This is a genomic window from Pseudoflavonifractor gallinarum (assembly GCF_014982855.1).
In the GTDB taxonomy this organism is placed as follows: Bacteria; Bacillota; Clostridia; order Oscillospirales; family Oscillospiraceae; genus Pseudoflavonifractor_A; species Pseudoflavonifractor_A gallinarum.
Map to the genome: position 1 here is coordinate 1 of NZ_JADCKF010000004.1, position 54,798 is coordinate 54,798.

Consider the following 54,798-nt stretch of genomic DNA (forward strand, 5'->3'; position numbering starts at 1 on the left):
GTGGGGCAACAAGAAATACATGAATATGAAGCACCTGGAAGCAGCCTTTGAGGATGCCTCCATTGCTGGCTAACTTCATTCATGCCAGGGGCTGTAAACCAATTTGCGCAAAACTCTTGACACTACCTTTGTAAACGCCGAAGTGCGAGCATATTGCACGACTAAGCTGGTACAATGGCAGTGCTTATACCAGAACCCAAGACACCCGAGGATGGACATGGGCCCACTCCGTGAATCAACAGTACATTGAGTGCAACATTAACCCCGTTTCCTATCACATTGGCAATCAGAACACTACGCGTATCGCCTACCCCAATCAGAACGCCATGCAGGACAATTGCAGGGCCGGAAAAGCCAAGATTACCAATAACTGAAGCGCCACGGCCAGCGCTCCAGCATGCCGTAAAAGCGGAACAGTGCAGATCCATGTAAGAAAAAGAAATACAGACTCACAGAATCAGGGAAGCCCTTGCACAAGCGGTCAGCGGACAGTCCGGGTTCTGTCCTCGCAGACGAGCCGCATAGGCGCTCAATGCAACAGAATAAGATTGGGTCAGATAGAGGATCACCATACGGGGCCGCGAAAAAATACCGACCGCCGCCACTGCTGTGGTCCCCAAAGCGGAGACCATCAACAGATCAGCAGCGGTCAGCAGCATGAGCAGCAACCCTTCAGCCGCTGCCGGCCAGGCCAGTTTCCAGAAAACTTTATGTATGCCCATAGGCGATCAACGCTTCTCCCGCATGAACACCCAATGCGGTGGTGTGGTAGAGAACAATGCCGTCAAATTCTGCCCGTACCTCCTGAAGCAGTTCCCCTGTCAACGATTCCAGACGGCCCAGAATATCTCCCGCGCGGACAACTTGGTTTTCCACCACCACAGGATACCAGAAGCCGTCAGAGCTAGATCTCACATAGCTGGCCTCCACAATTTCCTGCTGCACCCGGTTTTTCTCGCCTCCAGGCAGGATACCCAAGTGTCCCATCAATGCATAGACATCCGCCTTGCATGCGTCCACCTCCGGCTGAGACCATCGCCCCTGGCCTCCCCGTTCAATGAGCAATGCAGGAACGCCTCTCTGTACCGCCCAGCTATACAAACCGTTTCTGGCAGTGGAACGCACTCGATAGTCTACAGAAAGCACCTTTGCCGCCTCCAGTGCTGCCGCATTGACGTCTTTTTCACCGGCTGTCGGGAAAAAGACCAACGGATGGAGGGACTCATTGCAGTCTCCACTGTGCAGATCTGCCAGAAAGTCGGCTGAGGAATAGAGAGCATCCTCCAGAGCAAAGGCCAGCCGTCGGCCAAGACTGCCGTTTCTGTCGCCTGGGAACGCCGCATTGAGATTTACCCCATCCTCAGGGATCACTCGCTTTGCTCCCGCATAAAACCCATAGGGATTTGCCAGAGGCAGCAAAATGACATTCCCCGTCATGGCACCCGGATCCAGCTCCTGGGCCAAAATTCGAAGCGCCTGTACACCCACATACTCACAGCCATGTACCCCAGCGGTCACCACCAATGTCCGGCCGGGATTTTTGCCGCACAAGCAGACGCACTCCAGCGGCTTAGCATCCGGAACCGAAAGCTGCACCCAATTCCGCTGACCGGGTAAAATGGTCTCACCACAAAAAATCATACGGCTACCTCCTCGTCGGCATCAAAGACCACGATGGACTCCAGCAAACGGCGGGCATACTCGTCCTTGGTCTGACTGATCCGGCTGACCGGCATATATTCTGTCACATGCCCCTGATACAAGAACAGCACATCATCGCATAGATAGGTGATAGAGGTCAGGTCATGGGTAATGAAGATATAAGTAAGCCCCAGTTTCTCCTTCAGTTCCCGCAGCAGATCCATTACCTGAACCTGTGTATGGGCATCCAGGGAGGAAATGGCTTCATCAAAGAGAATGATCTCCGGCTTACAGGCCACAGCCCGGGCAATACACACCCGCTGGAGCTGTCCACCGGATAGCTCATGAGGGAAACGCTTTGCAAACTCGGAGGGTAACCCCACCAGTTCCAGCAAAGAGGCCGTTTCCTTGTCACGATCCAGTCTGCTTCCCTCCCGGCGTTCCCGTACCGTAAGTCCTTCGCCGATGATGTCTTTTACCCTGAAACGGGGATTGGCCGAGGTGGTGTAGTCCTGAAAGACCACACTGAGCTTGTTCTGCAGGTTCCTGCGACCAGAGCGGGAGGCATAAACCGATACGCCGTCCAACTGGACCTCTCCGCTGTCGGGCTTGAGTAATCCGCACAGCACTCGTCCCATGGTGGATTTTCCACTGCCCGATTCACCCAAAATCCCCAGGCAAGTTCCCTTCTCTACCCGCATGGAAATATCGAACAAGACCTGTTGGCGAGTGTGCCCAAAGATCTTATCCTGGCGCTCGCTGCGGAAACTGACACAGATTTTATTTAACTCAAGCATAGCCTCTCTCCTTTCCCTGCAGCACCTGGCAGTATCGGCGCATCACATCGGCTCGTTTTTCTACCAGCAGCTTTGTGTACGGATCTGAGGCGTGGTGAAGGATATGCTCAAAATCTCCCCGATCTACCACCTGGCCCTGATTCAGCACCACAATGCGGTCTGCTACTCGGGAAATGGCATTGAGATCGTGAGAAATAAAAATCATGGCTGTTTGCGCTTCTTGTTTGATGCGGATCAGCTCATCCAAAATTTCAAACTGTGTAATCGCATCAATCGCCGTGGTGGGTTCATCTGCCACCAGCAGAGCAGGTTCCATGGAGGTGGCAATGCCGATCATGATGCGCTGAAGCATACCGCCGGAAAGCTGGTGGGGATATTTTTCCAAGACCTCCTCTGGATTCCGGATCCGCATTTTTTCCAGCAGGTCCAGTGAGCGGCTGCGAATCTCATCCGCACTCCAGCTGTTGTGAGCCAGAAAGGTTTCAGAAATCTGCTGTCCAATTCGGTAGAGCGGGTCAAAACAGGTCATCGGGTTTTGCAGCACGATCCCCACCTTGCCGCCCCGCAGACGGCGCAGTTCCTCTGCGCTTTTCCCCAACAGTTCCTCACCTTGAAGGCGGGCACTGCCGGAAACCAGGAAGCTTTTATTCAGCAAACCCATAGCAGCTTTAATGGACATGGATTTTCCGCTGCCTGATTCGCCCAAAACGCCTAAGCACTCGCCCGCATGAACAGAGAAGGAAACACCCTTGACCAGTTCAATGTTTCGGCGGTGTTGACGAAGGGTCACATGTAAATCGGTAAGTTCCAAAACTGGGATCATTTTTCCACCTCTTTTGGGTCCAACACATCCCGCAGCGCATCACCCATCAGATTAAAGCAGCACACTAACACCACAATGGCCACACCGGGTGCGATCATCTGTACCGGATTGCTGGTCAGCACTTCCTTGGCCTCGTTCAGCATGGCACCCCACTCCGGCGTAGGCGCCTGTACACCCAAGCCCAGAAAAGACAGCGTGGAAATATTGATGATTGCCCAGCCCACGTCCAGGGATGCCAGCACTGCCAGATCCGAGGTAATGGAGGGAAGCAGATGCCGGAAGAGGATAAATCGCTCCGGCATGCCCACACAGCGGGAAAACTGTACAAAGTTCCGGTCCCGGTACTGCATGACGCCGGTACGGATCATACGGGCATACCAAGCCCACTTGATGAACACATTGGCGATGATCACGTTCTGTACGCTGATACCCAGCAGTCCGACCACAGCAAATACCATGATCTGGCTGGGGAAAGAAAGCATCACATCCACCACACGCATGATAACTTCTTCTACTACGCCCCGGAAATATCCAGCCATGATGCCGAGTAATGCACCCAAGCCAATGGTGCCCAGCATGGTCAGAAGCGCCAGTCCTAGTGTAGGACGGATGCCGTAAATGAGCCGCGACAAAACACACCGTCCCAAGTGATCCGTTCCAAGGGGATATTCCAAACTGTATTCCGCAAATTTGTTTAGGATATCCGTCTCATAGGGATCATGAGGGGCCAGAACCGGAGCCAGAATCCCAATTGCGGCAATGATCAGCACAAAAAGCACAGTCATCACTGCTGTGCGATTATGAAAAAAGCGTTCTCTCACTGCTCAGCTCTCCTTTCTCAGTCTGGGATCCGATACGGTCTGGAGCACATCAAAGACCAGATTGAACACCACGAACAACACGCCGATCAGCAGCACATAGGTCTGAATGACGGGCAGATCCCGATTAAAGATAGAACTGATGCACAAAGTTCCAAGCCCCGGCCAGGAGAACACATTTTCCACTACGATGGTGCCCGCAATCATTTGTGGAATGCTCATACCCATAGCCACAATGCAAGTGTGCATGGAGTTTTTCAGGATATGTTTGACCATAATAGACTTCTGAGGCAGACCGCGCACATTGGCATAGAGCACATAGTCCTGATTCATATTTTCCAGCATATTATTTCGGATCAGCCGGATATAGGTAGAAATATAACTCAGCGCCACCGTAAAAGCCGGCAGGATGAGATGCTGCCAAGTGCCACTTCCATTGGTGGGCAGAAGGTCAAGCTTTACGCTGATACCCCACATTAACAGCAGTCCCACCCAGTAGGCGGGCATAGCAGTGGAAATAAAGATAATGGCCCGCATAATCTTATCAAACCATCCGTCCTTGTAAACCGCACACAAAAAGCCAATGGGTACGCTCAGTATAAGCACAATCACAAAGGATACCGCAGCCAACTGCAATGTTGCAGGCAGGCAGCGCACCAGTTCCCCCGCTACAGTACGGGCAGGATTGACATAGCTGATGCCAAAGTCACCATGCAGACACCCCAGCACCCAGTCAAAATACCGGACAATGAACGGCTTGTTCAGACCCAGCATTTCCTCCATTTCGGCGATTGCTTCTTCCGTGATTACCGGCATCTGTTGGACTCGCAGTGCTACCTCGGCTGGATTTGATGGAATGAGATTGATAAATACGAAGCAGACAAAGGAAATTGCCAGCAACAGCGGAATCGTCAGCAACAGCCGACGGATGACATAGCGTTTCATAAATTTCCCTTCCTTTTATGGCGATCCAGTCCCAGCAGAAGGGCCGCTCCCGAAGAAGCGGCCCTTCTGTGACACAGGTGATTACTCAAAATACATGTCCGCAAAGGGGACATCATACTGATCGCTGCCAAAATGGACGCCCTGTAGTTCAGAGGTATAAAGGGCCTTGTTGCACTCATAGGTCAGGGGGATGTAGACGGCATCCTCGTGGAGGCGAGTCAGCACAAAGGTATACAGTTCCTGACGCTCGGTTTCATCTGTGGAGGTAAGAATATCGGTGATGGCCTGGTCAATTTCTGCCTTATCCTCCAGACCCAGCTGCGCAGCATAGTCGCCGTAAACCGGGGCGCGCATTGCAGCCAGAGAAGACTGAGGATCATAGGGCATACCCCAGCAGATATTGAATACCATGTCAAAGTTGCCCGCCTTCATATTGTCTCGATAAGATTGCTCTTCCTCGCCGTGAATATTCAGAGAAATACCCAGCTTCTGATACTCACTCTGAAGATACTCAGAGATGGTCTTTTCCGTCACGCTGTCACTGTTGTACAGCAGATCCAGCTCCAGCTTTTTACCATCCTTCTCACGGATTCCGTCGCTGCCCATCACCCAACCAGCTTCATCCAGCACCTGTCCTGCAACAGCGGTATCGTAGGCATAGGGCTCCAAATCCACATCGCAGTAGGGAACGCTGGTCGCATACAAGGTGTCGGCGGGCTGCTCCAAGCCATAGAAGATGCCTTCCGAGATGGCCTCCCGGTTGGTGGCGTGCTGGAGAGCCTGACGGACAGCCTTATCACCCAGAATTTCGTGTGTAGTATTCAGAACAATGTGGCGGGTAGAGGTGGGCTCAGACAAACTCACCGTAAACTGATCGCTGTCCACATACTGGCTGATTGCATCGGCATCCAGCATGTTCTTGCCAAAAATCAGGTCAATTTCTCCCTTTTTCAAAGCCATGATACGGGTCTGGTTGTCTGGAATGACCTTGACGGTGATCTTCTCAATGGCCGGAGCCTCGCCCCAGTAGTTCTCGTTGCGCTCAAATACAGCGTATTCGTCAGTAACAAAGTCGGTCAGCACATAGGGACCTGTTCCGATGTAGCCCTCCACTCCATCCTTGGTGCTGCCGTTAATCATACAGTTGGGCGAGATCATCGCAAAGGGACGAATGCAGCCCAGCTCGGTAAGCATGGGATAGTAGGGCTCGCTAAGCTCAATCACAAACGTATCGCTGTCCGGCGCGGAGACTCCCACCAGCAGGTTCATCATTTCCAGCCAAGTATGCCGCTCCTTGTTTTCGATGATGGCGTTGAAATTCGCCAGAATAGCATTGGCATCACACAGCGTTCCATCCGAAAAATAAACATTATCACGGATATTGAACGTGTAGACGCAACCGTCTTCGCTGATGGTCCAGCTCTCTGCCAAACAGCCCTTATAGCCATCATCCGTGATACTCACCAGGGTATCGTAGAGAATACTCTGGGCATACATCTCACCGGCATACAGATGGGGATTGAGATCCCGAATGTCCCGATAGTTGACGAAGACCAGCTCATTTTTTGCCTCTTCCCCCGTACCGGATGTGGTCTGGCCGGGATCCGAGGTCTGGCCACAACTAGCCAGACAGGTGAGTGCAAGCGCGCCGCTCAATACGGCAGAAAGTAGTTTTCTTTTCATTTTTCCCTCCGATAAGCAGTGTCGAATTATCAACCGACTGTTATTCAGTATACAGTAGTTAGCAGCAGCTTACCAGAGCACAAATTTTCATGGAGAACTATAACGATTTGTTATAGTTCTCCACTGCTTACAGCATCTTTCGAAAACGCTCTACTACCCACCGAGCATGGGCAGACAGTGCCCGCTCCGGATTAAATACATACCCCATTTGTAAAAATGGCTCACACCCGTTAATAGGAAGAGACTTGATTGCGTACTGGGTATACGGTTCATGCATAAAATCTAATCCCAGACTACACACATCAGAATGAAGCAACAGGTCAATGATCAGATGGTCACTGTTGGTATATACCACATGATGGAGCTTTTCGTTATCGATGACACCCATACTGACCCGTTCGAGGTGGTGTTCCATAGAAAAGAAGTCTCGCACACCCCGCATGAATTTCAGACTTGAAAGATCCTCAAAATCGATACTCTCCGTATGATAAAGCGGGTGACTCGGCCCAACATAGACGCAGATCTTTTTAACATCCAGAGGTACAAACTCTAAGTTCTTATGGGAAAGAATATGCTGAAAGGTTTGAACCTGTTTCAGCGCAACATATACAATCCCGATCTCAGAAATTCCTTGGTGAACATGATCGGTAATTTCCTCCACACTTCCCTCGTGATACTCGATGTGAAACTGCGTCCCCCACTCTTTATAAAAATCGACCAGCAATCTTGAAATCATATTGCTGGGATATGTGGACAACCGCAGACTGTTATGTGTGTCAGGAAGGGAGAGTGTCGAGATCGTCGCAGCCGCTTTTAATATGAGATTCGCATACTCAAGAACCGTCTCACCATATGCTGTAGGGCGAACCCCCTTCCCGCTTCGAGATAATAAAGGGCGCCCCAATTCATTTTCCAATGTACGGATCGTTTTGCTGATATGTGGTTGAGATGTGTAGAGGCAAGCAGCCGCTTGAGATAAGCTTCCTTTTTCACAGGCCACTGAAAAAAATTCAAGTTGTTTGATGTCCATTGTATTTCTCCCATCTCATTAGTTAGTCTTCGCTAACTAATTATACACTCGTTTATACTATATTTCAACAGTCTGAAACAAAAGCTATCATCATGTAACATACAATTAAGTGCGAATTGTTGATACCGCACCTTTTCCAGTACTTGATGGACATTAGATATAACAAGAGAACATAAAGCCCCCCAACCAGAAACTGTGTGGCCGGGGGGCATCATAATATATCCACAAATCAGTACTTAAACATGCAGATTGTTGCCAGTCTTCCAATCTGCTGCCTTCAAAAGTTTTTGACAGTATAGTCCATAAAATTCATCGTGTGTCAAGGATGCAAGCCACTCAGTAGAAGGACAGCAGGCGCTGGGACTCTCCTGCTGGCTTTTTCCCTGGGCGTGCTCGGGATAAACGATCAGATCTCCGTTGGCAGCATAAAAGGAACAAAGCTCCTGACACAAAATCTCTTTCACCATACAGCAGGCAATCCACTGGGGAACAGAAGTGCGGGCACAGAAGTAGGACGGGATCAGAACAGGTCCTTCCCGGGGGAGCCGAAGAAAGGTCTCCTGTCCGTCTGCCCGCAGGGCATACAGAGAGGGCACAAGGGCAGTGGACGCCTGCCCCTGACGCACGGCCTGAAAGGCGCCAATGGGCATATCGGTCACCAGACTGCGCTCCAGCAGCGCTTCTGCTGCCTGAGACCCCCATCGCTCCCAGACTGTTTTCACTACGGTTTTGACCGCCGAATTGTTGATGCCGCCCAATGCCAGACCGTTCCAGTCAGCCAGGGCAGTATGGCAGCAGACCTCCGGTTCCCTCGTATAGTAGACCAGAGGAATGGACAGGAACGGCAGCAGAAACGGCCCTCGCTCCACAGCATCCAGCATAGGACCGGAACGCAGGGACATCCAGCTTCGCACTGGATAGAGATCACCGTTCAGTTTGCAGAAAATGTCTGGATCTTCGAATACCTCCAGATCGGCAGAAACGATGAGGTCGGGAAGAACGGCATCCGGCCGGGCCAAATATTCAGACATGTGCTCCGGATATCCCAAGCCGAAATAGCGCACTTCCAATTGGATCCCATCGGGGAGCAGCTTCTGCGTCAGCGCATCCAGGAACGCCTTCTCCTGTCGGTGAAGTACGCAGATATGATTCCAGTAGAGCAAAATATGTGTCATGCCAGGAGTTCTCCCTTTCGTAACAGCGTCTGATAACGACGCTGGGTTTGGTATTCGGCTTCTAATTGCTGATAGAGGGCCGCTTCAGCCGGAGAACGTCCCACTACTGCGGTAATTGCGCCGCCGCCAAGGACGATCCGCTGCTCCGACATCAACGCTGTATGGGGGTCATGGGTGACCACCAGAACCAGCTTGTCCTGACGGCGAAGCAAATGCAGAGCCCGCTGCTTGTCGATCCCGGCGTTTTCAATCTCGTCAATAAGTACGATGGGGCTGTCACAAATGAGGGCGATATCCCCGATCATTAGGGCCCGTGATTGCCCGCCGCTGAGCTGGTTGAGGCTTTGACCCAATGTTACGGGTTCCGGCGTGATCTCGTTCACCAATTTCAGAATTTCTTCCGGGGTGATCTCCCGGCTGCGGCAGCGAGCGTGCAGGCGTAAAAAGTCTTCCACCGTGGTGTCCAGAACAAAGCGCATGTTCTGTCCAAGATGGGCTACCAGCTGACCCGACAGCCTCTGCCGATGGCAGCGGGATACGGGAGCTCCATCCAGTAAAATGGTGCGTCCGGTAACCGAGTCTCCCTGGGCCAGCTGCTCCACATCTTTGATCAGCCGAGACTTCCCTGACCCTGTGTTCCCCACAATGGTGTACAGCTGACCACGTTTGAGATGAATGGGCAAAAAGGATTCTACTGTTCCGCGCTTGTCATGCCCCGGCAAAATGGTCAGGCACTCCATACCGGCGCCTCCTTTCCAAAGTCGATCTTACCCACAACGCCCTGCTGGAACGCTCCGCCTACCCGGCGTTCTCCCACACAATAGGAGCATACCCCGCTTGGCATGGTATGGCGAAGCACATCCTCTCCGGAGCTACAGTTGGCGGGCTGCTCCAGCAGCCACTGCGCCAGGCGGTCGATGCCATATCCGGCCAAGCCATCTACCGGGAACAGCGCTGCCTTTGGGTTTAGCTCCCCAATTTGCCAGGAAATGATCTCCAGCTCAGCCTGGGAAACCATATCCGTTTTGGTCAGCACCACAAAGTCCGCCTGGGTGAGCATGGGGCCAAGCTGTCCCGGCGCCTTGCAGCTGGCAGTACAGTCCAGGACGCATCCCGCCACCATGTGGATGGTGGCAGGGGAACAGCGATGACACAGGCCCGCTGTCTCAATCACTAATGTATCGCAGCGCTGTCCGTCCGCCCAATCCCACAGCTCAGGCAAATTGGACACAAGGAAGTGATCCGGGCAAATATCCCCGCTCAGGCCAGTGACACAGGGTAAGCCCAGTTCCTCAAAGACTGCGGCATCTCCGCTTTGCAGGCAGTCGATCTTGCAAACGCAGGGGGGTGCCCCGCTCTGCTTGAGCAGCGGAAGAAGAGATCGCAAAACAGAGGTCTTCCCTACTGCAGAAGCTCCAGAGAATAAGAAAATGTGATTTGGCATGCGTGTGCTCCTCTCCAGTCATGCAGTTAGCATCAGCTTACCACCTGACTGTGCCACTTGTCAGTATCAAGTGAGACTGAGAACGCAGCTTTTTTTCTTGACGAAAGCGATATTAGGCATGTACAATAATATATGGTTAGCAAAAGCTAACTTATTGAAATGAGGTGAGGTGTTGGAACAAACTGAGCTGTCTCAGAAGCTGGCGCTTTCTGCTTTGCTGACAGACGTTACACTGCCTGGGGAAAAGGTATCCACCCAGGTTTTCCGGTGTGGGCAGATCGTCAGCGACATTCCCCGGGGGATCCCATCCATCGGTCTGATCACACGGGGCAGGATCGAGGTCTATTCCGTAGCATTGGACGGAAAGGATATCCTGCTCAATGAACTGTCGGCTGGAGAATGCTTTGGCATCTGCAACCTCTTGGCTCAATCCGAGCTGGAAACTGTACTCAGATGCAGCGTGGAGACAGAGATCCTCTATATCCCGAAAGCGGTGCTGCTGGAGTCCATGGCTGCTGATGGCACCCTTGCCCTCCGGTTTGCCGCAGTTTGCAGTGAAAAAATCCAGTTTCTCTTGAAGCGGATCGAGCTGCTCACCATGCAGTCCTGCCGGGGGCGTGTCATCGCCTTTCTCCTTGCCCATAGCAATAAAGGCGGCGAGGTAATTTTTCGTGGCTCACGGGAGGATCTTGCCCGCCATTTGGGCGTCAGTCGTGCCGCCCTGTTCCGGGAGCTGGCAGCGCTGCAGACCATAGGAGCTATCGAGTCCCACGGGAATCTGTTCCATGTAATGGATCCGGGCCAGCTGGAAGATCTGCTCTATCATCCATCCAACACCAAATAGACCACCCAGAAAGGAATACGATCATGAAAAAGCTCTTGTCTCTCATTTGTTCTCTGTCTCTGTCTGCGGCGCTTCTTGCTGGTTGCTCCTCCACACCCCAGGAGCCCACCGCCTCTCAGACACCCTCTGATTCGGAAACTCCCACCACCAGTCAATCGGTCACGACGGAAGCCGTGGATGTGAAGGTAATGGCCCTCAAGGGTCCTACCGCCATGGGAATGGTGCAGTTCATGAGTGAGACGGATAACGGCTCCATAACCGACAACAACTACGACTTTACCATCACAGCCATGACAGATGAGGTCTCTGCGGCCCTTTCCCAGGGTACCACAGACATTGCCGCAGTTCCGGCCAATCTGGCTTCCGTCCTCTATAACAACACAGAGGGCGGCGTACAGGTCCTGGCGATCAATACGCTGGGTGTGCTGTACATTGTCGAGAGTGGGGATACCGTTCAGTCCATGGAGGATCTGCGCGGTAAAACCATCTATGCAAGCGGGAAGGGCGCCACACCGGAATACGCTCTGAACTATGTACTGGCCCAGAACGGTATCGATCCCGCCAGTGATGTGACCATTGAATGGAAAAGCGAACATGCGGAATGCCTGGCTGCGCTGACTGCCCAGGAGAATGCCATCGCCATGCTGCCCCAACCCTTTGTCACCATAGCCCAGGGCAAAAGCGACCGTATCCGCGTGGCCCTGGATCTGACGGAGGAATGGGACAAGCTGCAGGCGGACAGCGAGACGCCCTCTACACTGGTCACCGGAGTGGTGGTGGCCCGGACAGAGTTTGTCCAGGAGCATCCCGAGGCCGTCTCCACCTTCCTGGATCACTACGCCTCTTCCGTGGAGTTTGTCAATGCCAATGTTGAGGATGCCGCCCAGCTGGTCGGCACCTATGACATCGTTACCGCGGAGGTTGCCCAGAAAGCCATCCCCGCCTGCAATATCGTCTTTGTAGAGGGTGCCGAGATGAAGGACAAGCTGTCCGGTTATCTGACCGTTCTCTTCGACCAGAACGCCAAATCTGTGGGCGGCGCTCTGCCCGCTGACGACTTCTACTACAGCCGCTGAGGAAGATGAGACGCGCCGGAATACTACGGCCCTGGGCGGTGTTTGTATGGCTTCTGGTCTGGCAGATAGGGGCCATGGCGCTGGATCAGCAAATCTTACTGGTCTCGCCCATACAGGTTCTGGCCCGGTTGGGGGAGCTGGCCCTTCAGGGGTCGTTCTGGAAGGCCGTGGGATTTTCCATGCTGCGGATTACCGGCGGCTTTCTTTTAGGGGCAATAGTGGGTACCGTTCTTGCAGCGTTCTCTGCCAGGCTGCGCCTGGTGGAGGAGCTGCTGGCCCCTCTTCTGCTGGCCATCAAGTCCATCCCTGTGGCCTCGTTTATCATTCTGTCCCTGATTCTGTTTTCTTCCCGCAATCTGTCCATCCTGATCTCATTTTTGATGGTTCTGCCGGTGCTGTATTCCGGGGTTCTGGGCGGGATCCGTGCCATGGACCGTCAGATGCTGGAGATGGCGCAGCTGTTCCGGATTCCCACGCTCCGGCGGATCCGTTATGTGTATCTGCCACAGGTGATGCCCTATTTTCAGGCGGCCTGCGCATCCGCTTTGGGTTTGTGCTGGAAGTCGGGGATCGCTGCCGAGGTCATCGGTATGCCAACAGGCTCTATCGGCGAGCGGCTTCAGCAGGCCAAGGTCTATCTGGACACGCCGGATCTGTTTGCCTGGACACTGGTCATCGTACTGGTAAGCCTGTTATTTGAGCGGTTCTTTTTGGTAGTGCTGAGACAGGCTGCGCACCACTTGGAGAGGATGTGAGCTATGCAGGATATTGTGATGCACAGGTTGTGTAAGTCTTTTGGGGAAAAATCGGTGCTGCGGGATGTATCTGGTACATTGGCGGCGAACCGTATCACCGGGCTGATGGCTCCTTCTGGTGCTGGAAAAACCACGTTGCTGCGGATCCTTATGGGGCTGGAGCAGGCGGACAGCGGCTGGATCGACGGTCTGGATGGTCTCCGCCTCAGCGCAGTATTCCAGGAAGATCGTCTATGTGACCAACTGGACGGCGTATCCAACCTCCGCTTGGTAACTCCGTCCCTGAGCCGGGCAGAAGCCAGAAAAGCTTTGGAGACGGTGGGGCTGGCCGACTGCATCGGTCAGCCTACCCGGGAGCTTTCCGGAGGACAGCGGCGCAGAGTGGCGATTCTCCGCGGTCTGCTGGCCGACTATGACCTTCTGATCCTGGATGAGCCTTTCAAGGGCTTAGACCGGGAGACCAAACAGTTGGTGATGGAGGATACCCGCCGCCGATGCACGGGAAAAACCGTGCTCCTTGTCACGCATGATCCCACAGAACTGGATGCGCTGGGCGTAACCGAATTGCTGACAGGACTGGAATTGAACAGCCCCAGATTGAGCGGACAGTACAGAAAAGAGCCCTGATAGGAAATATTGAGATTTGAGTGGAGAGGCGTCGCTTGCGTGACGCCTCTCCTTTTTGTATAAAGAAAACCACTCGCTAGGCAAGTGGTTTTCTTTATACAAAAAAGACTTGAAACCGAAGTTTCAAGTCTTTTCATGGTGGAGATAAGCGGGATCGAACCGCTGACCTCTTGAATGCCATTCAAGCGCTCTCCCGAACCATCTGGTAGGCACACCCCCTGATAGTTTGGGGCAGCGCTCATCTCCACACCCGCGCAACAATTCAATTTGCTTACTTATATTAACATGGAGGATTTATGTTGTCAACTGGCCATATCTCTTAGGATATGTACCCCATGCCACTGGTGTGACATGGGCGAGGGCTTATTGTGCTATGGACAGCTCACTTGTATCACATTCGGAAACTCCATCGATACCGTTAAGGAACTGCTCCACATTGATGTTGAATTCAATCTTGATATCGTAGTCCTTGCAGACCGAGACTTTTTTGATGATGTAGCCACAAATCATCTTTTTGACTTCCATAGGACTATCATCAAAAATCTTGGACCAGGACACGATCTGATTGAACTCAGCCTTCATCTCCTCGATTTTAGAGTTTCCATCGTTCAACTCCGCTGTAAGTTCCGTGATGCGTTCACTGCTGGATAGCACCTTTTGACGGGCGTCCTCCAGCATCTCAGATAGAACATCTTGCGGCAGTGCGCTTTTACCCTGAATCGCTTTCAGTACCTCAGCTTTAAGGGATTCGTATTCCTTATTGGCCTTGGTGTTTTCAGCTCTGGCTCGCTGCAGTTCCGAGCGGATCATAGCCATCTGCTTTTGAACCGCACTTCCCACGATCATATCACCGGAAGCGCCTTGCATCTTGTTGAAGACCTGATGAAGTACCTCCGTAACAATCCCGTCCACGATATGCATCGTATATCCGGTCTGTCCGGTACACTCCTGACGACGCCGTGTCTTATTGTAGCACACATAGCGAATGCGCTTTTTGTAAACCGCTGTTCCATCCGCTCGACGGACCGTTTTCCCGTTCGTGGTAAGTACCAAGCGGCCTCCGCAGTGTCCACAAAAGATATTTCCGGAGAGCAGGGACTGTCCTGTCGTATTCAGCGGCACTGTTCGATGCTCTTTTCGCTCATTGGTTCGCTCCAGCATCAACTTCTGTGCCAGATCAAAGTGGTCCGGGGCAATGATTTGAAGCTCATCAAAGGGACCAGCATAGGTTTCGCCGCTTCGAAGGATTCCTTTATAAAGTGGGTTATGTAGGATACCTCCCACACTGGCATCATGCCAGTTTTGTCCCTTTCGATTCTTGATGCCATGATCGTTGAGGAAGTTAGCGAGGCGCCATCTGCCATATCCGGACGAAACACAGAGATCAAACATCATTCGGACGACTCTGGCCTCATCCTCATCGATGACCAGCATATATACCTCATGCTTGCGCTTGTTGAGGATGCCGCTCTTTTCCAGCCGGTATCCGTATGGTGCGTTTCCGCCTCGGAACCGTCCTTCTTCAACCATCTGCCCAAGGGCTGTTTTGGTACGCATTGAGGTTTTCTGGCTCTCACCATCAGCCTGCCAGAAGCGAATGTAATTGGTCAGGCGATCCGTGTGGGATTCAAACCTCTGCTCGCCTTCTTTCACGCTCCAAACGCGGACTCCCTTTTTGGCGAACCACTCTACAACAAAGGGAGTTTCATCCGATTTACGACCCAGACGGTCGAACATGAATACGAGCAGGATATCGAATTTTCCCTGCTCTGCATACTTCTTGATAAGCTGTAGCTTGTCCCGATCATCGGCGCTGACCTTGTAGCCGGATACGCCGGTTTCTTTTTCTTCACCTACGATAATCCAACCCATCTTATCTGCGAAGTCATGGCAGGCTTTTCTTTGCATGGGGATGTCCGCCTGATTCTGATCATCATGATCGACCTGCTTACTGGTGGAAACTCTGTACAAACAATAAACTCTTTCAGCCATTTTGATATCCGTCCTCTCATTTTGTTTTGTGTGAGAGGGCGAACACTCAATTCATCCTATTCGATTTTCAAGGTTCCTGGCTTTTTTCGCCGTACCCATTATCTCACACAACGGCCAGAATTGCCAGGGAATTCATCGGTTTTCGGAGAGAAATGTGCCTTGCAACCTGATCTATTTTTGAAGCATTGCATAGGAACTCAGAAGTGATTGCTTTACAAAGGCAGCCGCTTCCAGGTTTGGCCGTTCCGCAAAACAAAGTGTAACCTTATAACCTTGTACATTGATTTTCATTTCTGCTTTTGGGGTATCGCTTTTGAGCGGTTTATTCATGCTAAAGCCTCCTTGTATAGAAGGCCACCCATCAGGACCGATGAGCGGCCCTGTGAGATTCTACTTTCATAAAAAGAGCCGGCTATCTGATCGATAGCCGGCTCTTTGTGGATCACCATTCCATCTGGTTCATATCCGGAAGTTTTTCGCTGTCCAAATCGACCACATGGGTCAGCGGTATTTTTATATCATCTACCAGAATCAGTACCTGGTTGAATTCATCTATTCTTCTCAGGCGTCCAGTAGTTGTTATATATTGACCACCATCCTTTTTCTCATCTGGTCGGAACCATGTTACGGTAATCTCCGGACATTCTTTGATATGCTCCAATAAGATGCGCTGCTTTTGATCAAGCACTGCCTTATCATCATCGCTTAATTCAATTTGTCGGTCCGTCAGCCTCGCCGTTTCGGCAAGAGCTGCGCTGTGACCGGCAAGAGCCGCAAAGGGAGAAAACTGGGCCGCTCGGTCTGAGATAGGCATTCTCGGATGTCTGGAAGAGGTAGGATGCGGCAGCGAAATAATATCATCATAGGGACCGCTCATGCCTGATGTCCTCCAATCGTCTGATTTCTCTCTCTGGCTGTGGCCCCATCTTCCAGGTTCAAACCTTTGAGGATAGCGTTCTTACCAAACTTCTTTTTGATCCCCAGTATGGTTTCCTGAATCTTTCTCTCCCGAGCGTGTTCAGCTGCGTTTTCTGCCTTTTGCTTTTCCTTTGCCGCATAGTCAGTGAAGAGATCCAACTGCTCCACCTCGTCCTGCTTGGGTACTTTTTCTTCATGAAGTAGACGATTTGCGCTGATACTGAGACGACGAACCAGCAACGCCTTGTCCACGATTCGATCATAGAGAGCGGTGATTGTTTCCAGTAGATCGTTTGCCGAAGATGTATAGGAGAAATTTTCTGTCCCTACAGCGTGCTTGGGAATCTTTCGTCCGTAACGGTCCGTGGTGGTTTCTCCGGCATACGCTGCGCCCCCTCGGGTGGGTGCCAGATTTTCAATGTCATAGCCTACAGTCAACACCAGCTGGTTGGTGACCAGTCCTTTATCTACCAGATCCAGTGCCAGCGAATCCGCCATCTCGCGGACTACCAGTCGCGCCTTATCAAAGGGATAGGGACACTGAAGCACCTGACCGGAAACGATACTCTTGTTTTCTGGCTTGTATGCTTTCACATCTGCAATGGTGCAGGGTTCCCAGCCCCAAGCATGGTCAATGAGCAGTTCTGCGTTGACCCCAAAGAGGCGGTAGAGCAGTTCCTCATTGTGATAGTCCGTGGGCTTCCCAATGGAACACCGGGCAATGTCGCCCATAGTGTACAGGCCATTCGCCTCCAGTTTGGTGGCGTACCCTCTGCCGACCCGCCAAAAATCCGTGAGCGGGCGGTGACTCCAAAGCAGTTTCCGGTAGGTCATCTCGTTTAGTTTGGCAATCCGTACACCATCCTTATCTGGCTGGACATGCTTTGCTACGATATCCATGGCGATCTTGGCCAAATATAGGTTTGGCCCCATTCCGGCCGCAGCAGTGATTCCGGTGGTTTTCAGTATATCCAAAATAATCGTCTGAGCCAGCTCTCTGTCAGTCATCTTATAGGTGTCCAGGTAGTTGGTGACATCCATGAAGACCTCATCAATGGAATATGGAAAAATATCCTCGGGAGCCAGATATTTCAGATAAACGCCATAGATTTTAGTGCTCCAGTCAATATAATGCGCCATCCGGGGTGGAGCAACAATGTAGTCCAGTGCCAGAGAAGAGTCTCGCTGTACTTCCGGGTCGTTCCAGGACGAACCAGTAAGCTGCCGTCCGGGAGCCGCCTGCCTGCGTCTGGCATTGACCTCTGCCACCTTCTGCACTACCTCGAAGAGCCGTGCCCGTCCCGAGATACCATAGGATTTTAGGGATGGGGTGACCGCCAGGCAGATAGTTTTTTCTGTGCGACGGAGATCCGCCACAACAAGGTTTGTTGTCATCGGGTCCAATCCGCGCTCCACACATTCTACACTTGCATAAAAACTTTTGAGATCGCAACAGATGTAGGTTCGTTCCTTCATACCTGACTCACTTCCTTTCCCTATATAATGTGTACTGCTAATTTAACGCCATTATAGCACACTTGTTCTATGCCCGCTATTGTAAATTGTCACCATCATTATAGCGCCAAAAGCCCCAGCATTAAACCTACACTGAGGACGGCTATTAATAATGTGGTGTGTTTTCCTCACACCAAGCCAACACTGATTCCGAGTGCCTGGTTAACCTGTTGCATTTCGTAGTCGTTAAGTACTCCAATCCGATCCATGAGTCTGGACTTATCGATTGTGCGAATCTGCTCCATTAAGATTACAGAGTTGCAACGCAGTTTGTCTACCTGTCGATTGATACTAACATGGGTTGGAAGGTTTGTCTTTCTCCTACTGGTTATGGGAGCTGCAATCACAGTAGGGCTGTACCGGTTCCCGACATTGTTCTGGAGAATCACAACAGGACGGATACCACCCTGTTCAGACCCAACCACTGGCCGCAAATCTGCATAGTAAATGTCCCCGCGATAATATGTTTTCAAGAAACCCACCTCCTTAGTTTTTAGAGCTTAATACCACAAAAATAGGGACCGCTCCCACATCTCCCGCCTCTGGTTGGAATGCTTGCATACATGGCATATTCCGGTCAATAAACGGTACTTGGGCAGAAGCGGTCCCCATGGCTTCTGATATTAAGACTTCACATTTGTGTTGTCTTTATGCTGCGCTCGTATTCGACACTACTTCCCCAAGCGCAGAACCAGCGAATACAATGCTGGCTCATAGGGCGATTAGTCTGAACCACGGATGGCTTCACCGTGTCATGGGAATCTCACCCCCGGCAGGATCTCTGTCGGCCGCCCTCCTTGCTTGCGTCTGGGACTGGACGGAAGTATCATTATCCCTGATGGAATCATTGCGATACAGCTTGCCACAGGCTGTTTTATGGACGAATGGACCCGCTTAGCACCTTATTTGGCCGTCGTTGATAGGTAATTATGCAGTTGAGCCTTCGAACTCTTATTCAATTCAATGTTTTCTTCGAGTCAATCTGCAACAGCACCTACAGGTGGTCTTGGCGCATTCTCCAATGTCGCTTGCCCCGGTCACGAGGCCCCATCAGGAAAGTATTCAGACAATCGGATATTCGGCTTTCAAGGTTCACGAGGGAGAGATAAATTTACCCCCTCACTACTAAGCCGAGTTCGTGAGGGGGTTGAGAACCAAAAATTTTTTATTTTGCTTTCATCATGGTTCTGAGTTTGTCCAAGACCTTCTGCCGGCGCTTATTGACACCCTTTTGGGAAATGCCAATCTGCTGTGCATATTCCCGTTCTGTCATGCACTCAAAGTACAACGCCTGTATCAATTCCATATCCTGCGGAGGAAGCATACCAAGGTATTGGTGCAGTTTTTCACGCAAGATACTGTAAATGGCAGAATCCTCAACTCGTTCAGAGGTCATGTCGGGGATCATATCCTCACCAAGCAGTTCATCTGTGTCGAGGTCACTATATAAGACCTTGCCATTCCTTATGTCTTTCTCATCCAAAGTACGAGTGTGTCGTTCAATACTGTAATATGCTCGATACACTTCTTTGCTAACATCTACCAGGATTCCATCTACCCGAATCCTGTATTTTCTTTCTTCTGCCATGTGGCAAACCTCCGTAGCTTCAAGATTTTGATTGGTGAATCAAAACCTCGGAGCTACGGGTACTTGGCAGTGAACGCCTCCCAGCGCATGCCGGCCCTCCTAATGCCGGGCAGAAAAAAAGCCGGGGGGCGTTATAACGCCCTCCGGCTCATTCCTGCCGCCATATTTGCGGCAGGAATGAAAAAGGACCCGGTCACCGCGGAAAGCGGTGTCGAGTCCTTATGTTAAGTATTCAAATTTTAGAGCATACCTGCCACTGTAGCCAGTATAGCAGGTTCAAAATCGGAAGGGAGTAGGGATTCCGTCGGGGATGTATCGGGCTTTAGTCGGGATAAAGTCGGGGCACCCCATCCATCAATTCAGGGATAACATAGCCAAACAGACAGATAGAAAACAGATAAATCGCCTCCTTTTTTCGGTCATAAAACACGCTGCGCTCCATATTCAACTCATCCAGAAGCTCTTTTTCGGTACTATTGAAACGGTAAATGAATTGCTTGCTGAGGATCTCATAGTACAACTCTCCTCGATCTGGATACCGCTTCAGGCGTAGTAATGCACGATTGATTACATCTACCAGCATTTGGCTTTGGATAACGCAGCAGACTTTCTCCTCAAAATCCTGCAAATCTATATCTGGAGCAAAGTTCTCCAGATAGCATAGTCCGGTACTCAGGTCCTGATCGCCCAATTCCCAGGCATACTCCTGGAGCTCTTGAGCTCGCTCACTCAACACCCAGACAACATCCCGATAAATTTTGAGAATCAACTTGCTCTTATGAAAAGCCACCGTGCTGTCCAGACCAAGTGATGAAAGTCTGCTGTGGCATTTGCGGATCGTTGCACTCTCTTTCCTCATGGTTTCCTCCTTCCTTGTTCGCTGGCCAGCGAACATTTTGAGCATAAAAACTTACCAGGGGCAGGTATAGGGTCCTGGTGAGGACCCTATATCCAAGGCACCCTTATTTACATTAAATTGTGCGACTGCAAGCGAATTTGCATAGCTTGTTTGGAAACCTCAAATATCTGAGCCATCTCTGCAACTATTTGCTCCATAGTTCTTCCGGAGCGGAGACGATAAAAACACTTTTTGATTTGCGGAAGCGGCATCAGAAGGGCTGTTGCCAACGCATCCGCTTGTCTCTCTATCACTCCATCGCTCTCGTCAGTAGAGCACTGTCCATTGTATGCTGCAATATTTCCAGTCCCAGAATACAGATTCTTATGTAGCACCCAGTGGGCCAGCTCATGGGCACATGTGAAGCGAAGTCGCCCGATACTGCGAGTTTCACAAAGGCGTTCATCAATCAGAATCGTTCCTTTTCTGACAGCAATGATTTTATACGACCGTTCATCCATATCATATAGGATGACGGGGCCGTCATCAAAGATGGTTTCTCCCAATACAGCACCATTTTTGCGGAGAATGTGATACTCCAGAATCAGGTCGAACTTTACTTCGATGATAGCTTCGATGGGGATCGGTCTCGGTTCACCACTCAGAAGCGAGCTGTCATATTCCATCAGGATTTTGCGTGCAATAGCTTCAACTGTCTCCAAGCGAATTCGCGGAACTGACACCGTAGGCCCCCCTTATCGCGGTCGATTTTTCATTTGCTCAATGAATGCCTGCCATTCCTCGTCGGTGGCATTCACATCTTTAGAAACACGAAGTGCTGCACGAACGATATCCTTTTGCATGATATACTCTGGTAGATCGGCAGAAATCCTATTCCGAGACTTTGCAGCTAAGTCAAGCAGCCTTTCATGATCGGTTTTGCTGAGATCCAGATAGCGAGATATCCGTTCTACAAAATCACCTTCTGGTGCGGGACGACGGCTCTGCTCAACATCACTGAGATACCCACATGCAATACCAAGATGCTTTGCGGTTTCTCGCAGCGTTAGCCTAAGTTCTTTACGCTTTGCAGAGATAAACGCTCCAAAAGTCATGGTGACTTGCCTCCTGTTATTGAGGGTGTTCGCTGTGCAGCGAACTCTTAATTTCATTATAGTCAGAACAGGTGTTCTATTCAATGGCAAAAAAAAGAGTTCCCCGCAAGGTGTTAAAATTCTTTAACACCTTGCGGGGGTTCTCATATAAATGTACGAGCGATATCCTGCATTTTATCTACACAGGATTGGGGTGACAAAATTCGTATTTTTCCCATAAACTTAAATACCCACCCATAAAAGGTTCCGCTGGGGTTGACTTCAATTATCACTGTAAAGTGGGTATCATCATATGGAGATATCTCGATGTCTTCACCATAATGGTCAATGATGACCCGCATCAGCTCATTGGAACAGAGAAGTTTGACCTGCTCTGCATGCTCTGCCGCAAACATATCAACCATTTTGTTCGTATAGGCGGCTACATCAAAATCAGGCATTGGCTGGAACTTGGAATCCAACGGCTCCACGCTGGTCAGACGATCCACACGAAAATGGGCAATTCCCTTATGCTTATGAGAGTAACCAATCAAATAATAATGGTCGTTCTTCCACTCCAAAGCATAGGGGTCCAGAATATAGCGATATCCATCGTGTTTCAGGATTTTCTTTTTCTCTGGCGTGTACTCATAGTATTGGAAACTGATTTGGTGTTGATCCAAGATAGCAGTCTGAATGCTATCAATGATGTAATAGACCTTTTCGTTATGCGGCTTCACACGGCTGGAGAGGCTGGCCAACCTTTGGAGCTGTTCCGCCTGTTGGATGCTGGTCAACTGTCCCAGCTTTTGAATTAGTGCCTGAGATTTTTTCGCAGAAATCACCTTGGAGGATGCCACGGCATCTACAAGCATCTTCAACTCAGGATATTCAAAAATTCGGCTGCCAATGAAATATCTGTTTTGTGTGCTTTTGATTTGGACGATATCAATTCCTGCGGTGTCCAGCGCCTCCAAGTCAGTATAGACAGTTTGACGCACAGATGGAATCCCTTTGCTTTTGAGGTACTCTATCATCTCAGATACTGTAACCGCATGTGCTTCATCGGTTTGCTGATAAAGAAACCGCAGCAGCTCAATGATACGGATATTACTCTGCATTGTGATCACCTCCTAAATAGAGTTTTGTGCTCTCAAAATTATGCTCCTGCTGTTTCTCAGCGGCCTCCAGATGCATATTTTCCCATGTTGATGTCCAGCACCCCTCTGGGTGGCTGAATCAGAGCATCCTCATATTGGCACTTCCACTGAATCTCCCGACACATCTGGCCATCCGCCACGCCATCTATGGTTTCACCATCCTGAATGGGGTTATCATGTTCCAGAATGTAGGACGCCACATTGTAGGCATGGTTTACCACCCAATTGGGGTCCATGCCATGGAAGTGGTACTGGAGGTCAGGCAGAAACAGGGTGCCAATGCCCACCGTGTCGATGAGCATATCCTCCGTACCCTCAATGTTGAAGAATCGGACATTGACGCCAAAGCGGATGAACCGATCCGCGCCCTCAATCTGATGGGAGCGCACATCCTCTGCCAGAAACAGCTTGCCGCAGTTCTGGAAATAGAATGCTTCGCATGAGGGGTACAGCTCCGCCAGAGCCTCCAAGAAGTCGGCGTCCAGGTTGGCCCGCTCCAGCGCCGGAAGCGCCGCAGCCAACATATCGGTGGCCACCACCTGATACCGGCACTCCCGGAAAATCCGCTCTCGGTCTTCCTGGCAGTCCCACATCTGGCTCAGCAAAAAGGCATCAAAGCCTTTGCCCTTGAACTTGTCGCATTTCATCACCATCAGCTGTACCGGGCACTTGCCGTCCTGAAATTCCGCTATATGATCCAGAGCGGCAAAGCCAGCCATTTTCTTATCATAACAGAAGCACTCTGCTGATCCGATGTGTTTCCCCATTACGGCAGTCATTTTCTCTTTGTCCGGCATGTCCACCGGCTCTTTAAATAGCATCTGAATGAGATAGGGGCCGCCGGGCTGGGGGCCTTTTTTGTCATCCAGGTTCTGCTGGAACAATTTATTGCTCATTTGCTTTCCTCCTTCTTCTCCGGGAACAGCTTCCACCGGAATTCCAGTTCTTTCTGGACAAACTCTTTCGGCAGGCCCCGGGGATTGGCAATGAGATACCATACCCGAAAGGTGCGTTTCTTCGGATCTGTTTCCTGCTGGTAGAGCTGATAGCCCGCCTCATCCTCCTGCGTCCACTGTCCTGTCTGCCGCTTGGCCTGCACAAAGGGTTCCACCACCTGGTCCAGTTCCTCTTTGGTGCGGCTTGAGGCCCAGGCTTGATCCACATCATTGGCGTGGGAGAGATGGAACAACATCGAGCCCATCCCGTTCCTTGCCTTATGCTCCGGTGTTCCGCGCAATTTCACCTGATGTCGGTACTCCTCCAGCTGTTCCGCTGTTCCGTACCGTTCCACCATCTGTTCCCGCACATAGATGCACCAGCTGTAATCCTCCGGCTGGGTAAAGGGGGTGCAGACCGACTGGAGCGCCCCTACTGGGTCTGCTTCAAAGCAGTCAATAAAATTGAGGTAGTGGGCTTTGATCAGGGGCAGGAAGGTGTCCAGCAGCCCGGTGTCCAACCGCAGGTCCTCTGTCAGCATCCGAAAGAATGAACCGCCTGTTGTGGGTTCAATTCTGAAAGTGTAGAGGTAGTCATCTCCCTGCTTTATGATACAGCTGAAGCCCACCTCCACATTTCCATGGCCGATTTCGTAGTCTATGTAGTTGTAGCGGCTCCGGTCAAACCAGATCTGATAGGTCAGCCCATTTTTCATTTTCTTTTTGAAGTCGCCCTTTTTCAGACGCTTCCAGCCCTTTTCCTCCAGGCCCAGGCCGTTCCACAGGTAGTCCAGAAGCTCCTGAAATATATCTGCCGGGCGTTTTTGTTCCATAAAATTCTCCCAACCGCTTATGCTTGTTCCTCACTTCTTCCAATCACATTCGCTAATTGAGCACTGACAGTATCTATGTAGAGATACACCCCGTCCCTGTCGCAGTGATACAGGTTGGAATAGCTTGTACTCTCATTCGGACTGATGGGGTTTGGCTCTACCACTTCAGTGGCTTCCAGCAGGCCGGCGCCCAGTTCTGCAGCGGCAGAAAGTGCTTTTTTCAGCACAGCAATCTGTCCATTGCTCCAAATCCTCTCCAGATCTTCACACACTTTGTGGTCCTGCTCCATGTCTTTGAGAAGCTGCATAACTTGATCCGGAGACAGATATACACCGGAGCAATAGTTTTCGATGATTCGGTTCTGCATGGGGTTTGGAAAGGAAACAGGAGTCACTTGACCCCATGAGGTGAAGTACCGCTCATATTCCGGCTTTTCTTCCGCCAGGAAAGAAAAAGCACTGCCTCTGGTGTAATAGTAATCCCGGAAAAAACCTTGGATCACTGCAATATAGAAACCATGGCTTTTGTCAAACAGCTCGTTGGATTCTGTTTCAGCCCCAACCCGCAGGGTATCCAGATATTTTTCTGCATAGAAATCCTCTATTCCATACTGTGCGGCGAGTGCCAGCACCTTTTCCTCCTGTCCCTGCTGTATCCAGGTTAAGGGAGTAAAATACCATTCCCGCATTTCCTCTGGTGAAATCGGGTGAAAGCTCACATCGTATCCCATAAAAAACCTCCTTAGTAATCCAGCAGGATTGGCACCTGCTGTTCCTCTGCAAACCGCATGGCCCGCCAGAACATGGAGAAGGCAAACTTTGCCAGGGATTGGGTGTCATACTGCGTGTGTTCTGGGATATCCGCCTTGCTGTACTGTCCATCTGCGTCTATGGTTCCGTCTGCCGGGTATCCCTCCGTGTCTGCCCAAGCAAGGATGGTATCCTCATCGGCCTGCCATGCCAGCTGGTTCAGCTTCTCCAGCTCCTTCCGCAGTCCACCCAGGGTGGCAATCATCGCCTGATCATCAGTGGGCAGAGGCGCCTGAAATAAGAAGGAATCCGGCAGAGGCAGCCACCAAGTTGCCCCACGGAACAGGGACCACACCCGCTCCTCGTCCGATGCAAGACGGGCGACCAGAGGATGCTCCCCAAAGTTCCAGTCCTTCTCCACAGTGGAAGGCACCGGCTCATTGTATGTATGGCAGGCGGCAACCAGCAGCATAGCGCCGAAGGCATCCCAATCCGGCTTGTCGGTGTAATAGGGCTTCTCATTATCCTCCGACCAGGGAGCATAGGGAGGCTGGCCCGGCTGAGAAATGGCGCTCAAGATCTGATCCCGCCAGTTCTCCACCGCCGCCTGGATCTCAGCCGGGGACATTTCTTCCTCGCTATCAGCAGCTTCTCCATCCGGCGTGATTTTTTGAAAGCCCCATCCATTTTCTTCCGCCCACTGCTGAACAACAGTTTTCCAGTTGTGAGAATAGTACCGGGTCAATGTTCCGGCGTAGATGTCAAGTCCCATAGTGATGCCTCCTTTTTTGCTTGGTCAAAGCCGTTCCAGGGTACAGTCGTGCCCGGAATGGTCGGTATCCAAAATGATTTCCACAATGGTGTCCATAGTCTCTTTCCCGAGATTACGGACGCTTTTTTCAAAGGCCAGCCACTGGATGTGGATGGGTTGTCCATACTCATGCCGCCCAAAACCGCCCCGGAGAATATCGTTGAAAGCGTTCAGGTTCCGACCGATCTTCCAGTCCAAACCGAATGTAAATACCCGCTCCACTTCGTCATAAAAACCGGCCATGCTGGAAAAGCGGCGGCCGTCGATGGTGATCTTCTGCCGCTGTGGTTGGTCTGCTTGCATGGTATCCCTCCGTCTTATAACATTTCATACAGCAGGGCAGCGTCGCCCTGCACCAGTTCCAGATGGGAGCGCAGCGTTTCAAGTCCGCTTTGCACCGCCTCGGTGGGCAGATCCCAGTCTGGGGCAATTTCAGCGGCCAGTTCCGGGAGGTCCTGCTCCCGCAGAGCTGCCAGCACATTAGACGCCAGCTCTCCCTCCAGCAAAGCGCAGTCCAGGGTGTCCTCCGTCTGGGGAGCGGGAAAACGGACATCCAGATCCAGCTCGCTCTCACACCAGTCCCAGATGGCCATATAGACCGCGCCGGAGCAGTCGCCGTTGGACAGTTCCTGCCGCCGGCCGTCTTTGAGAAGATAAAAGGATGCGATCTGTGACATAGTGGTTCCTCCTGTATGTTATTCTTTTTCCATCAGCCCTTCTGCCTGCATCCGGATCACATAGAAGGCCCGCACCCAGTCCAGCTCCTGCTCCATGGATTCCTCCAAAGCAAGCAGGCGGCGCTTTCCCAGCCTGCGGTCCAGAAGGGCAAAGACACGGACAAGCGGATTCTCGCTGGTAAGGCTTTTCTCGATGCTCTGGTTGTCAAATTCGTGAAATGCCTCATAGAAAAAAATGTTGTCAAAACAGCCGTCGTTCAGCGTCCCTTCATGGGCCATCCGGAAGGGGGCCTTCGGGTCGTCCTCTCCGACACCCTCCCGCCGCAGGGCCTGATATCTGTTCCAGTAGTTCTGTTCATAGGCGTAGTAGTTACTTCGCAGCACCTCCACGCCGTCCAGTCGAATGGCCGCCCGGCCTGTTTGGTCATGGCTTTCCCAGTAACTGGTGGCAAAATACTGGATGCGGCCCCGGAGCGCCGGGCACAGGTAGTCACTCTCCAGTTTGTTTCGGATTCCGCTCCAGGTTGACATAGGTACTTGTTTCCTTTCTGATGCCGTTGCGGGCGTTGCCCTTTCCGTAGAATTTGCCTTTTGTGTTTGAAGTGTTATCCGTTGAATCCGCCGACTTCAATTTTATATTTGCAGTCGACCTCGATACAAACTAAATGTCCCATGAAATAGTCGGGTTCCGCATCCAAATCGATGTAAAAGCCAGTTTCACTTCCATTTACAAATATTGTTACATTGTTTACGAATAGTGCTTTTACAAACTCATCTTCTGAAATCTTCCCATCTGCTTCCAGCGTTCCATCTTCGATCATTTCATTCACGACGTCTATACAGTCATCGTTCTCATCCAAAAATGCTCGGATAATGGTATCTTTATGGTCATTGACCCAATTTACCTTTTCCAAAACGATATCGCCTATATTTCCCTCTGTGCTCTGAAACTCAAGGAGAATTTTAGTCTTTCTATCCCATACGGTCCATTCTCCAACATGAAAGCCGAGTTTGCGGTCAAATACAAATTCCGTATTCCCCAAAATGATTTTATCCGGCATTTCGACCCTTTTCTTCAAAAACAGTCCCATAATACACCTCTAAAAGTTCCAATTTATTGTCCAGTATGATAGCCCATTCGATTACTGCTTTTGGAGATACTTCCGGAAGCATTCGATGAACTCCCGATTCCGCTTAGGGACATCGAACCCCTTCCGATGGGGAAAGAACCCCTCCCGTTCCACATCGTCCAGCAGCTTCGGCAAGTCGGAAAACCGGGCAAAGAACGGTAGTGCATAGTCCTGGATCTGCCCGGAAATCTCCTGGATGGAGCGTTCCCGCTCCAGCAGAGTAGATACCTCATAGCGGGGGAAGTCATCATACCGGCGGGTCAGTCGGGCGATGGAGGTACCCACGATACCATCATAGGTATCCGCCGTCCCTTCCTGCTCACTGCGCCACTGGGCAATCACCGGGGAACTCACATCGAAGAAGGCAGTAAAAGTGGTGGAGCCAAAGCGGATGGAGGGGGAAAAGTAAAAGGAGAACACAAAGATGCCGTCTTTTTTGTAGATGTCATTTTTGCTCTTGCGGTATTTGTAACCCAGCGGGGTCAGTGGCTCCGCGATCCGCTCACAGGTATAGACGAAGATCTCGCGGGGCTTGGTTCCCTTGGGAAAATCCTTCTTCTCCATGTTGCCACCTTCCTTCACTCATTTACCGTTCCACTCTCAACCGCCGCGTTGTTTTTATTGCTCATTAAGATACCTCGCCAGTTTCTTCTCCAGCAGTTCTGTCATATCATCACAGAGGCGCTTTACCTTGTCCTGCTCATGGGCGTAGTACCAGATGGTTTCCTCTCCGGGGCGGAGCAGGAGCTGGTCGCCATCCGCTTCTTTCCAGAACTCGCCCAGCACACAATACCGCTCTCCATAAATGGTCAGATCAAACATCCCGGAAAGGGTAAGGATCACGCCTGTGGATACATTGATGCCTGCGGTCAGCAGGAAAAACTCCCGCACCTGGGACGGGAGCGTGAAGTCCAGCGTCCTTTCTCGGCCTGCGATTTGCTCCTCCGTGGCGGCAGGCTGGATCTCATCAGTGGGGTCCAGCGCCTTTGCCAACGCCTTGGAGAACTTGGGGTAGCGTCGAAACATCTCCGGGTTGTCGGCCTTGAATTTCGCTTGCTTTTCCCGCTGCACCCGCTCCTGTTCCTTGCAGAAAGCGTCCAGCTCGGCCAGATACCGCTCCTGGTAGAGATTGCTGGCCTCAAATGCTGTGCCGCTCTTTTCCAGAATGGCGATGGCTCCCTTTTGGCTGCCAAACACCGGGACCCACTGAAAACCGTGTCGGCAGGGCTTCAGTTTCAGAAATTCACCCCGACTCAGCAGGGCTTCCAACTCCGTCTCATGTTCGTCCCACCAGTTCTGCCAGGTTTCAGGTGTTTCCCGTCCCTCAGCCAAGTCCAGGAGTTTTTCTGTCAATGATTCTTTGTTCATAGGTGTCCACGCTCTTTCTCCACCATCACGATACTCGTGATTCCAAGACTTCGCCATTATCGTTGATATAAGTGTAATGAATAAAATCCTCGTCCAAAAGCAACAGATATGGACTAAAAACTTCCCATGCATCATGATCGCTCATGATGTCAGAATATTTGCCAAATACATAAATCTCAAATAAGGCGTCTGTTCCCATTAAAAAGCACAAGTAGGCATTTCCATGGGGATATGGGCAAACTTCTTGGATCGCCAGCTGCCCCGGTTGCTTAAAATTGAGTTTTGAGATAAAGGTTTCAATTTTGAGTGCTTCCGCTTCATCCGCATATCGGTATTTTTGAGAAAAATGTTCGATACTTTTTGTGAGACGGTCCTTGTATTGCTGTATCTCTGCTCTTTTCTGTTTTATCTTGAGCTGCGCTCTTTTCTGAGCCAAAAGTTCTTTCCTCTCATGCTCCATAGGTCACTTCTCCGTTTCAGAGGGCGCAGGAATAGATGCTCATGGCCCCGTAATCGGTGTGCAGGACAAGTCCGCTCTTGGTAAAGGCAAAATTCACCTGCCGCACCACAAAGGGGTCGTCAATGGTGGCCAGCAGCTGGCCGCTTCCGGTATCCCACAGCTCTATGGGGGAGCTGCCACGATCCTGCTGAACGGCCATCAGGCTGCCCCTTGTCCTCACCGTACAGGTATCCGAAAAACTCAGCCCCTGCCGGACAGAAAATGGGAAAGGATTGTCCATCTCCTCTCCGGTCTGGGTCAGATAGAACCTGCCGCCCACTGAGAAACACTGGTCATCTGGAGAGAAGAAGGGATGCCAGCCCTCATTGGGAATCACTACTTTTTGGGCGGACTTCAGATCGACCAGCACATACTCACCCTCGGTGACGCGGTAGGCCGCTTTGCTCTGCCGGGGAGAGAGCATCCCAAAGCAGTAATAGGCAAAATTCGGGTCTTTTGACTTCTTGCATTTTACCATTTCCCGCCACACCTCCGTGTTGCTGCCAAAGTCAAAGGCGATGATCTCCTCGCCTGTGTACCAGAGGGCCAAGTCGCCGCTGGCATCCAGCATGGCCTTCATGCTGTTTTTCTTGTTGGCAAAGGGCGTGATTTCATGGGTGCGGAGTGAGAACTGCTGGAGAAGATAGCTGTTGTTCAGAAGAAGGGTGTCATTGGGGCAGAGGACCTGCTCATAGGTCATTCTCTTTGCGCCCAGGGAAACTGTTTCGAGGATCTCCCCGCTGCCATCGAAGTGATAGAGGGTCTCGTCCTCAAAATCTCCGACCACTCTCGTCAGGAAGAAGTCGTCCCGTGTGAGGGCGGCAGCCAAGGGCATAAAGCCGTTGCTGTCCTTGCCGACAAACCGATGGCACCGCGCCTGCCCAACAGCGGCATCCGGATTCTGATAGACAAATCCTTTCCGCATCTGGCCCATCATGGCGCTGGCAGCCTTGCTCTTGACCTGGAAGGCGGAGTCGCACAGGATCTCCTTGACCTTCCCGCCATTCAAGCAGGTTCGGATGGTATGTCCGTCAATTTCAATCCGCCACTGCTTATTTGTGGCGGGGTTGAGGAAGGTTTTTTCAATCATGGTTTTGGCCGTTCCTCCTTTCGGATCAGGATGCTTTTTCCCTCGGAGTTGATGCTATACAGGTCATCCAGATGGATGTGGAATCCATCCCCGCGAAGAGTTTCTGCCATACCCAAAGCGGCTTTCGCCAATAGGAGCAGCCCCGCCCGGTTTCCCATTAGCTCCAATTCATTTCCATCAGCATGAGTGGTAAAGGAGAGGTGGGCTTCCAGTTCCACTGGAAGGATGGGCAGTTGTTCATCATTCAGTTGAATGGTCAGTGTTTTGGGTTTCATCGCTTGTATCCCACCTTTTGAAAACTCCTCAATCAAAATCCATCCAGACCAAGTGTTTTCCGCAGTGGAGGCACTGGAACAGATAGCATTGCAGATGCCCGCCATTGACGGATTCCTGAATCATTTCCCTCTGCTCATCGTCCCACATGGGATCGTCCAGCACATCCTCCAGCACACCCAGCGCCCGCAGTTCTCTGGCACCCACATGGCCCAGATAGGCGCAGTAGTCGCCGCAGTGGGCGCGCCAGTATTCCTGCTGCCAACCGGAGTAGCCGGGAGTTCGGTGGATGAGCTCGTCCAACTGGGCCGGATTCTCCACGCCATCGTCCACGGAGCAATCGTCCTGGAAGCTGCCGTCATATTTCCGGGCCGCCTCGCCGCTGGAGATACACTCCGGGCACAGACACTCAATATCCTCCACAGCGTAAAAGGGGCCTGTATAGAAAATATGGGTCGTCTTGCCGCAGCAGTCGCAGGCAACGCCATCCGCGGACTCCTCAAAAGCGCCGGTTTCCAGCGGATTGGGGTGATACCGGAAGGTGGGCAGGCCCAGCTGAGCCTGCCGCTCCTTCTCTTTCTGCTTTTCCTGCGGCGTTTTGGGCTTGGGGAGAGCATAATGATTGCCCCAGTTTTCCGCATATTCCTTCAGCGTGCCCAGCCGCTTGAGTGTCTTTTTATCGGAACGATTTCCGATTTGGCAGAGCAGTTCGTAGGCATCCTTCTTGAAGTCCAGCAGATCATACACATCCACCAGCACTTCCTTGGCCTGTTTGTCTTCCGATAGCTCCAGTTTCTCCTTGAAGGTATAGAGAGCGCGGACACTGTCTGGATTTCCTTTTGTTTCTCGAAACTGTTTTTGGAGTTCAATATATTCCTTCAGATATTCGTTCATGGTCACAATCTCCCATCAATCCCACCAGAAGTACCAGACGGTGGACTGCCACAGGGCATCTGCCAAGGAGCCAATGCTTCCATCCTCATTCTGATCCAGATCCGGGCAGAAGCCATACAGTTCTACCGCCACATCCATGGCCTTCTCCTTGGGGACGGGGGCCGGAAGCAGGAACTCCAGCTCATCGTGGCTCATGGCGGCAGGAACTGCGCCGTACTGCTCGAACCAGTATTTGGCCGTAGCCATCAGGTCCGGTGTGTCGGGGCAGTCGTTCCAGTTTCCGAAGGGCAGGTATGCGAAGATCTCCCAGGGATTCTTCACCGGGATCTTGGCCAGGATGAGCGGATAGGTCATCTCCGTATCATCATCCCAGTAGCTGGAGAAGCGGTCGTTGGGTTCTCCGCCCTCCATCTCGCCCAGGATCTCCTCATCCCAGTCCATATCGTCATCCTCGGCTTCTTCCTTGCGCTGGCCGATCAGTGCCTCCAGGACCGCCTTGCTGTCCTTGACAGGTGCAGACAGTATCTTCTTCCGGTAGTCGGCTACCTTGTCCGGGTCGAAAGCATAGTCGTCCTCACCATCACTGTCCGGGTCGGAATTCATAATGAGGCACTCCCACAGGGTTTCGTCATCCGCCTTGATGAACACTGGCACAAAGCCTTCTTTGACACTTTCCCGTTTGGCATAGCTGTATGCCGACATGATGGGATCATCGTCCTTCATGGAGGGGAAATAGGTGCATTCACAGTCCAGATACTCCATCAACGCCTCAGCCAGTTCGGAGGGTTCCAGCGTGTCCTCGTCGAAGTCCTGTCCCTGCCAGTTGGTGAAGCGTTCCTCGATCACCTTTGCCATGGCCTGGTAGTAGTCCTCGTCAAATGGGATGAACAGTGGGGCCTTAAACTGGAACTCATCGGAGTAATACTTTTCTGGGCCGAGATATTCCAAGGCATAGTTTTCAATGTCACGGGGGAAATTTGGACTATCAGGTTCGCCATAGTAGTAAGAAGTAAATGCTCGCCCAACCTTATTGAACATCGGAACCATAATCTGCCCGTTCAGTTTGTCCCGAATAAACGCCCGCAGATCCACACTGGCAGGGTCGGCTTTGACCTGTTTGGCCACTTCGCCGTATTCGTTCAGAAAGTCCTCGCCCATCAGATCATGCTCTATGCACCAGCGGAGGTAAATGGCAAAGAGGTTATAAGCATTTATGGGGTCAACGGGCAGCCCCTTCTCCTCAATACTCTCGATATGATAGGAGGCATCGTCCATCTCACCGTCAAAATCATCATTGGAAAGGGTTCCACGAGTGATAGCATCCTGACGATCAGGCTCCACCACAAAGCTGATGCCGTTCATTTTGTCCAGCAGGGCATCCGCGTCATGGGCCAGCTTATATTCCAATTCATCCCGGTAGAGAGGGATCACCTGATAGAAGTTGACCTCCTCGCCGCTCGGCAGGATGCAGACCTCGCTGCCATCTTCGGTATCCTGGGGACCGGTCAGAATGGCAGCGCACAGCTTTGTATCCTTTGCAAAGTCCTCTTCATTGTCCATGGTATGGCCGAAGCCCAGCCAGGTATCGCTGGCAATGGGAAGGCGGGCCAGGGCTTTCAGCAGGCGAATGGGCCAGTACCATCGCTCATTCTTCAGGTCCTCACGCTTCAGTTTCCAGTTCCCCGGCAGCGCGATAGCAAGCTCCGCCCGCTCCAGCTTGTATTCGGCCAGTTCCTCCGGCACATTCATCCGGTGGGCACCCATACCCATGGTTACCAGGGTGTAGTAGTCCCGATCCCCAGAGGGCGGCACCACGCAGATGTCCACATGGATGTCCGGGGAAGACAGCTCGTGGAACACATTCTCAAACTTGCCGAAATACTGCTGAATGTGAGCCTCGACGGCCTCCATCTCCTCCTCGGTGTAGACCTCGGGAACACCGTTTTCTTCATCCTCGGGCACTTCACCGTCCGGGTCATCGTCATCATCGTCAGGGTCATTGTCCGATGACGCCCAGGAGATTTTCAGAGTCATCTGCTCCTCCGGCAGTCCGACGCCAGGGCTGCGGGTGATGGTGTGCTTATCATCTGCATCAAAACCGATGGTCTCCCCATCGTGCAGTTCCACATCATTCTCCAGCACATAGGACACAAGGCTGGCCAAAAAGTCCCGCAGATCGCTCGGCTTGGCATCGGTACCCAGTACCTCCATCTCGTCTTTGCCAAACACATCCAGACCGTAGGTGTAGCCGTTCATGCCATTCTCATCCCGCCAGAGGCCGAACCAGATCCAGTTGAAGATGGGCAGCTCGTCCTCCTGCATCATGTCGGCAAAGCCCTCATAGAACCGGGGCTCAAACACCACGCCGCTGGTGTAGATGCCGGTGGCATATTCCTGGCGGCAGCAGGCGGCAACCACCTTGGTGAACAGCTTGCCCTTTTCCAGCAGATCCTCCTCTTTACCCAGCACTGCTACCATCAGGTGGGCACGGTGCTTTTTGGCTACCTTGACCGCATCCTCCCACATATAGTTGTTTTCCGCATTGCCCTCGGCCTCGCCGCCGGGGATGGGATAGTTATTCAGGCTGACGGCGGCGAGCATATCGCCTACTTCAAACACCAGCGCGTCATCGTCCTTCTCCTCACTGGCGTCATATTCATCCACGACGATGTCCCACTTTTCCTTCATATCCCGGATGAACTGCTTTTTATCCCATTCTGCCTTGGACAGCAGCACGAAGCCGGTGAAGACGCCTGTGTGGTCACTCTCGTCCTCGGCTTCTGCCTCAGCTCGCTTTGCAATCTCCTCCTGACACGCTTGAATCACCGCCGGGGCGTCCTCGTCCTCAGGGTCCAGCTCGGCCCACCGCTGGGCGTAGGGGATGGCCTTTTCTTCCTGACCATATAGATACTGATAGGCATAGGCCATCCGCATATTCCACTGGGCCTTGTCCTGACCCTCTTCTTGGACGGACTCCAGCATTTCGATAGCTCGGCGCAGGGCCTTATCTCCCTTATAATTAGGGGGGACCTCCTTGTGGTCGCCCAGAATAGCGTAGTTCTCCAGCGCCCGTGCCATGGCATAGGCGGTGCGGTAGTTTCGCCAATCTTCCGGGATGGCGTTCAATGCCTGGATGCAGTGGGTGTATTCATCCTCGTCGTTCCACTGCTCCAGCTGCTGGAAAAATTCTTCTTCGTTCTGCGGGGTGTAAGGGATATAGTCCATGCCCGTCAGCGTCTCGTCCAACTCAGGGACCTGATCCTCATCGTCCGGTTCCTTCTCGGGCGGCGTTTTCAGATTCACAGTGCCTGCTTCCCGACGGAAGGTGTGGAAGCTGGCCCAGGGGATGTCGCTGCACTCGAAGAACTCCTTTGCCATCTGGAGCGCCGTCCGTATGTCCCAGGCGATGAAATCTACATAGCCGCAGAAAAGACCGGTAGCTCCGCCGATGAGGGTGAGCACCTCCGGTCCGTCCCCAGTGGTGAACACTTCCTCCAGCTTGTCCCGGAAGTCGAAGATCTTATCCGTTCCTTCTTCTTCCCGGAGGGTATCCAGGGGATAGCAGAAGAAGCCCGCCACTGCGCCGTCGGCATGGAGCGCGTCCATGAAGTCATTGTCGGCATCCAGATAGCCGTTGATGAGCGGCACGCAGTTGGTGGAGCCGGCCATCACATCCAGCCGCCAGTCGGCTTCCGGGTCTTTGTTGGGTTCCATTTTGTAGCCAAGATAGCTGTTCAGATAGGCTTCTGGGTCGGTGGAAAGGTTCGCTCCCTTTTCTTTCAGTTTGTCAGGCAGCTGGGACAGGAGGAATGACTGCTCCGCCTTGGGCTCCTCCAGCACATTGAAGTCATCAATGTACCACATGTGGGAGATCTCGCCCAGCACTTGGTCGGTGAGGGTGGTGAGCATCCACCAGACCCGGCCTTCCGCCTCCCGGAGCATGGGCAGCAGCTTTTCGCAGTAGGCGGAGATGGCGAAGCTGTTTTCACCCTGCTCCTCCAGCCAGATCTGCACATCATCCCCGGAGATGTCCCATCCATCCTCGGTACGCAGACCGATGTTCTGGAGGGGCTGACGGCCCACCAGGATGTTCCAGTGCTCCAGCACCTCCTTGGGGGCGTGCTTCTGGAAGTAAATCAGCTCAAACAGCTTGACCTTGTCACCCTCCGGGGTGAGGATCAACTCATGCTTTTCGCCATTGAAGCCCATCTCGAAGGAGATTTCGTCAAACGCCTGGTTCAAAGCTCCTTCCATTTGGGCCACGATTTCGGCGCCGCGGGTGTGGTCTTTGTCGTCGTCCATCATCTGGCGCAGCTCCGCTTCCATCTCGGCAAAGGTTTCCCACCAGTCCTCTGTCCGTTCCCGGAAGCACTCCGAGAACTGTGGCAGAGAAATGCGGTGCTCGCAGTCATCAATGAGTTTTTGGGTGTCCTCGTCTCCAGGAAGTTTCTCCAGTGCCTTGCGGAAATACGGCAATGCCCGGCCCTCCTGGTCCAGAAAGTAATAGGAATATCCCATACGGAAGTTCCAGCAGTGGTCTTCCGCAAAGTATTCCTCATGGGGCTTGAGCAGAGCGATGGCCTTTTTGAGCATCTCTTTGCCGCCTGGCTTATATGGGTCTGCCAGATTGTTATAGGCGCGGGCCAGTTCGCTGTCCATCTCCGGGGTACGCTCCCCAGCAGGGATGGCCTCCAGCGCGTCAATGATTTTCTGATATTGGCCCTTTTCATGCCACTTCTGGCACTGCTTCAAAATGTCCATATCCGGGTCCTCCTCGTCCTCATCCGGTTTCCAGTCTTTGATCTGCTGGAACACGCCATTTTCATCCCGCTCAAAGGCGCAGGGGGCGGGGGTGTTCAGCAGAGGAATGATGTCGGGATCGTCGTTGCAGATTGTGTTCAGCTTGTAAATCCCGGCATTGTTGGGATCGTCCATGTACTCCTCACTCTCATCACCGGCGGTGAAGCGCCAGCCGCTGTCCCAGTCGCCGTCCGGCTTCTCCCGGTAACAGTAGCCAACCTTGCAGCCCTCCACCGTGATGCGGTTGGTGGCAATGCAGCCATCGGCACCCTTCCAGTCAGGGAGCAGAGATTTTACATCCTCCGCTTTCACATGGTAGTCCCGGTTGCGGCCAGCGGCCTCGTACAGCTCCTTCCGCAGCGCCTCCACATCCCGAGCCATCTCCTGAATCTCCTCGTTGTCCATCATCTCACTGAGGTCATATTCCAGCGGATTCTGGGCAAAATCCGCCAGTGCCTTGTTCATGGCGTCATGCTCCTCTGGCGTGACGGTGATGCGGATGCGGCGGGCAGGGGTGTTGTACTCGTCCAGATCCTGAAGGTTTACACTGCCGCTGACGCTGCACTCCAGCAGGATGGCGGCCAGATCAGTGACCACATCAATGGCGAAGTGGAAGTCCATCTCCACGCCATCGGAGTGTGTAAACTCCAGATACTCCACGGTCTGGCGGAAGTCCCAGTTCTGCTTGTCCAGCCCGATCTTGGCGAAAATCTCGCTGAGGGGGATTTCCTCTTTCTTCTGGTCTTCTAAAAAGGCCACAAGGTTCAGGCTGTCGTCCGAGCCTCCGATAAAGTTGCCCCAGTATTTTTTGATATACATGACCATCCTCCTCACTTGCGCGTCAAAGTTCCGTTATCAATAAGGGCAGCCTCCCGGATGCGCCGGAGGGATTCCGGCTCCAGCAAAAACTCCCGCAGGTTCGGGTCCTCAAAGAAGGACATGGGACGCACCTGCGTCGGCCCGGCAACCGCCCACAGCCGCGATGTTGCCAACCGCTCCGCTGTCTGGAGCGCCTTCTCCTGCTCGCCCAGATAGAGATAGCGGGCGATTGCGTCCCGATAGGAGGAGTCAGCCATGGGCACGCCTTGAATCTCCTCAAAGAGATCTACGGCATCCCTGGCGGTTCCGAACATACAGCAGTGGTTATAGAGCTTCCGCCTGGCATCGGGATCGTCTGGCGAGAGCTTTTTATTCTGTTCCACCAGCTTTGCCCAGAGCTGCTCCTTCGTTTGAGGTTCCTCCGGTTCATGGTAGGGGTAGTTCTTGTCGTTGTCCGCAAAGGGCATAACGCCCCGCTTGAGGTAGTCCATCAGAATGTCACAGAACCGATCCCGCTGGGGGAGGCCGTTCTCAGCCCGGATGCGCGCCTGTTCTTTCATCAGCGCCTCAATCAGTTCCTGCTCCCGGTGGAGCTGGATGGCGGCCACCGTCATGGCAATCATGTGTTCATCGCTCACATTGCTGTAATACCACTCCTCCAGCCAGGGAAGGATGGTCAGATCCAAAGCCAGCGCCTTTTCATAGTCCAGGTTGAAATAGGCGACCTCAGCCTTGACCGCTGCTACCTGATGGGGGTATTTATCGGAAAAGGATTCCAGGGTATCCAAGGCCCCTTCTTTGCCATCCATGATCTCATAGCAGACCATGCGGGCTTTCTTGGGAAGTTTCACGACATCCATGTTGACGCCTCCTTCAGTCTTTTTTCTGTAAATAGTAGGTTCCACACCGGCCCCACAGCCGGGTGTCCAGATTTTCCTTTTTGATATCTGCCATCTGCCGAAAGACCGGCTTGATTGCCTATCAGCAAAGACAGTCGAGGCTGTCAGCGGCGGCTCATGAAATGTGCAGTTCATCTTGACCGTTGCTGGCTCGGTTGGCTTTGCTATCTCCCCGATAAATGGGAAGTTATCGACCTGTTTTTGATAGTCTGTTCTGCAAGAAGATAACAGCGGCTTCATGTACTTCTTCTCTTAATTCGCCCTGTGTAGGACTTTTTGCAATCCTCTGTATATCTGAGAGAATACAATTTATGCTCTCATCGGAAAAAAGAGGTACCAGACAGGTGATAATCCAATACTTCCATATGTCGTCTTTTTCATGTGGACTTAAAACTCTATGAATTAAAGGGACAAGGGCTGATTGGTGTAAAGCGAGCACCGGCAAAATATCACCAGCAACAGGCCAATTACAGTCCTGTATCCACTCCAAAAGAGAGGGTAATATCGGCTCAATCTCATTGTCAGTAAGGTGTTTTAGCCTCTCTATATTTGAACTATCAAATTTATTTTTTGGCACTAAGTCGTGAATATCTGTCATATTAGCTCTTAATCTCCATCTCAAATATTATTTTGTCGTTCTCCAAATACTTTTTTCTTTCTTAAAGAAGACGGAGCGTGTTGTTCACCTTGTCTGTACCATACGCGGTACGCATGGCATTCACTCCTCTAAGCGTTTCAGGTACGGAGCAGGGACCACCTTTGTCAGCCACACTCCATTGGCGGATAAATAAAAGAGATATCCGTCGCGGTGCATCTGTCCGGCATCCACCAGGTAAATCACAGGCTGGCCGTGCCGTTGGCCTACTTTTTCGGCGGTTTCGGGATCTGGGGACAGATGGACATACAGGCGGCTTTGGGGAAGCAGTCCCTGGACCTCGATGGAGGCGGCAAACCGCTGGGCTGTTCCGTGGTACAGCGTCTCCGGTGGTTCAGTCACGGGGAGTTCCACATCCACCTGAATGGAGTGGCCCTGGTTGGCCCGGATTTTTTTCCCGTCCTCGCTGAAGGAATACCGCTGCTTTTCATCACTCCGCACGATTTCCTCCAGAATGTCCCGGTTGATGGGGTATTTTCTGCTGATACCCGCCAGCAGCGCATTGACATCCGCCCAGCCATGGGTATCCAACTTGATCCCAATAACCTCCGGCTTGTGCCGAAGGATCAAGCTGATATACTTGCTGATCCTTGTAAGATCGGGTGTTGTTTCTCTCATGGTGCCCTCCGCATTCTCAAATTGCCTCCACCCGGATAATAGGCCGGTAGAAGTCATAGTCGCCGTTTAGTTCCTTGTCTTCCTGCACTTCCGGCTTGTAGTGGGGCGAACAGGGCAAGAAACCGAGGAAAATTCCAAGTCCGCCGCAGATGCTGCGCCCGCCATCACCGCCGCAGGTGGTAAACTGCTCGGCCTTCACGACCTCCCGCATATAGGGGTCATAGGCGATGGACACTCCGAAGAAGTTGGGCTCCTCCATATCGAAGGGCTTGTCCTCATCCTCTGGGCTTTCGAAGTGGTGCAGGTGCATGGAGTAGTCCATTCCATCCCCCCAGGGGAACAGGGTGCGGCACCCTCCGCCGCACAGATAGGCCCACTCGTCCGCTGTAGGCAACGAAAGCCCCTGCTTTTCCAGCCCGGCAAGGAGTTCATTGTAATCAGTGCGGTTATAGATACAGATCTGAAAGCCCTTTTCCGTCCGCTCAATGCGGGCTGACTGGTGCATAGTAAGGCTGTCAAGGTCGCTCCAGGCAAACTCCCGGAACTGCTTCAGCCAGTCAGGATGGGCGGTCAATCTGGGATCGTCCATTGTGACCAGCTCCCAGCACAGTTCCTCCAACTCCCGGCCCACCAGCATAGGGCCAATAGCTGCCTGCCGAACGGGAGCCATGCTTTCCCGGATCATCTCCTCTGGGTCCTGTTCCATCTCCCATTCCTGGAACAAATAGTCCAGTTCCTCCCGGCTGTCCTGACTGAGCCCTATGGCGAACCGTTCCCAGCCCAGGGTGACGGTATCGCCGGGAACGAAAACATACTCCCGGCTATCTTTCTCGAATATGCCGGTGGTACAGTTCTGGCCCCAGCGATCAAAGGTATGTAGACCGAGAAAGGTCATATTATAACGAGCAGCCAGGCGTTCCATCAGCGCCTGTTTCTCGGTGGTTTCCAGTTGATCGAATTGGGTGCGGAATAAATTTTCGTTCACAGTAGTCCTCCTTCGATCCTTTCTGCGTGTTCCAGCAGATAGCGCCGGCCATCCTGCTTGGCCTGCTCCAAGTATTGTGGAAGCAGGCCGGAATGGATGGCATCCAGCGAGACCAGAACAGCGATCCGCTGGTATTCCTGTAATTCGAGGGGATAACAGTTCCGCTCCCAGAACAGCGGAGCGAACTGTTCCACACAGTCAGGACGCAGAGCGGGCATCGCCAAAAGAGCCCGACGGCTCACATATTCATTGGGGTCCTTTGCGAAGTCCAGGATCATGTCTTTGATTTCCTGGCTGCACGGACATTCTGGCAGATACGCGGCAAACTGCCACTTGGCCTCACTCTCATTGGAGGCTGCGGCCCTGCGGCAGAGGCACTCGAACCATTGGGGATGGGAAGTGGTCTCCTGTATAAACCCCTCCGCTTCGTTGTCCCTGGCGATCAGATAGACCATTTCATCCAGTAAGACGCTATCTGCTGTTTCTGCATCCATTTGGGTCAACACATGGCAAAAGGCACTGTAAGTATCATTCCAGTATGGATAATCGACTTCCCACTCACCGCCGAGCTCCTCGCTGGTTTTGCCGGGATAAGTGGCTTCCTGCCATTGATGGAACTTTATTGCCTGCTCCAGCAGGCGTTCACGAATGCCCTTTGCCATGTGCTCACCTCACAATTTTCCGAAATGGTCCAGATATAAATCCCGCACAGAATAAGGGCCTACAAGGTTCGTTTCCTGCCGGCCATCCCAGGAATACACATGAATTTTGCCCTCGTCCCCAATGTACTGTTGCTCCTCAAAGGGTGCGGGAAAGGGAAAACTTTCCACCATGCTCCAGTCAATCTTGGGTTTCAGCCCATCAAACTCCTCGCGTTTGAGCCTTTTGAAGTTAAACACCAGTGCTGCCCCAATCCCATCAAACAGCAAGTCTGCGTATTCTCTGGGGGTGATGCTCTCGCTCACATTGGCGGCATCAACATTCACATCCAGAACCTTGTTGCCGCAGTTTGTCCAGATTTTATCAGGAGAGAACCAGGTGGTGCGTTCCTCAGAACCTGCAAAGTCCTCACGGGGATACCATCCGTTTGCGCTGTCCGGCTTGACGCCTTCCCGAAGCGTCCCGTTGTACGGGGAAAGCGGATAATATCGGTGCCGCACCGAATCAAATCGGCCAAAGGCAATTTTCAGCAGATACTTGTGCTTTTCGCTGCGCATGAGCTTATGGGGCTTCACGATATGTTCTTCGATCAAACTCCAAATGTACTCATCCACACGGATGGATACACGGGGACGGCTGAATAGTGTGATTTTGTTGGTGTCTGTATCCACATTGAGCCAGACACGATTGATCTCAACCATTGTCATTCCTCGCTTTTACCAAGTACCCCGCCATAGAGAACACCGTTTTTTCCGAGGAACAGCATCTGGCTGCAAAGCAGGCTGCACTGCTCCACAGCGACTTTGTTTCCATCACAGGTGGGAATAGCCTCCCGCTTTTGCCCAAGGCGATCACCATGAGCGGTAAGGAAGTAGAATTTGTTATGTTCCTGATACCCGCCCTGAAACAGAAAAGTATCACCAGACGGGGCAACAGAAAAAGCTCCGCTTCCTTCGATTGGCAGTTCAAACACAAGATCCTCTTTGAAGTTCGTCCGCACCAGCCGGAATTCATCGTAATAATAAAACCACAGGTTTTCTTCTTCGTCCAGGCTGATGGCATAGCAGTCATAGATGGAATACTTCTCATTCTTCCAGAGAGGAGTCCCCTCCGATGTCCATGCAATCAGGCCGCAAGCACCCAGAGGTTCATCCCAACCGTAATTACCAAATACACCTTCGTCAAAGTAGCTGGTAATGATGGTGCCATCTTTTTTTACCACACAGTCTTGAATGCCATCCCCCAGGCAGAAGCGGGACAGCACAGCTCCGTCCCGGCTGACGATCCAGGCGTTCTGGTCGGGGCCGTTTTCCCGATAGGCGCATCTTGCCCCCAGCAGGAGGAAGTGATCACCTGCGGGCCGCAAATAATGGAACTGGAACTTCAAGAGGCCAAGAGGAAACAGCGTCGTTTCCAGCACCCGCTGTTCCGCCCAATCCAGCTGGATTTCCACTGCGGTATAGGTGGAAGGAGTGCTGAGCCAGTCCTTACCCTGTGTTTCGGTCGGCTGTTCCATGAGAAGATAGACTTTTCCATCTCTTGCCGTGAAAAAGTCTGTCACTTCTGTGCCCTCCAGATTGTTTTCCCGGCGCAGCTGGTCCAGGTCAATGATGGAGAACAACGGCAGATTTTTGGCTTTTAAGGATTTGTTCATAGGGACTCCTCCTGGTTACTTTAACGCTCCATCATAGGTGTGAGTTTCCCAGATGGCCTCAAATTCCGCTTTCTCTATTACACAGGCGTGGAACTCCTCGCCCCAGACATGGGCGTTCAATTCCTCCACGGTGGGGATCGGCGTGATCTCGATGGCGCCGTCGTAAAGGTCAGGGATGTTGCGGGTGCGGCCATCCGGAAAAATGTCAATGGAGCGGAGGGCCGGCCGCTCATTTTCGGTATCCACTTCATAGAGGATGACCGCTGGTTCACCCTCCGGTGCGCCCTCCCAAAAGAGCTTGATGTACTCGATCATTCCATTTCCCTCATTTGAACCAATGCCACCCCGTCATGGTGCCGGTTACCTCATCGATCTGTACCGCAATATCATAATTGCCGCGACAGCCCAGCAAGGCCGCAAGATGATCATTTTCCATAATCAAATCATAAAACTCAACCGCTATACCTTGGAATTCCTCTGGGATCTCCAGCACAGAAAAGGAATCCACTGACTGAGCATTTTGGAAAAATTCAATGGCCGTTTTACTGCATTTTACGATAATCCCTGTTTGAGTGGTCAACTCTTTCATGCTTTCGCTGCCTCGCTCATGTTCAGATACATCCCCATCGTTTTTTCATCGGCACAGGCCGCCCGGATCATTTTGGCCAGCATCATCAAATCGTCGATGTATTGGGAGTACACGCAGAACACATCCTCGTCGGAGTCGAAGTGAAACAGATCCTCGCCGCTGTTGCCTTCCTCGAACTCTTGGATCACACCCCAGACCAGCCGTTCCCAGTCTCCGCTGTTGCCGGTCAGTCCCAGCCGGCAGAATTCTTCTACCCGGAATCCGTCGCTGATTTTCAGCAGAAGTGAGATCGCATAGGGGTGGTGGGGAATGAGAAAGAATGGCGCGATCTGCTCTGGCTTCACCCAGATTTTGAAGGGCGGGCGCGGATCGGGTATCCAGGGCAGTATTTCCCATTCATCATCCCGTCTATTTCCGTATTGGCATAGGTCTTTCATGTAATCCCTCGCTTTCTGGCACATCAGCAGCCCAGTTGTCCTCCGTTTACCGGGCGGAAGATCCTGCGGCCCGCCAGCAGTTCCTCCAGCTTTTTGGCCAGCGCCTCTACAATGGCATGGCAGGGATTCTCAATCCCCACGATCTCCAACTTTTGCAGCTCGACGCAGTGGAGCGTTCCATAGAAGCCCAGCATGAAGTCCGTCAATTCAGCAATCATCTGGTAGCCTTCCATGTTGCTCACATCCGTCTGACCTTCTTTTGCGGTCATCAGCCCAATGATCCCCACCGCCACGGTAAAGGCACCGCAGCAGGACTGCTCAGTCTGCATCCCAAGGCCCATGACGGAGAACATTTTCCGGGTCTCCTCGGACAAATTCAGATGGTAATATTCATTGCAGGCCATGAACATCGCCTCGGCGCAGGTCAGTTCCGTGCCGATGTGGTAGTGGTTGACCAGTTCATAGAGTTTCATTGTTGCCATACCATACTCCAATCGCAAAGCATTTCATTCTGTGTCACCCGGCGCAGCTCGTCCCGCACTTCCATCAGCGCAAAGCCCAGCAGATTTTGTCCCCGCCACTTCATGGGGTCCTGAGCCTCCGGGGAGCTGGCCGCGAGGCGGATGCCCCAGATGGCATCATAGGGGCTGGCCTCCACCAGCACGCTGTCCCCGGTGGAAAGGAGAAACTCCCGCAGTTCGCGGTTCTGGCTGAATTTGTGCCAGTTGCCAAGCAGCACAATGGCGTACTTGAACTTGTCCCATACCTTCTGCTCAAAGCCCCGCACCTTGCGGCCCAGAGCCTTGATCTGCTTTTGGTCGCTGCATTTCAAAATCTGGTCCCGGATCTCTTTGTCGCCGAACAGTTCGGCCTTGGCAGCCATCATATACTGCTCCATGCAGAGGTAGGAGTCAGCCGTCGTATAGAAGTCCTCCATCCACCACTGGCTGAGGCAGCTTTTTGTCAGCTGGCCGTCCTCGGCTGGCTGATGGCCCCAGAACAGGCACAGCTCTTGCGTTCTCCCGGCGGCAAACTCCTGCTGGAGCCACTGGCGGGTGTACTTGGGCTGGCCCTCCGGCTGCCACGCATCCACCAAGAAGTCACCATGCTCCAGCACCTCGCTGCTGTCCTCGTCATCCCACCAGCCCTTCCAGGTCACCGGCTCGGGAAAGAGAGTGCGGTATTCCGTCCGCTCCTCCGGGGAGAGGGTGTCCAGCCAATCGCCAAATCGGTCTATGTAATCCTCCCCATAGCCCATGCGCCAGCCAATGGAGTATCGCTCGATCTCCCGGTGGGCCAGCCAAGGGGGAGGCATTATTTTCTTATCTTGTAGAGCCATAGGGTTTGTCCTTTCTTATCCGAGCAGTTTCTGGTTCCATTCTTCTTCTGTGACCAGTTTATTCAGGATATAGAAGTGCTTATCATCCCTTGAGAGACTCTTTTGTGCATTCACGATTCGCCAGGATTGCAAGTCGGCTTTCGGCAGCAGATAACCGCCCCAGAAGATGGACTTGGCATCCCATGCGAAATGGGCGTCATTGTTGGAAACGAAGGTGGCAGGGTCTGCTTTTTTCAGTATCTTGATCTTGCCGGCAAAGTTTTCATAGTACACGGCCTTGCTGTCCTTGGCATATCCGTAGGGAATCCGCACTCGGATGGGGCGCTGTGTCCCATCCGACATGGTCCGGATATGTTCAATCAGTTTGACTCCATCATCACAGACAACGAAAGAGCTGATGTCCTCTGGTTCAAACCGGCCGCCGGTGGTCCAGACACTTTTACAATCCCTGGCGTAGCAGTTGTTGAGTGCCGTGAACGAGGCGTGATCCACATTCCGCAGCTTGTGGCCATGGAGAAAACAGTGTTTGCTATCCTTGGCAAAGAGCCGATTGAACCAGACAAAATGCTCTACATCCCTGGACGCCTGGTCAAAATACCAGTAGACCATTTTCCCATCCGTCCAATAGGTCAGCATCTCCTGCGCATCTTCATCATAGAACAGTGGGTTGCTGTCGATGTCAGGCAAAGTCATATAGTCCACATCTATGTATTTTGGCGGCTTGGGAAGTGGGTTTCTAATCGATTCCATGGTGTTCACCTCATTCAATGTCGTTTCGTTCTTCTTTCATATCCAGTGGAACGCCGTCCAGGGATGTGATCTGTGCCAGCTCTGCTTCAGTCAGATTTTTCAGGGAAATGCAGTATTCGTCCGGGTGGCCTCCCACAAATTCCATTTTAGGCATCCCGATCTGCTCCGGGTCGGTGATCCACAGGCAAGGCTCTCCCGTCGCCCAAAAGCGCGTCAGGGTAAGAATTTGGCCATTGTAAATTACTGCCTGGTCCATCCTAACCCCTCCTCAAAAATCTCGAAGCTCATCAAACTTCTCAATCAGAGCACCTTTCTGGAGCGTATCGCCCGGCAGGGCATCCAGGATACCCCGCAGGGCCATGTAGATTTCATCCCGTTCCTCGGTTTCGATAAAGCCCATCTTGTTGAAGGTCTGGGTATAGGCTGTCACCGCATCCAGCGCCTGGGACTGGGCGTCCTCGCCCGGTTCAGCGGCCAGCTTCATCAACTGGGAACGGGTCTTGCGGTATTGATTGGCTGCCTTTTTCGCAGCGGAGGTGGGAATATGCTCCGCACCGTCCCAGCCCCGGAAGGGATTGTCCAGGTTTTGCGCCAGCCACTCTGGTTTCCGGGGCTTGGTAATCCGCAGATCCATTCCCGGCTTGCTTTTCCAGAGCTGTTTGGCCGCTTTTGCCGACTTCTCCGGCAGGCTGGTCATCCAGAACCAGCGAAGCTCCGGCATCTGCTCCGGGGTGGGGATGTCATCCGCGCCGAAGCCGAACAGGTCGAAGGTGGATAGGTTCGTCAATTCCCGGAACCCTCCCACGGCGGAGAAGTTTCCCAGGTTTCCCGGCGCGCCCCAGAGCCGCAGTTCCTTCAGGTGGGGATGGACAGCAGCCAGCCCGGTCAGTTCAAAGTCCTTCAGTTCGATGCCATGCAGCCCCCGTAGGTTCGGCAGTTCCGTGTGCGGGCGGTATTCCCCGATAAATTGGAGAGTCAAACCGCCGCCATCTTCGGGGGCATGGATGGCACAGGCGTCCGGTCCCTTGTTCTGGAACAGGAGCTGCTCCGTTCCCTCACACAGCCACAGTTCCTCCAGCCCGGTCATGTCCAGCATCAGCTTTCTGATGCTGGTGCCTCGCAGATCGAGTGTCCTCTGACCGTGGCTGAGCAAAGTCACTTCATCAACAAAGGGGTTTTCCTGCAAAAACTCCAGCAGATCCGGGTGCCACCGCTCGCAGATAAGGGTAGAGAGGCAGGGCAGCGCCTTTAGTTCCAGCGCCGAATCGAATGGTTCGTACTGGTCCGTCACCCGATGGCTGCTGACCTTCACCGGGATACCGCCGATTTCCGTTTTCTCTTCGCTCTCCATGGCCTCCTTGAAGGCCCGCCGCCGTTCCTCCGGAATGGCCTGCCACCGGATCTGGAGGTACACATCATAGCCGTCACTCCAGCTGCCATAGGAGCGGCAGGACTGGTCGGTGAAGGGCGGAAGTGTGCCCACCAGCTTATACTGGGGCGGGACCTCCAACGGTACCCGCAGCAGATGGAGGTCGCGGGACCAGTACATGAAGTCCTTGTAGAGCGGGCGGAGATGGGGCAGTTCCTCCGCAGTCAGAGGGGCGTCGCCCACCCAATCCAGAGAGAGGACCACCGCCCAAGATTCTTTGCTCACCGTGTCCGGCGGCGCAATATAGGCCACCTGGCAGGCGGTGTAGCGTTTCAGATATTGGTTATAGACTGTATAGACCTCTCCGGCTTGTGCTCGCATACCTGCGCCTCCCTCTGATACCTTATAGTCCTGTTCGCTGCCAGCCGTCCAGCCGCTCCTGCACCGCGTCGATCCTCCAGCCCTCGCCCACACGCTTCATGAGGAAACGGCGGTCAAAGCCGGTGTTTTTCTCCCTGGTGTAGATGTAGAGCTTGTTCTTGGTGATCTGCTCCGCGTCAAGGAATTCTTCTCCGTTGTAGGTGCCCTGGGCACTGTATGAGAGGCCCAGAGGCCGGTAGCCCGGACGGGGCTTTTCGCTCACATACTTTTCCCAGATCGCCAGCAGGCGGGGCACAGCCTGGGCATCCTCAAACCCGGCCTGCTCCATGTACTGCTCCCATTCTGTCATCTCGGCAAAGAAAGCGGACAAGATTCTGCGACATTCTTCCGCCGCCTGCCCGTCCAGTTGGACGGGCTTTTTTGCCTTTTCCCGCTGGAGCTGGGAGAAGTTTTCCATCTGCTCCTTGGTGAATTGCACATGGGCCACCGGCTCAATGCGGTTGTTGCCAGCGATGGCCAGTAGGCCCTCATAGGTAACGGCGGTATGGTCTATCTGGATGTGGGAGAGTTTGGGGATGGAGGCCGCCTGGAGTAGTCCGGCATCATCCAGCCCGGTGCGGTTGAGAGTGATAAGATCCAGCTTGCAGCCTTGCAAGGCGGACAGACCGCTGCCGTGGATGGCGGCATTGCCGTCCAGCAGCAGATAGCGCAGCTTGGGCATAGCGGAAAAAACGGGGAAACAGGCGTCAGTGAGCGCGCCGTCCTCCACGCCGAAGTTGGCCATGCTTTTATGGCTGGCAAAGGGGGCAAGCAGTTCATCCGTCATCGGATAGCCTTTCACATGAAAGCCCACCAGGGTGTAACCGGCCAGCCGCTCCATGATCTCTGCGGTCAGCTCCGGGACTTCAAATTGCTTTTCTCCGTCTAAGGTCAGGACACCACTTGCCCAGTCCGCTGTCCGCGCCCGTTTTGGCCATTCCATCGCTACTTCCCTCCTTACGCCTGCTCCTTGTAGCTGGCTTCAATGTCGATGAAGCGCACATACACGGCGCAGATTTCACCTTTCGCGTCATAGCCGAAGTAGACCGGATAGTAGCCGTCCCCCCAGCCAGAGGCAAAGATGGGCAGATTGCAGTCCGTGTCCGGTACCGTCCAGTTGAGCCAGTCGCCGTAGTCCCCCTGATATTTGGGGTGGGCTTTGGCGTTTTCCTCCAGAAGGTCGCAGAACAGGTCATTGTAGGGGTCGATGTCCGGGTCTTCTTCCAAACGCTTGGCCCAGTAGGTCTTGAAGGCCGCCTGAGTCTGGATGTCTGCAACACAGCCCATTCCAGCGTCTACGCCAAAGCCAAAATACTCGTCCTCGCCCAATTCCTCGTCCAGATCCTCTTTGCCGGTCATGCCCAGCTCATAGCGGACAGGCTTTTCCCCGCTGACCTCCACCTTGACACAGGCATAGCGGTCACCATATTTTTCACTGGGCACCACACAGATCTTCACCGGATAAGTCCCGGCGGGGATTGTCTGTATAAAGGGCGGTGTGTCCTCCAGCTCCACCAGCGGATCGCAGGCGAAGATCGTCCCGGTGGGAAAATGGACGGTGCCGATGTCCAGCACATCCACGCCCATATTCCCAATCACTTTCTCTGTGAAATGGGCGTCCAGGTCCGTTTTGCAGGCCAGTTTGTCCTTAATCGATTCGTATTTGTTCAGCCACTCGGCAGTCGGCATGGGAGTTCCCTCCTGTTGATTCGGTTTAAGCATCGGTCAGCTCTCTACAATGCGAACCTGTTTTCCTCCAATTTCAATTTCCAGCTTTACGCCGTAGTCCTCCGCCCATGCGGGGCACTTGCTGAGCAGGGCCAGGATGCGCTCATCCGGCTCCCGGTCAAGGGTCACACGCAAAATCACGGACCAATCCCCATATTCCTTTTGAAATTCCTCGCTTTGGGTGTGGTTCAGATAGCCCTCCATCTTGTCCAACAGAGCCGTCTGTGTTTCCGGGGAGCCGTCAATGAATCCGTTGCAGACGAGGGCCATCAAAACTTCCTTTGTCTCAGTTTTTTCCGCCAGAATGTCGATCTTATCCAGGTCGCCAAACATATTTTCAATGGACATCGTTTTCACCAGTCCCTTTCCCGGATGGCCTCCTCCATATCAATGGGAATGCCAAACCACTTCAAAATGTAGTCTACAGTGACGCCGATGCAGTCCCGGGCCACCGTTTCGATCTCACTGTCGTTCTCGTCAAACTCCTCCTGGAGATCATTGATGCCGCAGACCGCCTCATCCAGCTTTTCCTGCACCACTTCGGTGTCGGTTTCGCCGCTCTCCAGCAGGTCGATGACTTTTTGGAGTTCGTCCTTTACCTTGTCTACCAGAAAAGCAGGATAGTAATCGTCCTGATACATCTCGTCCAGCAGTTTGTAATTGGGGTCAAATGCTTTCATAGGGATTGCTCCTTTCTCATTCAAACATCAAGCCATCTGATTCGGTCAAACTTCCATCGTCCTCATGGAATATACACTGGTACAGAGGCTCACGCTGTGTTGCTTTGCGGAATCGCTCCAGAACCGGTGCCATCGGCTCGTCGGTAGGGATACCGAGAGCATCAGCTACCCGCTGCCAGCTGTCCATATCCATATCTTCCAAGTTGATGTTGCGCTGCCTCTGTCCGTATTCCTCCAGTGTTTTGGAGTCCACATACTCCTTTGCGTCACAGCAGTCGTGCCAGCAGATGCAGCTCACGATCAGTGAAAAAAGGTCATCCATGCTCTCAGCCAGACGCCCCGCTTGACCTTCGCTACCGTTATAGCCGATGGAGCCATCCTCCAGCAAATGGTATTCACCGCCTGAGCCATCTCTGGCAAAGGCCATACCGGGCAGTGAGAAGGTGTATCGGCCTTCCGCATCATCCCTTGGGGACAACTCATCCAGCAGGAAGAAGTCAAAAAGGGAATCAAACTCCTCTGCCAAATCGGGGTTTTCATGCAGTACTTTCAAATAATCCATAGCCGTATTCCTCCGTCTACTGTTCTGCTTCTAACTCATGTAGCCTTTCCAGCCACAGCGGTTCTTCAATCATCTCATCGTTTTGGTAAAAATGTTCCTTGTCACGGGCCAGATGATCGGCAAGCGGAGGTGCGTCTGGCGGGGTGCATACCATAAAACTGTCCCGATCCGCCCCCTTGATCTCCCGGTTGAGGTAGTACACCCGCTTGGCATCGCGGGAATACCAGTGACCGAGCAATTCCCATGAGGGCAGATCCGCTTTGGGAAGCTGCTTCCCGTAGGCATAGATCCGTTTCTCATCCCTGGCAAAATAGGTATCGCCCAACGAGCGGAAAGAGGAAACTTCCGTGCCTTTGATGATCTTCACCTTGCCGTCTCCGTTGTGGAAGTAGACCTGCCGGCTGTCCTTTGCATATCCCTGTGGCGCACCCGAATCGTTCTGGCCATTGTCCAACACCTGGAAGGTTGTCAGCTCTACATCTGGGATTCTCCCGCTGGTGGTGTAGACGGCTGTTTTGTCCATCGCGTAGGCATAGTTTAACACCCGAAACGATGCCGGGTCTGCTCCACGCAGGCGAATCCCGCCGAGAAAGCAGGCCGTAGAGGATTTGCCCCAGTAATGCCAACAGCAGAAGTCTTTGGGCGAAACACCCTTCAACAAGCCGTTTTCATATAGGCCAGAGAAATAAACGGCTCCATCCCGAAGGAAAAATTCGTTGTCCACCGGCTCTGTGCTGGTGATCGGCTGCAGCAGTTCTTCGTGATGATCTGTTATGCTCAGCTCGATCTCGTCGTCGCTGTAAACTAAGTAGAGTCCATGAGGGGCCTTTCTATCGAAATGCAGTTCAATGTCATGATATTTAAGGATCAAAGGTTTCCCGTCGCTTCTCATGGTGGAAACAGCATCGGGCTTGCCGAAAATCTCTATCACCTCATCCTGTGACATGCCGAATTTCAGCGGTGAAATGTCCCGCGGATTCTGCAATATTTGATTGCGCCAAATAGTAAAGTCCTGTTTCATATTTTTAATAGCACTGGAGGATCAGCCAGATCCGGTCAAAGCGGCGGGCGGCCAGGTCCTCTTTGGTAATGTAGAAATAGATGTGCCCGCAGTCTCCGAACATCAGCTCAAAGTCGCCAAGCTCCACGATATCCAGCTGGAACAGCAACATCCAGCGGTCACGGGCTGTTTCTTCTGCCCGCTGACGGATATCTTTCGGGATTCTATTCCTGTTTTCTGGATTGCCCAGGCCATAGCCCTGGGATACCAGGTCGCACTCGTCGAACATACTGTTCTGGATCACATCGGGCCAACCCAGCAGCTGGGAGCGATCATCCGGGTTCTCGGGGTCCTCGCCGGTCAGTTCCTCCCATGCATCGTCGAAAGCGTCGTCATCCTCCTCATCCGGGAACACATCGCTGAAGTCCTCCCAGGAAGGATAGGAGTATTTTGAGTCCATCTTGATTTTAACCATAGGAAATTTGAAGTCTTCCTCCATATCCGCCGGGAAGTCAGCGGCGGACAGCGCCGAAAGATCCTCAAACCAATAGACGCGGGCGCAGCCCTGATCCTTGGGGTCATAGCCCCAGCACTGGGTATCCGTTTCATAGAAGAAGGAGAGCAGGCCGTGATCGGGCAGAAGATGCTCCTTATCAAACTGGGCCAACTCCGCACAGTTGAACTGAGCCAGGAAAGTGAGAGGACGATCTTTCACCACATGGTCATAGCTCTCGCCCTCATAGGTGGGCCAAACAAAGTCCGGCGGCACATCCGGCTTCCCGCCGAAGCGGGTGGCGCCCAGCTTGTATGTTTCTTTTCTGGCAATTTTCAGCTGAATGCTGTTTCTGCCCAACGACTCCAGTTTCTCTTTGATGCTCATGTCAGTTCCTCCTTGTTAAGTTCTTACAGCTTTCCATCCAGTGCCTCAACCGTTTTCATGGCAGCGGAATCAAATTTACACTGCCGCAGGTCCCGTTCGATCAGGGCAAACACATCCGGAAAGCACTCGATCTCATCCTGATACTCATATTTCGCATACAGTTTCCCGTACTCGGAGATCCAAACCTCCGCCGGGTAGTAGTAGCCGATATGACCGATAGGCTGGCATTTTTCACCGGCAGCCTGTTCGATCTCTGCCAGTTCACAGCCGGACATATCCCGAAAATAGGCTTCTTCCAAATGGTTTTTGATTCCATTGACCAGGTAAGGGAACAAAGCGAATTGGAAGTCAGCCGCCCAGCTCAGTCTTTTCTGCTCCAGGTACCACTCACAGCACAGGCCGAAATACTTGCGGTAAAACCGCTGGGTGGTCTTCATCATAGGGACACCATGATCGGCGTAATACTTCTCCGCAATGGAGATGTCCACTTTTCGCCCTTCCCGCCATCCGGCGTACTCCATCAGCTGCTTGACCTTGCTTTTGAGATCGCCGGAGATGGGGATGCGTTCTTTGATCATTCGAATCCTCTCCTGTCGGCTGCCAATCAAAGTTCATTTGGATACCCGATCTTGTCCAGACCCGCCTTTATTTCTTCCCATTCATTGCGCTTAGGGTTCAACACAGCGACCAGTTCTTTTGTTACCGGAACCCCATCAGCAAGCTGGCGCACAGCCTCCAAAGGCAGGTCTGCTGGGTAAAACCACTTCCCGTAATCCACATAGCTCTGTGGATTACCATCAATCGTGGAGAGCAGATCTTTGGATGCGTCCTCGCCGTCCATGGGATTGCAGTGCCAGGTGGTGCCATCTTCCGTCCAGACGCAGAAGGTACTTTTCATCTTTTTGACTTCACGGCTGCCCATGAGCTTTTGCAGAGCAGAGGGCATTCCATCCGTCAGGTCTTCGATACGGGGAAGTTTTTCCTCCCAGTCGTAGAGTTCGGAATCCACACCGTTGATTACACAGCCTTCCGGGGCAAACATGACGATCATGCTTTGGTCACTGCCATCAGTGGCAAAGAATGCCTCTTTGCCTTTTCGCCATGCGGGGTTGTATGTATAGTGGCGGATGAAGCTCCATTCCTCCTCCACCATGATGATGTCCAGAGCTGCCAGCCCTTTGCAGAAGTTTTTCAGGCGCTCCGCATTGGGAAGGCCAGATAAATCTTTTGTGGAAATCATGTGGTTATCCTCCTGTCTTTCGTCACCACAGTTGGTCAATCTGGGTATATATCTTATTAGGCTCTCTGTCCGTAAAACTGGTCAATGAGTCAGTGGGTTCTGTAAGCGGCATCACATTCAAAATATCCAGTACATAATACCAGATTCCTGTATCCCAGTCCCGGAACCGCCCATTGCAGACAGCTCTCCCATACTCGCCGGGAGCCAAATCCAATGCCAGCTCATTGAGAGGCTGTTTCTGCCCGGTCTTATCGTAGGTATATCGCTCCGGCATCGCCCCGATGTGCCAATCATTGCGGTAGCGCACATGGATTCCGTGCTCCTGCTGAATCAGTTCAAAAGGGTGAAGCCGCATTGTGCCATTCGGCTTCCATTCCATCAGCCTACGACAGTCCCTATCGATCTGAAATCTATCGGGCCTCTGTATGATAGATGCAAAGTGAGTAGGTAGACCAAAAGGATAATAGGAGAAGAAGTCTTTAGGCAGACGCATGGCTCTGGGATACCGGTTCCGCTGTGCGGCCGCATTTCCGCCCCGGCAGTCTTTATACCATTGCAGGCGGATCTGCTGAACCAGAAGTGTGGGCAGATGCTTCGTCTGATTACTGTTCTGTCTCATCGCCGCACCTCCTTTCCTGGCGTCCCTTTATGAACGATTGGCCTGCTCCAGCCGTTCCATCAACAGTGGGAT

66 protein-coding genes and 1 tRNA gene (1 of these 67 only partly in view) are annotated in these 54,798 nt (G+C 52.6%); 4 read left to right on the top strand and 63 right to left on the bottom strand.

Translation table 11 applies throughout. From position 1 onward, the window contains the following. Positions 1 to 449: 449 nt before the first annotated feature. The 11 genes from INF37_RS05145 to INF37_RS05195 form a co-directional block, all read right to left on the bottom strand. Entirely contained in the window at positions 450 to 722 is a 273-nt protein-coding gene (locus INF37_RS05145; protein WP_101691256.1) for an MATE family efflux transporter, read from the bottom strand. Next, a complete protein-coding gene (locus INF37_RS05150) occupies positions 709 to 1,641 on the bottom strand; it encodes a M14 family metallopeptidase (protein ID WP_193536865.1) in 933 nt (310 codons plus the stop codon). The genes INF37_RS05145 and INF37_RS05150 overlap by 14 nt, the downstream gene beginning before the upstream one ends. Next, positions 1,638 to 2,438 carry an ABC transporter ATP-binding protein gene (locus INF37_RS05155; RefSeq protein ID WP_193536867.1) on the bottom strand — a complete coding sequence of 267 codons (801 nt, stop codon included), beginning with the start codon at positions 2,436 to 2,438 and terminating at the stop codon, positions 1,638 to 1,640. Before INF37_RS05155 ends, INF37_RS05150 begins: the two co-directional genes overlap by 4 nt. Continuing rightward, positions 2,431 to 3,261, bottom strand: a complete 831-nt coding sequence (locus INF37_RS05160) for an ABC transporter ATP-binding protein (RefSeq protein ID WP_193536869.1) — start codon at positions 3,259 to 3,261, stop codon at positions 2,431 to 2,433. The genes INF37_RS05155 and INF37_RS05160 overlap by 8 nt, the downstream gene beginning before the upstream one ends. Next, positions 3,258 to 4,082, bottom strand: coding sequence for a nickel/cobalt ABC transporter permease (gene opp1C, locus INF37_RS05165; protein ID WP_191399447.1), 825 nt, complete (start codon positions 4,080 to 4,082; stop codon positions 3,258 to 3,260). The genes INF37_RS05160 and opp1C overlap by 4 nt, the downstream gene beginning before the upstream one ends. A 3-nt stretch (positions 4,083 to 4,085) precedes the next feature. Beyond that, a complete protein-coding gene (opp1B, locus tag INF37_RS05170) occupies positions 4,086 to 5,024 on the bottom strand; it encodes a nickel/cobalt ABC transporter permease (RefSeq protein WP_193536871.1) in 939 nt (312 codons plus the stop codon). A gap of 81 nt (positions 5,025 to 5,105) precedes the next feature. After that, entirely contained in the window at positions 5,106 to 6,707 is a 1,602-nt protein-coding gene (gene nikA / locus INF37_RS05175) for a nickel ABC transporter substrate-binding protein (protein ID WP_193536873.1), read from the bottom strand. Positions 6,708 to 6,834: 127 nt separating this feature from the next. After that, positions 6,835 to 7,737, bottom strand: coding sequence for a LysR family transcriptional regulator (locus INF37_RS05180; RefSeq protein ID WP_193536875.1), 903 nt, complete (start codon positions 7,735 to 7,737; stop codon positions 6,835 to 6,837). A gap of 236 nt (positions 7,738 to 7,973) precedes the next feature. Next, positions 7,974 to 8,912 (bottom strand): hypothetical protein, encoded by a 939-nt coding sequence (locus tag INF37_RS05185; protein ID WP_193536876.1) that lies wholly within the window; start codon positions 8,910 to 8,912, stop codon positions 7,974 to 7,976. Beyond that, positions 8,909 to 9,652, bottom strand: a complete 744-nt coding sequence (locus tag INF37_RS05190; protein WP_193536878.1) for an ATP-binding cassette domain-containing protein — start codon at positions 9,650 to 9,652, stop codon at positions 8,909 to 8,911. Before INF37_RS05190 ends, INF37_RS05185 begins: the two co-directional genes overlap by 4 nt. After that, positions 9,640 to 10,356 carry a GTP-binding protein gene (locus INF37_RS05195; protein ID WP_193536880.1) on the bottom strand — a complete coding sequence of 239 codons (717 nt, stop codon included), beginning with the start codon at positions 10,354 to 10,356 and terminating at the stop codon, positions 9,640 to 9,642. The genes INF37_RS05190 and INF37_RS05195 overlap by 13 nt, the downstream gene beginning before the upstream one ends. Positions 10,357 to 10,525: 169 nt before the next feature. Between INF37_RS05195 and INF37_RS05200 the strand changes: the two genes are divergently transcribed. Genes INF37_RS05200 through INF37_RS05215 form a run of 4 tightly spaced genes read left to right on the top strand, consistent with a single transcriptional unit; the run spans position 10,526 to position 13,658 of the window. Then, entirely contained in the window at positions 10,526 to 11,200 is a 675-nt protein-coding gene (locus INF37_RS05200) for a Crp/Fnr family transcriptional regulator (protein ID WP_193536882.1), read from the top strand. Between the two features lie 23 nt (positions 11,201 to 11,223). Beyond that, the gene (locus INF37_RS05205) at positions 11,224 to 12,276 is read left to right on the top strand and encodes an ABC transporter substrate-binding protein (protein ID WP_193536884.1); all 1,053 of its coding nucleotides are present in this window, start codon (positions 11,224 to 11,226) and stop codon (positions 12,274 to 12,276) included. 5 nt (positions 12,277 to 12,281) lie between these two features. Then, on the top strand, positions 12,282 to 13,031 hold the full coding sequence (locus INF37_RS05210) for an ABC transporter permease (RefSeq protein ID WP_193536886.1): 750 nt from the start codon (positions 12,282 to 12,284) through the stop codon (positions 13,029 to 13,031). A gap of 3 nt (positions 13,032 to 13,034) precedes the next feature. After that, positions 13,035 to 13,658 (top strand): ATP-binding cassette domain-containing protein, encoded by a 624-nt coding sequence (locus INF37_RS05215; protein ID WP_193536888.1) that lies wholly within the window; start codon positions 13,035 to 13,037, stop codon positions 13,656 to 13,658. 136 nt (positions 13,659 to 13,794) lie between these two features. Here INF37_RS05215 and INF37_RS05220 read toward each other — a convergent pair. From INF37_RS05220 to INF37_RS05475, 52 genes are all read right to left on the bottom strand, one after another. Continuing rightward, a tRNA-Ala gene (locus INF37_RS05220) sits at positions 13,795 to 13,877 on the bottom strand. A gap of 144 nt (positions 13,878 to 14,021) precedes the next feature. Beyond that, positions 14,022 to 15,650, bottom strand: coding sequence for a recombinase family protein (locus INF37_RS05225; RefSeq protein WP_193536890.1), 1,629 nt, complete (start codon positions 15,648 to 15,650; stop codon positions 14,022 to 14,024). Between the two features lie 171 nt (positions 15,651 to 15,821). Further along, entirely contained in the window at positions 15,822 to 15,980 is a 159-nt protein-coding gene (locus INF37_RS05230; RefSeq protein WP_193536892.1) for a hypothetical protein, read from the bottom strand. A gap of 112 nt (positions 15,981 to 16,092) precedes the next feature. Further along, positions 16,093 to 16,527, bottom strand: a complete 435-nt coding sequence (locus INF37_RS05235) for a hypothetical protein (protein WP_193536894.1) — start codon at positions 16,525 to 16,527, stop codon at positions 16,093 to 16,095. Beyond that, positions 16,524 to 18,044, bottom strand: a complete 1,521-nt coding sequence (locus INF37_RS05240) for a Y-family DNA polymerase (RefSeq protein WP_193536896.1) — start codon at positions 18,042 to 18,044, stop codon at positions 16,524 to 16,526. The genes INF37_RS05235 and INF37_RS05240 overlap by 4 nt, the downstream gene beginning before the upstream one ends. A gap of 167 nt (positions 18,045 to 18,211) precedes the next feature. After that, positions 18,212 to 18,556 carry a type II toxin-antitoxin system PemK/MazF family toxin gene (locus INF37_RS05245; protein WP_193536898.1) on the bottom strand — a complete coding sequence of 115 codons (345 nt, stop codon included), beginning with the start codon at positions 18,554 to 18,556 and terminating at the stop codon, positions 18,212 to 18,214. A 692-nt stretch (positions 18,557 to 19,248) separates the two neighbouring features. After that, complete coding sequence (locus tag INF37_RS05250) at positions 19,249 to 19,671, bottom strand: sigma-70 family RNA polymerase sigma factor (protein ID WP_193536900.1); 423 nt, start codon at positions 19,669 to 19,671, stop codon at positions 19,249 to 19,251. A 322-nt stretch (positions 19,672 to 19,993) separates the two neighbouring features. Next, entirely contained in the window at positions 19,994 to 20,530 is a 537-nt protein-coding gene (locus tag INF37_RS05255) for a hypothetical protein (RefSeq protein WP_193536902.1), read from the bottom strand. Between the two features lie 107 nt (positions 20,531 to 20,637). Next, positions 20,638 to 21,195 (bottom strand): ImmA/IrrE family metallo-endopeptidase, encoded by a 558-nt coding sequence (locus INF37_RS05260; protein ID WP_193537192.1) that lies wholly within the window; start codon positions 21,193 to 21,195, stop codon positions 20,638 to 20,640. Between the two features lie 69 nt (positions 21,196 to 21,264). Further along, positions 21,265 to 21,624, bottom strand: coding sequence for a helix-turn-helix domain-containing protein (locus INF37_RS05265; protein WP_193536904.1), 360 nt, complete (start codon positions 21,622 to 21,624; stop codon positions 21,265 to 21,267). Between the two features lie 143 nt (positions 21,625 to 21,767). Then, positions 21,768 to 22,724 carry a helix-turn-helix transcriptional regulator gene (locus tag INF37_RS05270; protein ID WP_207730447.1) on the bottom strand — a complete coding sequence of 319 codons (957 nt, stop codon included), beginning with the start codon at positions 22,722 to 22,724 and terminating at the stop codon, positions 21,768 to 21,770. A gap of 56 nt (positions 22,725 to 22,780) precedes the next feature. Then, positions 22,781 to 23,659: a DUF4261 domain-containing protein gene (locus INF37_RS05275; RefSeq protein WP_193536906.1), complete on the bottom strand. Its 879-nt coding sequence runs from the start codon at positions 23,657 to 23,659 to the stop codon at positions 22,781 to 22,783. After that, on the bottom strand, positions 23,656 to 24,531 hold the full coding sequence (locus INF37_RS05280; protein WP_193536908.1) for a spondin: 876 nt from the start codon (positions 24,529 to 24,531) through the stop codon (positions 23,656 to 23,658). The genes INF37_RS05275 and INF37_RS05280 overlap by 4 nt, the downstream gene beginning before the upstream one ends. A gap of 17 nt (positions 24,532 to 24,548) precedes the next feature. After that, a complete protein-coding gene (locus INF37_RS05285) occupies positions 24,549 to 25,262 on the bottom strand; it encodes a YjfB family protein (protein WP_193536910.1) in 714 nt (237 codons plus the stop codon). Between the two features lie 11 nt (positions 25,263 to 25,273). Continuing rightward, entirely contained in the window at positions 25,274 to 26,053 is a 780-nt protein-coding gene (locus INF37_RS05290) for a hypothetical protein (protein WP_193536912.1), read from the bottom strand. Positions 26,054 to 26,077: 24 nt separating this feature from the next. Next, on the bottom strand, positions 26,078 to 26,395 hold the full coding sequence (locus INF37_RS05295) for a barstar family protein (protein WP_193536914.1): 318 nt from the start codon (positions 26,393 to 26,395) through the stop codon (positions 26,078 to 26,080). A gap of 14 nt (positions 26,396 to 26,409) precedes the next feature. Then, a complete protein-coding gene (locus INF37_RS05300; protein ID WP_193536916.1) occupies positions 26,410 to 26,769 on the bottom strand; it encodes a hypothetical protein in 360 nt (119 codons plus the stop codon). Between the two features lie 18 nt (positions 26,770 to 26,787). Next, on the bottom strand, positions 26,788 to 27,300 hold the full coding sequence (locus INF37_RS05305) for an SF0329 family protein (RefSeq protein WP_193536918.1): 513 nt from the start codon (positions 27,298 to 27,300) through the stop codon (positions 26,788 to 26,790). Positions 27,301 to 27,374: 74 nt separating this feature from the next. After that, positions 27,375 to 27,860 (bottom strand): DUF2262 domain-containing protein, encoded by a 486-nt coding sequence (locus INF37_RS05310; protein WP_021630239.1) that lies wholly within the window; start codon positions 27,858 to 27,860, stop codon positions 27,375 to 27,377. Between the two features lie 51 nt (positions 27,861 to 27,911). Continuing rightward, complete coding sequence (locus INF37_RS05315; protein WP_193536920.1) at positions 27,912 to 28,463, bottom strand: DUF4304 domain-containing protein; 552 nt, start codon at positions 28,461 to 28,463, stop codon at positions 27,912 to 27,914. A gap of 54 nt (positions 28,464 to 28,517) precedes the next feature. Further along, complete coding sequence (locus INF37_RS05320; protein WP_193536922.1) at positions 28,518 to 29,267, bottom strand: SMI1/KNR4 family protein; 750 nt, start codon at positions 29,265 to 29,267, stop codon at positions 28,518 to 28,520. Between the two features lie 25 nt (positions 29,268 to 29,292). Further along, a complete protein-coding gene (locus INF37_RS05325; RefSeq protein WP_193536924.1) occupies positions 29,293 to 29,727 on the bottom strand; it encodes a hypothetical protein in 435 nt (144 codons plus the stop codon). Positions 29,728 to 29,743: 16 nt separating this feature from the next. Then, on the bottom strand, positions 29,744 to 30,856 hold the full coding sequence (locus INF37_RS05330; protein WP_193536926.1) for a hypothetical protein: 1,113 nt from the start codon (positions 30,854 to 30,856) through the stop codon (positions 29,744 to 29,746). Next, complete coding sequence (locus INF37_RS05335) at positions 30,853 to 31,131, bottom strand: Imm32 family immunity protein (RefSeq protein ID WP_055270457.1); 279 nt, start codon at positions 31,129 to 31,131, stop codon at positions 30,853 to 30,855. The genes INF37_RS05330 and INF37_RS05335 overlap by 4 nt, the downstream gene beginning before the upstream one ends. A gap of 28 nt (positions 31,132 to 31,159) precedes the next feature. Next, positions 31,160 to 32,023 carry a CbrC family protein gene (locus INF37_RS05340; RefSeq protein ID WP_117546231.1) on the bottom strand — a complete coding sequence of 288 codons (864 nt, stop codon included), beginning with the start codon at positions 32,021 to 32,023 and terminating at the stop codon, positions 31,160 to 31,162. Between the two features lie 15 nt (positions 32,024 to 32,038). Continuing rightward, positions 32,039 to 37,642 (bottom strand): immunity protein Imm33 domain-containing protein, encoded by a 5,604-nt coding sequence (locus INF37_RS05345; protein ID WP_193536928.1) that lies wholly within the window; start codon positions 37,640 to 37,642, stop codon positions 32,039 to 32,041. Between the two features lie 11 nt (positions 37,643 to 37,653). Beyond that, on the bottom strand, positions 37,654 to 38,502 hold the full coding sequence (locus tag INF37_RS05350) for a hypothetical protein (protein WP_087290193.1): 849 nt from the start codon (positions 38,500 to 38,502) through the stop codon (positions 37,654 to 37,656). Between the two features lie 226 nt (positions 38,503 to 38,728). Continuing rightward, positions 38,729 to 39,139: a DUF5071 domain-containing protein gene (locus tag INF37_RS05355; RefSeq protein WP_118642056.1), complete on the bottom strand. Its 411-nt coding sequence runs from the start codon at positions 39,137 to 39,139 to the stop codon at positions 38,729 to 38,731. Positions 39,140 to 39,259: 120 nt separating this feature from the next. Then, on the bottom strand, positions 39,260 to 39,814 hold the full coding sequence (locus INF37_RS05360; protein WP_193536930.1) for an RNA 2'-phosphotransferase: 555 nt from the start codon (positions 39,812 to 39,814) through the stop codon (positions 39,260 to 39,262). Between the two features lie 16 nt (positions 39,815 to 39,830). Continuing rightward, entirely contained in the window at positions 39,831 to 40,799 is a 969-nt protein-coding gene (locus INF37_RS05365) for a hypothetical protein (RefSeq protein ID WP_193536932.1), read from the bottom strand. Further along, positions 40,796 to 41,461: a hypothetical protein gene (locus INF37_RS05370; protein ID WP_193536934.1), complete on the bottom strand. Its 666-nt coding sequence runs from the start codon at positions 41,459 to 41,461 to the stop codon at positions 40,796 to 40,798. The genes INF37_RS05365 and INF37_RS05370 overlap by 4 nt, the downstream gene beginning before the upstream one ends. 9 nt (positions 41,462 to 41,470) lie before the next feature. After that, entirely contained in the window at positions 41,471 to 42,160 is a 690-nt protein-coding gene (locus INF37_RS05375; RefSeq protein WP_235964228.1) for a hypothetical protein, read from the bottom strand. 2 nt (positions 42,161 to 42,162) lie between these two features. Beyond that, positions 42,163 to 43,113, bottom strand: coding sequence for a hypothetical protein (locus INF37_RS05380; protein ID WP_193536938.1), 951 nt, complete (start codon positions 43,111 to 43,113; stop codon positions 42,163 to 42,165). Between the two features lie 15 nt (positions 43,114 to 43,128). Then, positions 43,129 to 43,428 (bottom strand): DUF6881 domain-containing protein, encoded by a 300-nt coding sequence (locus INF37_RS05385; protein WP_193536940.1) that lies wholly within the window; start codon positions 43,426 to 43,428, stop codon positions 43,129 to 43,131. 10 nt (positions 43,429 to 43,438) lie between these two features. Then, positions 43,439 to 43,702 carry a S6 modification enzyme RimK gene (locus INF37_RS05390; protein ID WP_129872284.1) on the bottom strand — a complete coding sequence of 88 codons (264 nt, stop codon included), beginning with the start codon at positions 43,700 to 43,702 and terminating at the stop codon, positions 43,439 to 43,441. After that, positions 43,699 to 44,139 carry an immunity 51 family protein gene (locus INF37_RS05395; RefSeq protein WP_193536942.1) on the bottom strand — a complete coding sequence of 147 codons (441 nt, stop codon included), beginning with the start codon at positions 44,137 to 44,139 and terminating at the stop codon, positions 43,699 to 43,701. The genes INF37_RS05390 and INF37_RS05395 overlap by 4 nt, the downstream gene beginning before the upstream one ends. A 23-nt stretch (positions 44,140 to 44,162) precedes the next feature. Then, positions 44,163 to 44,621, bottom strand: coding sequence for a C-GCAxxG-C-C family protein (locus INF37_RS05400; RefSeq protein ID WP_235964229.1), 459 nt, complete (start codon positions 44,619 to 44,621; stop codon positions 44,163 to 44,165). Further along, a complete protein-coding gene (locus tag INF37_RS05405) occupies positions 44,609 to 45,478 on the bottom strand; it encodes an NADAR family protein (protein ID WP_193536944.1) in 870 nt (289 codons plus the stop codon). The genes INF37_RS05400 and INF37_RS05405 overlap by 13 nt, the downstream gene beginning before the upstream one ends. Positions 45,479 to 45,493: 15 nt before the next feature. Beyond that, on the bottom strand, positions 45,494 to 46,228 hold the full coding sequence (locus INF37_RS05410) for a DKNYY domain-containing protein (protein ID WP_193536946.1): 735 nt from the start codon (positions 46,226 to 46,228) through the stop codon (positions 45,494 to 45,496). 10 nt (positions 46,229 to 46,238) lie between these two features. Then, positions 46,239 to 46,484 (bottom strand): hypothetical protein, encoded by a 246-nt coding sequence (locus tag INF37_RS05415; protein WP_193536948.1) that lies wholly within the window; start codon positions 46,482 to 46,484, stop codon positions 46,239 to 46,241. Between the two features lie 12 nt (positions 46,485 to 46,496). After that, positions 46,497 to 47,978 carry a hypothetical protein gene (locus INF37_RS05420; protein WP_193536950.1) on the bottom strand — a complete coding sequence of 494 codons (1,482 nt, stop codon included), beginning with the start codon at positions 47,976 to 47,978 and terminating at the stop codon, positions 46,497 to 46,499. Between the two features lie 22 nt (positions 47,979 to 48,000). Continuing rightward, entirely contained in the window at positions 48,001 to 48,960 is a 960-nt protein-coding gene (locus INF37_RS05425) for an NTF2 fold immunity protein (RefSeq protein WP_193536952.1), read from the bottom strand. A 14-nt stretch (positions 48,961 to 48,974) separates the two neighbouring features. Continuing rightward, the gene (locus INF37_RS05430) at positions 48,975 to 49,706 is read right to left on the bottom strand and encodes a DUF4241 domain-containing protein (RefSeq protein ID WP_456239154.1); all 732 of its coding nucleotides are present in this window, start codon (positions 49,704 to 49,706) and stop codon (positions 48,975 to 48,977) included. A 36-nt stretch (positions 49,707 to 49,742) separates the two neighbouring features. Beyond that, a complete protein-coding gene (locus tag INF37_RS05435) occupies positions 49,743 to 50,093 on the bottom strand; it encodes a DUF6572 domain-containing protein (protein WP_328821044.1) in 351 nt (116 codons plus the stop codon). Positions 50,094 to 50,098: 5 nt separating this feature from the next. Beyond that, positions 50,099 to 50,425, bottom strand: a complete 327-nt coding sequence (locus tag INF37_RS05440) for a DUF5713 family protein (RefSeq protein ID WP_193536958.1) — start codon at positions 50,423 to 50,425, stop codon at positions 50,099 to 50,101. Between the two features lie 16 nt (positions 50,426 to 50,441). After that, positions 50,442 to 50,987, bottom strand: a complete 546-nt coding sequence (locus INF37_RS05445; protein ID WP_193536960.1) for a hypothetical protein — start codon at positions 50,985 to 50,987, stop codon at positions 50,442 to 50,444. Between the two features lie 16 nt (positions 50,988 to 51,003). Beyond that, positions 51,004 to 52,008, bottom strand: a complete 1,005-nt coding sequence (locus INF37_RS05450) for a DKNYY domain-containing protein (protein ID WP_193536963.1) — start codon at positions 52,006 to 52,008, stop codon at positions 51,004 to 51,006. Positions 52,009 to 52,012: 4 nt separating this feature from the next. Further along, the gene (locus tag INF37_RS05455) at positions 52,013 to 52,867 is read right to left on the bottom strand and encodes a YwqG family protein (RefSeq protein ID WP_193536966.1); all 855 of its coding nucleotides are present in this window, start codon (positions 52,865 to 52,867) and stop codon (positions 52,013 to 52,015) included. 23 nt (positions 52,868 to 52,890) lie between these two features. Next, complete coding sequence (locus INF37_RS05460; protein ID WP_193536968.1) at positions 52,891 to 53,445, bottom strand: SUKH-3 domain-containing protein; 555 nt, start codon at positions 53,443 to 53,445, stop codon at positions 52,891 to 52,893. Between the two features lie 26 nt (positions 53,446 to 53,471). Then, positions 53,472 to 54,107, bottom strand: a complete 636-nt coding sequence (locus INF37_RS05465) for a hypothetical protein (protein ID WP_186964254.1) — start codon at positions 54,105 to 54,107, stop codon at positions 53,472 to 53,474. A gap of 22 nt (positions 54,108 to 54,129) precedes the next feature. Further along, positions 54,130 to 54,726 (bottom strand): hypothetical protein, encoded by a 597-nt coding sequence (locus INF37_RS05470; protein WP_193536970.1) that lies wholly within the window; start codon positions 54,724 to 54,726, stop codon positions 54,130 to 54,132. Between the two features lie 27 nt (positions 54,727 to 54,753). Next, positions 54,754 to 54,798: the end of a hypothetical protein gene (locus INF37_RS05475; protein ID WP_193536972.1), read on the bottom strand. The gene runs 279 nt beyond the window's last position; only the last 45 of its 324 coding nucleotides appear in the window; the start codon falls outside the window, past its right edge; the stop codon is at positions 54,754 to 54,756.

Coding starts and splice junctions, on each gene's coding strand:
- INF37_RS05255 (WP_193536902.1), bottom strand. CDS start 20,530: ATGAGGAAAGAGAGTGCAACGATCCGCAAATGCCACAGCAGACTTTCA.
- INF37_RS05440 (WP_193536958.1), bottom strand. CDS start 50,425: ATGAAAGCATTTGACCCCAATTACAAACTGCTGGACGAGATGTATCAG.
- INF37_RS05400 (WP_235964229.1), bottom strand. CDS start 44,621: ATGGCAACAATGAAACTCTATGAACTGGTCAACCACTACCACATCGGC.
- INF37_RS05235 (WP_193536894.1), bottom strand. CDS start 16,527: ATGAGCGGTCCCTATGATGATATTATTTCGCTGCCGCATCCTACCTCT.
- INF37_RS05345 (WP_193536928.1), bottom strand. CDS start 37,642: ATGTATATCAAAAAATACTGGGGCAACTTTATCGGAGGCTCGGACGAC.
- INF37_RS05150 (WP_193536865.1), bottom strand. CDS start 1,641: ATGATTTTTTGTGGTGAGACCATTTTACCCGGTCAGCGGAATTGGGTG.
- INF37_RS05330 (WP_193536926.1), bottom strand. CDS start 30,856: ATGATTGAAAAAACCTTCCTCAACCCCGCCACAAATAAGCAGTGGCGG.
- opp1B (WP_193536871.1), bottom strand. CDS start 5,024: ATGAAACGCTATGTCATCCGTCGGCTGTTGCTGACGATTCCGCTGTTG.
- INF37_RS05395 (WP_193536942.1), bottom strand. CDS start 44,139: ATGAAAGACCTATGCCAATACGGAAATAGACGGGATGATGAATGGGAA.
- INF37_RS05430 (WP_456239154.1), bottom strand. CDS start 49,706: ATGCCGACTGCCGAGTGGCTGAACAAATACGAATCGATTAAGGACAAA.
- INF37_RS05195 (WP_193536880.1), bottom strand. CDS start 10,356: ATGCCAAATCACATTTTCTTATTCTCTGGAGCTTCTGCAGTAGGGAAG.
- INF37_RS05415 (WP_193536948.1), bottom strand. CDS start 46,484: ATGGACCAGGCAGTAATTTACAATGGCCAAATTCTTACCCTGACGCGC.
- INF37_RS05380 (WP_193536938.1), bottom strand. CDS start 43,113: ATGAACAAATCCTTAAAAGCCAAAAATCTGCCGTTGTTCTCCATCATT.
- INF37_RS05185 (WP_193536876.1), bottom strand. CDS start 8,912: ATGACACATATTTTGCTCTACTGGAATCATATCTGCGTACTTCACCGA.
- INF37_RS05160 (WP_193536869.1), bottom strand. CDS start 3,261: ATGATCCCAGTTTTGGAACTTACCGATTTACATGTGACCCTTCGTCAA.
- INF37_RS05335 (WP_055270457.1), bottom strand. CDS start 31,131: ATGAAACCCAAAACACTGACCATTCAACTGAATGATGAACAACTGCCC.
- INF37_RS05370 (WP_193536934.1), bottom strand. CDS start 41,461: ATGGCAAAGGGCATTCGTGAACGCCTGCTGGAGCAGGCAATAAAGTTC.
- INF37_RS05450 (WP_193536963.1), bottom strand. CDS start 52,008: ATGAAACAGGACTTTACTATTTGGCGCAATCAAATATTGCAGAATCCG.
- INF37_RS05300 (WP_193536916.1), bottom strand. CDS start 26,769: ATGTCACAGATCGCATCCTTTTATCTTCTCAAAGACGGCCGGCGGCAG.
- INF37_RS05145 (WP_101691256.1), bottom strand. CDS start 722: ATGGGCATACATAAAGTTTTCTGGAAACTGGCCTGGCCGGCAGCGGCT.
- INF37_RS05310 (WP_021630239.1), bottom strand. CDS start 27,860: ATGGGACTGTTTTTGAAGAAAAGGGTCGAAATGCCGGATAAAATCATT.
- INF37_RS05260 (WP_193537192.1), bottom strand. CDS start 21,195: ATGGAATATGACAGCTCGCTTCTGAGTGGTGAACCGAGACCGATCCCC.
- INF37_RS05320 (WP_193536922.1), bottom strand. CDS start 29,267: ATGAACAAAGAATCATTGACAGAAAAACTCCTGGACTTGGCTGAGGGA.
- INF37_RS05290 (WP_193536912.1), bottom strand. CDS start 26,053: ATGGGACTTGACATCTACGCCGGAACATTGACCCGGTACTATTCTCAC.
- INF37_RS05285 (WP_193536910.1), bottom strand. CDS start 25,262: ATGGGATACGATGTGAGCTTTCACCCGATTTCACCAGAGGAAATGCGG.
- INF37_RS05460 (WP_193536968.1), bottom strand. CDS start 53,445: ATGATCAAAGAACGCATCCCCATCTCCGGCGATCTCAAAAGCAAGGTC.
- INF37_RS05360 (WP_193536930.1), bottom strand. CDS start 39,814: ATGAGAGAAACAACACCCGATCTTACAAGGATCAGCAAGTATATCAGC.
- INF37_RS05465 (WP_186964254.1), bottom strand. CDS start 54,107: ATGATTTCCACAAAAGATTTATCTGGCCTTCCCAATGCGGAGCGCCTG.
- INF37_RS05180 (WP_193536875.1), bottom strand. CDS start 7,737: ATGGACATCAAACAACTTGAATTTTTTTCAGTGGCCTGTGAAAAAGGA.
- INF37_RS05435 (WP_328821044.1), bottom strand. CDS start 50,093: ATGTCCATTGAAAATATGTTTGGCGACCTGGATAAGATCGACATTCTG.
- INF37_RS05305 (WP_193536918.1), bottom strand. CDS start 27,300: ATGTCAACCTGGAGCGGAATCCGAAACAAACTGGAGAGTGACTACCTG.
- nikA (WP_193536873.1), bottom strand. CDS start 6,707: ATGAAAAGAAAACTACTTTCTGCCGTATTGAGCGGCGCGCTTGCACTC.
- INF37_RS05315 (WP_193536920.1), bottom strand. CDS start 28,463: ATGGAGAAGAAGGATTTTCCCAAGGGAACCAAGCCCCGCGAGATCTTC.
- INF37_RS05410 (WP_193536946.1), bottom strand. CDS start 46,228: ATGGAATCGATTAGAAACCCACTTCCCAAGCCGCCAAAATACATAGAT.
- INF37_RS05230 (WP_193536892.1), bottom strand. CDS start 15,980: ATGAATAAACCGCTCAAAAGCGATACCCCAAAAGCAGAAATGAAAATC.
- INF37_RS05470 (WP_193536970.1), bottom strand. CDS start 54,726: ATGAGACAGAACAGTAATCAGACGAAGCATCTGCCCACACTTCTGGTT.
- INF37_RS05215 (WP_193536888.1), top strand. CDS start 13,035: ATGCAGGATATTGTGATGCACAGGTTGTGTAAGTCTTTTGGGGAAAAA.
- INF37_RS05355 (WP_118642056.1), bottom strand. CDS start 39,139: ATGACAGATATTCACGACTTAGTGCCAAAAAATAAATTTGATAGTTCA.
- INF37_RS05405 (WP_193536944.1), bottom strand. CDS start 45,478: ATGGCTCTACAAGATAAGAAAATAATGCCTCCCCCTTGGCTGGCCCAC.
- INF37_RS05270 (WP_207730447.1), bottom strand. CDS start 22,724: ATGCAGAGTAATATCCGTATCATTGAGCTGCTGCGGTTTCTTTATCAG.
- INF37_RS05325 (WP_193536924.1), bottom strand. CDS start 29,727: ATGGAGCATGAGAGGAAAGAACTTTTGGCTCAGAAAAGAGCGCAGCTC.
- INF37_RS05240 (WP_193536896.1), bottom strand. CDS start 18,044: ATGAAGGAACGAACCTACATCTGTTGCGATCTCAAAAGTTTTTATGCA.
- INF37_RS05205 (WP_193536884.1), top strand. CDS start 11,224: ATGAAAAAGCTCTTGTCTCTCATTTGTTCTCTGTCTCTGTCTGCGGCG.
- INF37_RS05210 (WP_193536886.1), top strand. CDS start 12,282: ATGAGACGCGCCGGAATACTACGGCCCTGGGCGGTGTTTGTATGGCTT.
- INF37_RS05250 (WP_193536900.1), bottom strand. CDS start 19,671: ATGGCAGAAGAAAGAAAATACAGGATTCGGGTAGATGGAATCCTGGTA.
- INF37_RS05280 (WP_193536908.1), bottom strand. CDS start 24,531: ATGGAACAAAAACGCCCGGCAGATATATTTCAGGAGCTTCTGGACTAC.
- INF37_RS05350 (WP_087290193.1), bottom strand. CDS start 38,502: ATGGATGTCGTGAAACTTCCCAAGAAAGCCCGCATGGTCTGCTATGAG.
- INF37_RS05340 (WP_117546231.1), bottom strand. CDS start 32,023: ATGAACGAATATCTGAAGGAATATATTGAACTCCAAAAACAGTTTCGA.
- INF37_RS05155 (WP_193536867.1), bottom strand. CDS start 2,438: ATGCTTGAGTTAAATAAAATCTGTGTCAGTTTCCGCAGCGAGCGCCAG.
- INF37_RS05390 (WP_129872284.1), bottom strand. CDS start 43,702: ATGAAAGAGTTGACCACTCAAACAGGGATTATCGTAAAATGCAGTAAA.
- INF37_RS05295 (WP_193536914.1), bottom strand. CDS start 26,395: ATGCAAGCAGACCAACCACAGCGGCAGAAGATCACCATCGACGGCCGC.
- INF37_RS05455 (WP_193536966.1), bottom strand. CDS start 52,867: ATGAGCATCAAAGAGAAACTGGAGTCGTTGGGCAGAAACAGCATTCAG.
- INF37_RS05445 (WP_193536960.1), bottom strand. CDS start 50,987: ATGGATTATTTGAAAGTACTGCATGAAAACCCCGATTTGGCAGAGGAG.
- INF37_RS05425 (WP_193536952.1), bottom strand. CDS start 48,960: ATGGAATGGCCAAAACGGGCGCGGACAGCGGACTGGGCAAGTGGTGTC.
- INF37_RS05225 (WP_193536890.1), bottom strand. CDS start 15,650: ATGGCTGAAAGAGTTTATTGTTTGTACAGAGTTTCCACCAGTAAGCAG.
- INF37_RS05375 (WP_235964228.1), bottom strand. CDS start 42,160: ATGGTTGAGATCAATCGTGTCTGGCTCAATGTGGATACAGACACCAAC.
- INF37_RS05190 (WP_193536878.1), bottom strand. CDS start 9,652: ATGGAGTGCCTGACCATTTTGCCGGGGCATGACAAGCGCGGAACAGTA.
- INF37_RS05420 (WP_193536950.1), bottom strand. CDS start 47,978: ATGCGAGCACAAGCCGGAGAGGTCTATACAGTCTATAACCAATATCTG.
- INF37_RS05385 (WP_193536940.1), bottom strand. CDS start 43,428: ATGATCGAGTACATCAAGCTCTTTTGGGAGGGCGCACCGGAGGGTGAA.
- INF37_RS05265 (WP_193536904.1), bottom strand. CDS start 21,624: ATGACTTTTGGAGCGTTTATCTCTGCAAAGCGTAAAGAACTTAGGCTA.
- INF37_RS05275 (WP_193536906.1), bottom strand. CDS start 23,659: ATGAGCAATAAATTGTTCCAGCAGAACCTGGATGACAAAAAAGGCCCC.